Annotated in this window: 40 protein-coding genes and 1 pseudogene (2 of these 41 running past the window's edge); 26 read left to right on the forward strand and 15 right to left on the reverse strand. The window is 62.8% G+C overall.

What is annotated here, in order from left to right; translation table 11 throughout:
* Both ACS5PJ_RS04760 and ACS5PJ_RS04765 read left to right on the forward strand, forming a co-directional pair.
* A protein-coding gene (locus ACS5PJ_RS04760) for an amino acid permease (protein ID WP_439433763.1) crosses the window boundary here: on the forward strand, positions 1–560 show its final stretch. 955 nt of this gene lie to the left of the window's left edge; the window shows 560 of its 1,515 coding nt (coding positions 956–1,515); the start codon falls outside the window, past its left edge; the stop codon is at positions 558–560.
* Positions 561–616: 56 nt separating this feature from the next.
* A complete protein-coding gene (locus ACS5PJ_RS04765) occupies positions 617–2,296 on the forward strand; it encodes a thiamine pyrophosphate-dependent enzyme (RefSeq protein WP_439433764.1) in 1,680 nt (559 codons plus the stop codon).
* 26 nt (positions 2,297–2,322) lie between these two features.
* Here ACS5PJ_RS04765 and ACS5PJ_RS04770 read toward each other — a convergent pair whose 3' ends face one another.
* Positions 2,323–3,345 carry a LacI family DNA-binding transcriptional regulator gene (locus tag ACS5PJ_RS04770; protein WP_439433765.1) on the reverse strand — a complete coding sequence of 341 codons (1,023 nt, stop codon included), beginning with the start codon at positions 3,343–3,345 and terminating at the stop codon, positions 2,323–2,325.
* Positions 3,346–3,507: 162 nt separating this feature from the next.
* Between ACS5PJ_RS04770 and ACS5PJ_RS04775 the strand changes: the two genes are divergently transcribed.
* The 16 genes and pseudogenes from ACS5PJ_RS04775 to ACS5PJ_RS04850 all read left to right on the forward strand — a co-directional run bounded on the left by ACS5PJ_RS04775 (position 3,508) and on the right by ACS5PJ_RS04850 (position 24,142).
* The gene (locus tag ACS5PJ_RS04775; protein ID WP_439433766.1) at positions 3,508–4,443 is read left to right on the forward strand and encodes a dihydrodipicolinate synthase family protein; all 936 of its coding nucleotides are present in this window, start codon (positions 3,508–3,510) and stop codon (positions 4,441–4,443) included.
* 115 nt (positions 4,444–4,558) lie between these two features.
* Positions 4,559–5,956, forward strand: coding sequence for an MFS transporter (locus ACS5PJ_RS04780; protein WP_439433767.1), 1,398 nt, complete (start codon positions 4,559–4,561; stop codon positions 5,954–5,956).
* A 279-nt stretch (positions 5,957–6,235) separates the two neighbouring features.
* Positions 6,236–7,447 (forward strand): ice-binding family protein, encoded by a 1,212-nt coding sequence (locus ACS5PJ_RS04785; RefSeq protein WP_439433768.1) that lies wholly within the window; start codon positions 6,236–6,238, stop codon positions 7,445–7,447.
* A 268-nt stretch (positions 7,448–7,715) separates the two neighbouring features.
* On the forward strand, positions 7,716–8,120 hold the full coding sequence (locus tag ACS5PJ_RS04790) for a class F sortase (RefSeq protein ID WP_439433769.1): 405 nt from the start codon (positions 7,716–7,718) through the stop codon (positions 8,118–8,120).
* A 447-nt stretch (positions 8,121–8,567) separates the two neighbouring features.
* Entirely contained in the window at positions 8,568–10,100 is a 1,533-nt protein-coding gene (locus tag ACS5PJ_RS04795; RefSeq protein ID WP_439433770.1) for an extracellular solute-binding protein, read from the forward strand.
* Between the two features lie 243 nt (positions 10,101–10,343).
* On the forward strand, positions 10,344–11,768 hold the full coding sequence (locus ACS5PJ_RS04800) for a Gfo/Idh/MocA family protein (RefSeq protein WP_439433771.1): 1,425 nt from the start codon (positions 10,344–10,346) through the stop codon (positions 11,766–11,768).
* Between the two features lie 502 nt (positions 11,769–12,270).
* The gene (locus tag ACS5PJ_RS04805) at positions 12,271–13,326 is read left to right on the forward strand and encodes a LacI family DNA-binding transcriptional regulator (RefSeq protein ID WP_439433772.1); all 1,056 of its coding nucleotides are present in this window, start codon (positions 12,271–12,273) and stop codon (positions 13,324–13,326) included.
* A 214-nt stretch (positions 13,327–13,540) separates the two neighbouring features.
* Positions 13,541–14,836, forward strand: coding sequence for an ABC transporter substrate-binding protein (locus ACS5PJ_RS04810; RefSeq protein ID WP_439433773.1), 1,296 nt, complete (start codon positions 13,541–13,543; stop codon positions 14,834–14,836).
* A 40-nt stretch (positions 14,837–14,876) separates the two neighbouring features.
* Positions 14,877–15,830 carry a carbohydrate ABC transporter permease gene (locus ACS5PJ_RS04815; protein WP_439433774.1) on the forward strand — a complete coding sequence of 318 codons (954 nt, stop codon included), beginning with the start codon at positions 14,877–14,879 and terminating at the stop codon, positions 15,828–15,830.
* Positions 15,827–16,756, forward strand: coding sequence for a carbohydrate ABC transporter permease (locus ACS5PJ_RS04820; RefSeq protein WP_439433775.1), 930 nt, complete (start codon positions 15,827–15,829; stop codon positions 16,754–16,756). Before ACS5PJ_RS04815 ends, ACS5PJ_RS04820 begins: the two co-directional genes overlap by 4 nt.
* 101 nt (positions 16,757–16,857) lie before the next feature.
* A complete protein-coding gene (locus ACS5PJ_RS04825; protein WP_439433776.1) occupies positions 16,858–18,849 on the forward strand; it encodes a polysaccharide lyase family protein in 1,992 nt (663 codons plus the stop codon).
* Positions 18,850–18,925: 76 nt separating this feature from the next.
* On the forward strand, positions 18,926–20,953 hold the full coding sequence (locus tag ACS5PJ_RS04830; protein ID WP_439433777.1) for a beta-galactosidase: 2,028 nt from the start codon (positions 18,926–18,928) through the stop codon (positions 20,951–20,953).
* Positions 20,954–21,011: 58 nt separating this feature from the next.
* Positions 21,012–22,052: a family 43 glycosylhydrolase gene (locus tag ACS5PJ_RS04835; protein WP_439433778.1), complete on the forward strand. Its 1,041-nt coding sequence runs from the start codon at positions 21,012–21,014 to the stop codon at positions 22,050–22,052.
* Between the two features lie 10 nt (positions 22,053–22,062).
* Positions 22,063–23,121 (forward strand): hypothetical protein, encoded by a 1,059-nt coding sequence (locus tag ACS5PJ_RS04840; protein WP_439433779.1) that lies wholly within the window; start codon positions 22,063–22,065, stop codon positions 23,119–23,121.
* Positions 23,088–23,288 (forward strand): annotated as a pseudogene (tatA, locus tag ACS5PJ_RS04845) (Sec-independent protein translocase subunit TatA); the annotation flags it as partial. The gene ACS5PJ_RS04840 and the pseudogene tatA, both read left to right, overlap by 34 nt.
* A 71-nt stretch (positions 23,289–23,359) precedes the next feature.
* On the forward strand, positions 23,360–24,142 hold the full coding sequence (locus ACS5PJ_RS04850; protein ID WP_439434114.1) for a TIM barrel protein: 783 nt from the start codon (positions 23,360–23,362) through the stop codon (positions 24,140–24,142).
* Between the two features lie 11 nt (positions 24,143–24,153).
* Here the strand turns inward: ACS5PJ_RS04850 and katG are convergent, their stop codons facing one another.
* From katG to ACS5PJ_RS04865, 3 genes are all read right to left on the reverse strand, one after another.
* Positions 24,154–26,448, reverse strand: coding sequence for a catalase/peroxidase HPI (katG, locus tag ACS5PJ_RS04855; protein WP_439433780.1), 2,295 nt, complete (start codon positions 26,446–26,448; stop codon positions 24,154–24,156).
* Between the two features lie 209 nt (positions 26,449–26,657).
* Positions 26,658–28,088 carry an MFS transporter gene (locus ACS5PJ_RS04860; RefSeq protein ID WP_439433781.1) on the reverse strand — a complete coding sequence of 477 codons (1,431 nt, stop codon included), beginning with the start codon at positions 28,086–28,088 and terminating at the stop codon, positions 26,658–26,660.
* A gap of 408 nt (positions 28,089–28,496) precedes the next feature.
* Complete coding sequence (locus tag ACS5PJ_RS04865) at positions 28,497–29,471, reverse strand: sugar-binding transcriptional regulator (RefSeq protein WP_439433782.1); 975 nt, start codon at positions 29,469–29,471, stop codon at positions 28,497–28,499.
* Between the two features lie 123 nt (positions 29,472–29,594).
* On the opposite strand from ACS5PJ_RS04865, the gene ACS5PJ_RS04870 reads away from it, so the two are divergent.
* The 4 genes from ACS5PJ_RS04870 to ACS5PJ_RS04885 all read left to right on the forward strand — a co-directional run bounded on the left by ACS5PJ_RS04870 (position 29,595) and on the right by ACS5PJ_RS04885 (position 36,926).
* Positions 29,595–31,397: a glycerol-3-phosphate dehydrogenase/oxidase gene (locus tag ACS5PJ_RS04870; protein WP_439433783.1), complete on the forward strand. Its 1,803-nt coding sequence runs from the start codon at positions 29,595–29,597 to the stop codon at positions 31,395–31,397.
* A gap of 68 nt (positions 31,398–31,465) precedes the next feature.
* The gene (gene glpK, locus ACS5PJ_RS04875) at positions 31,466–32,980 is read left to right on the forward strand and encodes a glycerol kinase GlpK (RefSeq protein WP_439433784.1); all 1,515 of its coding nucleotides are present in this window, start codon (positions 31,466–31,468) and stop codon (positions 32,978–32,980) included.
* Positions 32,981–33,147: 167 nt separating this feature from the next.
* Positions 33,148–34,881, forward strand: a complete 1,734-nt coding sequence (locus ACS5PJ_RS04880) for an ABC transporter ATP-binding protein (RefSeq protein WP_439433785.1) — start codon at positions 33,148–33,150, stop codon at positions 34,879–34,881.
* The gene (locus tag ACS5PJ_RS04885) at positions 34,878–36,926 is read left to right on the forward strand and encodes an ABC transporter ATP-binding protein (RefSeq protein WP_439433786.1); all 2,049 of its coding nucleotides are present in this window, start codon (positions 34,878–34,880) and stop codon (positions 36,924–36,926) included. Before ACS5PJ_RS04880 ends, ACS5PJ_RS04885 begins: the two co-directional genes overlap by 4 nt.
* A gap of 118 nt (positions 36,927–37,044) precedes the next feature.
* On the opposite strand, the gene ACS5PJ_RS04890 is transcribed toward ACS5PJ_RS04885, so the two are convergent.
* Genes ACS5PJ_RS04890 through ACS5PJ_RS04905 form a run of 4 tightly spaced genes read right to left on the reverse strand, consistent with a single transcriptional unit; the run spans position 37,045 to position 39,538 of the window.
* Positions 37,045–37,668: a restriction endonuclease gene (locus tag ACS5PJ_RS04890; protein WP_439433787.1), complete on the reverse strand. Its 624-nt coding sequence runs from the start codon at positions 37,666–37,668 to the stop codon at positions 37,045–37,047.
* A 49-nt stretch (positions 37,669–37,717) separates the two neighbouring features.
* Complete coding sequence (locus ACS5PJ_RS04895; RefSeq protein ID WP_439433788.1) at positions 37,718–38,194, reverse strand: hypothetical protein; 477 nt, start codon at positions 38,192–38,194, stop codon at positions 37,718–37,720.
* On the reverse strand, positions 38,191–39,150 hold the full coding sequence (locus ACS5PJ_RS04900) for a caspase family protein (RefSeq protein WP_439433789.1): 960 nt from the start codon (positions 39,148–39,150) through the stop codon (positions 38,191–38,193). The genes ACS5PJ_RS04895 and ACS5PJ_RS04900 overlap by 4 nt, the downstream gene beginning before the upstream one ends.
* Positions 39,151–39,160: 10 nt before the next feature.
* The gene (locus ACS5PJ_RS04905; protein ID WP_439433790.1) at positions 39,161–39,538 is read right to left on the reverse strand and encodes a TIR domain-containing protein; all 378 of its coding nucleotides are present in this window, start codon (positions 39,536–39,538) and stop codon (positions 39,161–39,163) included.
* 216 nt (positions 39,539–39,754) lie between these two features.
* On the opposite strand from ACS5PJ_RS04905, the gene ACS5PJ_RS04910 reads away from it, so the two are divergent.
* Positions 39,755–40,174, forward strand: a complete 420-nt coding sequence (locus ACS5PJ_RS04910; RefSeq protein WP_439433791.1) for a TIR domain-containing protein — start codon at positions 39,755–39,757, stop codon at positions 40,172–40,174.
* A 142-nt stretch (positions 40,175–40,316) separates the two neighbouring features.
* Here ACS5PJ_RS04910 and ACS5PJ_RS04915 read toward each other — a convergent pair whose 3' ends face one another.
* The 4 genes from ACS5PJ_RS04915 to ACS5PJ_RS04930 are packed head-to-tail and all read right to left on the reverse strand — an operon-like array spanning position 40,317 to position 47,639.
* Positions 40,317–43,406 (reverse strand): type I restriction endonuclease subunit R, encoded by a 3,090-nt coding sequence (locus tag ACS5PJ_RS04915; protein ID WP_439433792.1) that lies wholly within the window; start codon positions 43,404–43,406, stop codon positions 40,317–40,319.
* A gap of 11 nt (positions 43,407–43,417) precedes the next feature.
* Positions 43,418–44,353, reverse strand: coding sequence for a restriction endonuclease (locus ACS5PJ_RS04920; RefSeq protein WP_439433793.1), 936 nt, complete (start codon positions 44,351–44,353; stop codon positions 43,418–43,420).
* A gap of 2 nt (positions 44,354–44,355) precedes the next feature.
* Positions 44,356–45,672, reverse strand: a complete 1,317-nt coding sequence (locus ACS5PJ_RS04925) for a restriction endonuclease subunit S domain-containing protein (protein ID WP_439433794.1) — start codon at positions 45,670–45,672, stop codon at positions 44,356–44,358.
* Positions 45,669–47,639 carry a type I restriction-modification system subunit M gene (locus ACS5PJ_RS04930; RefSeq protein ID WP_439433795.1) on the reverse strand — a complete coding sequence of 657 codons (1,971 nt, stop codon included), beginning with the start codon at positions 47,637–47,639 and terminating at the stop codon, positions 45,669–45,671. The genes ACS5PJ_RS04925 and ACS5PJ_RS04930 overlap by 4 nt, the downstream gene beginning before the upstream one ends.
* A gap of 221 nt (positions 47,640–47,860) precedes the next feature.
* On the opposite strand from ACS5PJ_RS04930, the gene ACS5PJ_RS04935 reads away from it, so the two are divergent.
* From ACS5PJ_RS04935 to ACS5PJ_RS04945, 3 genes are all read left to right on the forward strand, one after another.
* Complete coding sequence (locus tag ACS5PJ_RS04935; RefSeq protein WP_439433796.1) at positions 47,861–49,147, forward strand: hypothetical protein; 1,287 nt, start codon at positions 47,861–47,863, stop codon at positions 49,145–49,147.
* Between the two features lie 183 nt (positions 49,148–49,330).
* Positions 49,331–52,987, forward strand: coding sequence for a methionine synthase (gene metH / locus ACS5PJ_RS04940; protein ID WP_439433797.1), 3,657 nt, complete (start codon positions 49,331–49,333; stop codon positions 52,985–52,987).
* Between the two features lie 497 nt (positions 52,988–53,484).
* Positions 53,485–53,859 carry a cupin domain-containing protein gene (locus ACS5PJ_RS04945; protein WP_439433798.1) on the forward strand — a complete coding sequence of 125 codons (375 nt, stop codon included), beginning with the start codon at positions 53,485–53,487 and terminating at the stop codon, positions 53,857–53,859.
* Positions 53,860–54,543: 684 nt separating this feature from the next.
* On the opposite strand, the gene ACS5PJ_RS04950 is transcribed toward ACS5PJ_RS04945, so the two are convergent.
* From ACS5PJ_RS04950 to ACS5PJ_RS04960, 3 genes are all read right to left on the reverse strand, one after another.
* The gene (locus ACS5PJ_RS04950) at positions 54,544–55,287 is read right to left on the reverse strand and encodes a sulfite exporter TauE/SafE family protein (protein ID WP_439433799.1); all 744 of its coding nucleotides are present in this window, start codon (positions 55,285–55,287) and stop codon (positions 54,544–54,546) included.
* A gap of 5 nt (positions 55,288–55,292) precedes the next feature.
* Positions 55,293–56,726 carry an NAD-dependent succinate-semialdehyde dehydrogenase gene (locus tag ACS5PJ_RS04955; RefSeq protein WP_439433800.1) on the reverse strand — a complete coding sequence of 478 codons (1,434 nt, stop codon included), beginning with the start codon at positions 56,724–56,726 and terminating at the stop codon, positions 55,293–55,295.
* A 109-nt stretch (positions 56,727–56,835) separates the two neighbouring features.
* Positions 56,836–57,671 carry the 3' portion of an aldolase gene (locus tag ACS5PJ_RS04960; RefSeq protein WP_439433801.1) on the reverse strand. 37 nt of this gene lie beyond the right edge of the window, so the window shows 836 of its 873 coding nt (coding positions 38–873); its start codon lies off the right edge, out of view — the gene reads right to left on this strand; it ends in the stop codon at positions 56,836–56,838.

Consider the following 57,671-nt stretch of genomic DNA (forward strand, 5'->3'; position numbering starts at 1 on the left):
ACCTCGTCGTCCTCACCGCCGCACTCTCCTCCCTCAACGCCGGGCTCTACTCCACCGGCCGCATCCTCCGCTCCATGTCCGTCAACGGCTCAGCACCCCAGTTCGCCTCCCGCATGAACAAAGCAGGCGTCCCCTACGGCGGCATCGCCATCACCGCCGCCGTCTCCCTCCTCGGTGTCCCGCTGAACTACCTGGTCCCGGCCCAGGCATTCGAAATTGTCCTCAACGTAGCCTCAGTGGGCATCGTCATGACCTGGGCCACCATCGTCCTCTGCCAGATCCAGCTCAAACGCTGGGCAGACAAAGGCTGGCTCGAACGCCCCTCCTTCCGGATGTTCGGCGCCCCCTACACCGGCTACCTCTCCTTCCTCTTCCTCCTCGGCGTCCTCGTGATGGTCTTCATCGAATCCCCCCTCACCATGCTCGTCACCGCCATCGCCTCCGCCCTCATGGTCGCCGGCTGGTACGCCTGCCGCCACCGCATCCGCGAAATCGCCCAAGCCCGAGAAGGCTTCACCGGCAGCGCACCCGTCATCGCCAACCCCACGCCCATCAGGTAGCCCCGCACCGTTCACTGAACGAACTGCCCAACAGTCCGAAGAGCCGAAGAAAGCCCATGACAACTGAAATTGAAGAAATCCCGACCGCACCGACCGCTCTCCCTGCACGCAAATCGGCCGGGCACGTGATTGTTGATTCGCTGGTGGCCCACGGTGTGGAGCGAAGCTACGTGGTTCCCGGTGAGAGCTTCCTGGACGTCCTGGATGGCCTGCACAACTCGGAGATCACAACGGTCGTCTGCCGGCACGAAGGCGGCGCCGCCTATATGGCCGAGGCCGACGGCAAGTTGCACCAGCGCCCTGGCATTGCGATGGTGACCAGGGGGCCCGGCGCGGCAAACGCCCATGTGGGGCTGCACACCGCATGGCAGGATTCCACCCCCATGTTGCTGTTCGTCGGCCTGATCCCGTTCGCGCACCGGGACCGGGAAGCGTTCCAGGAGTTCGACATCAAGGCCTGGTTCGATACCGGCGCGAAGCGTGTCATGGTCCTGGACCATGCGGAGCGTGCGTCCGAGATCGTGGCCGAGGCGATGTTTGCGGCCATGAGCGGGCGGCCGGGCCCGGTGGTGGTGGGCCTGCCGGAAGACATTATCCGGCAGCTGATGGATCCTGCACTGCACCCCGTCATTCCGGTGGCAGCCGGCGGCATGAGCAGCACCGACGCCGCTGCGCTGGAGGCTGCACTGGCAGAGTCACGCAAACCGCTCTTTGTCACAGGGGGCAACGACTGGACGCAGGAAACAGCCGGCCAGCTAACCGAATGGCTGGAACGGCACCACATCCCGGCAGCAGCTGAATGGCGGACCCAGGGAACGGTCTCGTTCGATTCCCCGTCCTACGTAGGGCCCATTGGCTACGGCCGCCCACGCCCGACATACGACCTGCTGGAGGAAACTGATCTGCTGGTGTTTGTGGGGACAGTGCCGGGCGATGTGATTACGGACGGCTTCGTCTGCCGGCAGGACTGGAACAAAAAGAACTTCCTGGTCACGGCCGACCCCTCGCTCCGTGGCCGGTCGGGTCCCGTTTCGCGGCAGATTCTGGCCAAGCCCGAGGCCTTTGTCCGCGACCTCGTGGGAATCGACCTGCCGGTAAAGGAAGAGTGGAAGGCGTGGACGGACCGGATGCGGGGCGAGCAGGAGCGGTTCGCCGCGCTGCCCGGGGTGGCCCCGCCCGCGGGGCAGGCAAGGATGGACACTCTCATGGCGAACCTCGTGCCTCGGCTGCCGGAGGACTCACTGGTGACGTTCGGTGCGGGCGAGCACACCAACTGGGCCCACCGCTACTTTCCGACCCGACGCTACGCCTCCATGATCAGCGCCCGTAACGGCTCAATGGGCTACTCGGTCCCCTCGGCCATCGCGGCGTCGCTGGCCGAACCCGGGCGGCGTGTGGTCACCATCGCCGGCGACGGGGAGTTCCTCATGAACGGCCAGGAGCTGGCCACGGCGGCCCAGTACGGGGCCACGCCGCTGGTGATCGTCATGGACAACCAGGAATATGGCACCATCCGCACCCACCAGGAGCGGCACTATCCCTCACGCGTGTCCGGGACCCAGTTGAAGAATCCAGACTTCGGCATGATGGCCAGGGCCTTCGGCGGTTTCGGGATCACCGTCACCGAAGATCAGGACGTTAACGCCGCGCTCGACGGTGCCCTGGCGGCAATCGATGAGGACGGCGTCTTTGCCCTCATCCATCTCATTGTGGAACAGCGGGTCAGGGCTTACTGAGCTGGGCCGGCCGTAGACAAATCCTCTTACGTGTGTCGGGGGCCACCGCTGGATTCGCGCGGTATGAGGGTGGGCATGGCACGGCGGATGCGGGGTTCCATGCCGGGGTTGACGATCAGTTCGATGGCGGTCGCGGCAATTTGGTCCAGTGGGACCCGGACGGAGGACAGGGGAGTGGGGAGCCTGGCCGATAAGGGGGTGTCGTTGTAGCCGACCAGAGCAAGGTCCTTGCCTACGGTAATGCCAGAGCGGTGGGCGGACGCCATGATGCCCATGGCGATGTTGTCATTGGCGGCAAATATGGCGGTGGGACGCTTCCCGGTACTTTTCGCCAATAGGTATTCCCCGGCCGTGTATCCGTTTTCGATGCCGTACCCGGCAGCGATGAGCCAGTCTTCGGGAGTGCTCAAACCCGCTTCGTCCATCGCTTTACGGGCGCCGGCAAGCCGTGCCAGGCCCGAAGACGTGAAGGACGGGCCGGTAACGACGGCGATGTCCTGATGGCCCAGGTCAACGAGATGCCGGACAGCCAGGTAGCCGCCTACTTCATCGTCTCCGAGTGCTGAGGGACTTTCTCCGTCAGTTCGCAGTACCAGGGCGTGGGCCACTGCGCGTTTGCGCAAGAGCCGAGGCAACTCGTCGTCGAGCCGTGCTGTTGCGAGGATGAGGCCGTCCACGTTGCGGTCCAACAGTGTTTCAGCAGCCCGGCGTTCGTCGTCCGGATCGTCACCGCTGGTGGCGACCATCGCAAAATAGCCGCGGGCAGCGGCTGCGCGCTCAAGTTCCTCGAACATCAGTGCCATGACCGTGTCGCTGAGGCGGGGCACCAGAACTCCCAGGGTGCGCGTTTCGCCGCGGCGGAGGCTGGAAGCAAAGGAGTTCCGCCGGTACCCGAGCTCCTCTGCAATCTTCCTCACGTGCACAGCAGCGGCCGACCGTGAAGCGGTGCCCCGTTCGTCCAGTGCGCGGCTTGCGGTGGACACGCTTACGCCGCTGGCGGCCGCGACATCCCTGAGGGTGACGCTAGTGGCTGCGGCTGGCGGTTCCATGTGAATACTCCTGGTCGGGGTTGTGTTAAAAGACACTCTATTTCCTCCGTCTTGGAAATCTGCTCTTGACAGTGAGCTGGACCACGCCGCAGAATGAAAACGTTCCCGCAAACGTTCTCACATTCTACCGGGACTACGATCTAGATAACAGAGGAAGCTCTCATGACCATCGATCTCCGCGGGCTGGTTCCCGCTCCTGTAACGCCTTTCAACCGTGACGGCAGTGTCGACGTCGACGCCATCCACCGCCTTGGCGGCTGGCTGGCCGGCGTCGAAGGCGTCAAAGGCCTCGTCGTCCTGGGCCATGCCGGCGAGGGAACGTTCCTGACTCAGGACGAGCAGGCTCTCGTCATCCGTGAATTCAAAAACGCCGTGGGCGGCGAGATCCCGATCATCGCCGGCATTACCGGTGAAGGCAACACCGTCGCGGCCCTGGAGGCCAAGCGCGCAGTCGAGGCAGGCGCTGAGGCAGGCCTCGTTTACCCGTCCCACGGCTGGCTGCGCTTCGGCTACCAGAAGGGTGCTCCGCAGACCCGCTACAAGGAAATCTACGAAACGTCCGGCCTGCCGCTGATCCTCTTCCAGTACCCGGACGCCACCAAGGCCACCTACGATCTGGAAACCCAGCTGGAGATTGCCGGCCAGGAAGGTGTTTTTGCCACCAAGAACGGTGTCCGGAACATGAAGCGCTGGGATACCGAGATCCCTGTCCTGCGGGCAACCTACCCGGAACTGCAGATCCTCACCTGCCACGACGAATACCTCCTGCACACCATGTTCGACGTCGACGGCGCGCTGGTCGGTTACGGCGGACTTGCCCCCGAGCCCCTCGTGGAGCTCATCGCCGCCGGTAAGGCGAAGGACTACGCCGCCGCCCGGGCCATCCACGACCGCCTCCTGCCCGTGACCAGGACTGTCTACCACCGCGGATCGCACATGGAAGGCACTGTTGCACTGAAGGAAGGCCTCGTGGCCCGCGGTATCCTTGAGCACGCCACGGTCCGTCCGCCGCTGCTTCCCCTGGCCGAAGGAGCCGGCGAAGAAATCGCCCAGGCTCTGAAGTCCGCCAACCTCGGCAGCGTCACCGTCTCAGCCTGATCTTCGGATCCCAGTGGATGGCGGGCAGCCGCCCGCCCTCCACTCCAGACCCTTAACACTCCCACTCTTGGTCAATGAGGACCCCAGCACCGCAGCTGGAGAAGGAGGACTCGCTATGCGCGAGCCGAACAACACCGCAATAATGGCCAGCGGCCCCGAGGCCGCCCGAATCAACGCGCAGCTCGTGGCCAGGCTCGAACGGCTCCCGGTCACCCGACGCCTGACCCTGATCCGCGTCATCATCGGTTCAGCAACCTTTTTCGACGCCTACACCGTGCTGGCCATCGCGTTCGCAATGCCCCAATTGGTGACCGAATGGCACCTCAGCGCAGGCGAGATAGGCATGATCCTCTCCGCCGGTTACGTCGGACAGATTTTCGGGTCGCTCTTCTTCGGACACCTGGCCGAGAGGATCGGGCGGCTGCCAGTCCTGCTCATCACCATCCTGCTGTTCGTGTCCATGGACGTCGGCTGCCTGTTCGCCTGGGGCGCCTGGTCCATGATCGTCCTGCGTTTCCTCCAGGGCATCGGCACCGGCGGCGAAGTGCCGGTTGCCAGCGCCTACATCAACGAATTCATCGGTGCCAAAAAGCGTGGCCGGTTCTTCCTCCTCTACGAGGTGATCTTCCCCGTCGGCCTGATGTTCGCAGGAATCGCCGGCTACTTCCTGGTCCCGGTCTTCGGCTGGAAAGCAATGTTCATCGTCGGCCTCATCCCTGCAGTCCTGACCATCCCCATGCGGGCACTGATGCCCGAGTCCCCCCGCTGGCTCGCCTCGACCGGACGCATTGCGAAAGCCGACGCCGTGGTCAGCATGCTCGAAAACGAAGCACTCAAATCCGGGGCGACGCTTGCGGAACCAATCGTGCGGCCTGTGGACCCCAAGGCCACCGCCCGCTCCGACTGGCGCGAACTCTTCAAAGGCATCTACCGCAAACGGACCTTCACGATCTGGTTCCTGTGGATCTGTGTCTACATGGTAAATAACGGCCTCATCACCTGGCTGCCGACCCTCTACAAGCAGACCTTCAACCTGCCACTGCAGACCAGCCTCGCCTACGGCTGGGTGACATCCGCCGTCGGCGTGATTGCTTCCATTCTTTGCGCACTGCTGATCGACCGGGTGGGCCGCAAACGCTGGTACTCCGTGGCCTTCCTGGGTTCCACCGTCCCGCTCATCATTCTCACGGCGCTCGGGGCTGTATCCGCGACCCAGGTTGTCATATTCGCCAGCGTCGCCTACGCGATCCTGCAGACCATCTCGTTCTCCCTGTACCTGTACTCCGCCGAACTCTACCCCACCCGGCTCCGCGCCATCGGTACTGGCTTCGGCAGCGCGTGGCTGCGGGCAGGTTCCGCTATCGGGCCGCTCCTCGTGGGCTGGATCGTGGACAACTTCGGAGTCAGCTATGTCTTCACCGTGTTCGCTGCAGTCGCCCTCATCGGAGGACTCATCACGGTTGCTTTCGCCATCGAAACCAAGGGCCGGGTCCTGGAAGAACTCTCACCGTAAATCCAGTACGCAACTGACCGTGCGAAAGCGGCCCAGACCTCCCGGAGGCTGGGCCGCTTTCTCGTGGAACGGGTCCGCGAACCGTCCAAATCAGCCCTGACCTGCAGGGATATGGCTGCACGCCTGCAGCTAGCGCCGCGGTCCCGCAGAGACTCGTTTCCTGCCAGCCCAGATCCGTAGGTCAGGCGCGGTTTCGGGCGTACAGTCCGTTGGTAAGCTCCCTTACAAATTTGTTGGGCAGTGTCCGAGGGTGTTTGCCCTCCTGGGGAAGGAACTGCCATGCAACTCAGTGCCGCGCAACAGGAACAACATCATTCCGCCTCGGGTTTACCACGCCGTCGCAGAGCAGCAACGGCATCCGGGGCAACGGGAGTTTTTCTCCTTGCCGCCGCCTTGCTGTGGCAGCAGTCAGCGGCCTTCGCTGCAACCCCGGTGGGTCTGGGCACGGCGGCCTCATACTCCGTGCTCGCCGGCACAACGGTGACCAACACCGGTCCCACCACCCTCCAAGGTGATGTGGGGGTTAGCCCCGGCAGTGCGGTTACGGGTTTCCCGCCGGGCGTGACGACCGGGACCATTCACGCAGCAGACGCGGTGGCTCTCCAGGCGCAGTCCGACGTCGGCATTGCCTACGACAACGCTGCCGGCCAGGCATTGACCACCAGCGTATCAGGAGACCTGGTGGGGCGGACCCTGACGGAAGGTGTCTACAACTCCACTTCTTCACTGGCGCTCAGCGGGCAGCTCACCCTCGACGGCCAGGGAAATCCCAACTCCGTCTTTGTCTTCCAGGTGGCTTCGGGCCTGACCACCGCCTCAGCCAGCAGCATCATCCTGACCAACGGGGCCCAGGCCTGCAACGTGTTCTGGCAGGTGGGCAGCTCGGCCACTCTGGGCACGGCGTCGATCTTCAAGGGAACAATTCTTGCCCTCACCTCCATAACGGTCGCGACCGGTGCGACGGTGGAGGGGCGGGCCATGGCGCGGAACGGGCAGGTCTCCTTGGACACCAATGTGTTCACCACTCCGGCCTGCATCACGGCGCCAACCACCTCGGCGCCCCCCACCACGGGCACGCCGACGGCGACAGGGACGCCGACCGACACAGCGTCAGCAACCGCGACGCCGACGGCGCCAGCCACATTGGGTGCCACGCCGACAGTAACCGCGACGGCAACTTCGTCTCCGACCGCAACGGAAACACTCGCAGCGGGGGCAGGCGGCACCGGAACAGATGCGCCCACCTCGGCGGCGCCGCTGGCCGATACCGGTTCCGGCAACGGGGCCGGAGCAGGAGCGGGCGCCGGAACAGGGGCAGGGGCGGGCGCAGCGGGCGGCCGGAACCAGGGCACCAACGTTGACACGGCGGTTGGCGTGTCCAACGAGGAAACGGCGGCCTTCGGAGCAATTCTGGCCGGTCTGGGATTGACTTCAGCACTGGTTGTGGGCGCCAGGTTGGCGGCCCGCAGGCGCCGCAACGTCCAGGAGTAGCGGCTTGCGGCGGGCAGCGGTAAGAGGCAGGCACCTCCGCACGCGCGGCCCGGCACGGAACTGGAGCAGGGCGGCGGTCACCCGGTCCATTGTTGGTGCCTTAGCCCTGTCCGTTTTGCTTATCGGCTGGGGATCGTCGCAGGCTACAGTTCCGACGACGACGGCGCCGCCCCCAGCTCCGCCGGCAAGTCCGCCCCCACCGGCCCCAGCGGTTGTCACCGCTGCGCCCGGCTCACCGCCACTGCATATCACTTACCCGGCCGCGGCGATGGACCAGGCCGTCCTGCCGCTGACGCCAACAGAGGAGGAGAGGAGCCTCGCGGCCATCGTTCCTCCGCCCACGGCGGATGCGTATTGGCTCACCCCCTACGGTGTCCCCGGCGCTGGGTCCACGAACACCACCTACATCGCGGGGCATAGCCGGGAAGGCCGGGCTTCGCCATTCAACAACATCAGTTCGCTGGCAAAACCTGGGGACCGGCTGACCGTCACCACGGCCGAGGGGCCCCTCGACTACACCGTTGACCGGATCACCACCGAAAACAAGGACACCCTGAAGGACAGCGCGATCTGGGACAAGGTGCCGGGCCGGCTCATCCTCATCACGTGCTTTACCGAGGACCTGTGGGGCAAGAACATCATCGTTCAGGCCAGCCCGGTACCTGCCAACTAGCTGCTCCTTCCCTACCCTTCGATCCTCCGCTCGACACCATGTCAGTCCCGGCGCATGGGTCCCGTGCCTCACGCCATATCCCAGAGGCCTTCAGTCAGGCCGGCCTGACCTCACCAGTGACGGCAGTGGCGGTCATGCCGCTTCCGTGCCCGGCGGGAACATGCCGACGGACAAGTCAAGGAATGTAACGATTCAAAGGATTCTCTTGACGTATCAACCCGTTGCGCCTAGTTTCGAGAAAGCGGTTACTTAGGTGACGGCCGTCGTGATCGAAAGCGCCTTCAACACTTCAGTGGAAGGCTAATTTTTTTGTAGTCCGTGACCGGTCACGAATCTCATTTCCCGGACGCAGTATGCGACGCAGCGTCTTACGCCGAACCGGAGTTGCACCTGGAGTGCAGCGCCGAACTGACCGAATCTACCCCGAAGAAGTGGACAAAGAACCCCATGATCAACAGAAAACTCAGCCTGGCCGCCGCCGTCGTTTCCGCCGCGGCCCTGACCCTGACTGCATGTGGAGGAGGCGAAACCCAGTCCGCGGACCTGTCCACCATCAAAATGATGGCCCCATTTCTTGAGGCTCAGCCCCCGTCACCCGATGGCGCCGTTCAGAAAAGGCTTGAGGAGTTGACCGGCAAGGACGTGGGGATCACCTGGGCACCGAACGCCTCCTACGAAGACAAGACAAATATCACCCTGGCCTCGTCGGAGATTCCGCACGTCATGGTCATGCAGGGGAAGACGCCGGGTTTCGTGAAGAACGCCCAGGCCGGCGCGTTCTGGGACCTGACCGACAAGCTGGACGGTTACCCCAACCTGAAGACCACCTTCCCCGACGTACAGAAGAGCGCCAGCCTGAACGGCAAGGTCTTTGGCGTGTTCCGCGCCCGAGGACCCATGCGTGCGCTCGTGATGTTCCGTCAGGACTGGCTGGACAAGTTGGGCCTGGCAGCACCGAAAACCACCGAGGACCTTTACAAGGTTGCCAAGGCCTTCACCGAGCAGGACCCGGACGGCAACGGACAGGACGATACCTGGGGCATCACTATCCCCAAGTGGGGTGGCGGGCTGGGCACGCACAGCCCCTACGACATCATGGAAGAGTGGTTCGGTACCGGAAACCGCTGGACCGAGAGAGACGGCAAGCTGGTCCCCAGCTTCGAGACCGAGGAGTTCCTGGAGGCAAACCGCTTCGTCAAGAAGATGGTGGATGAGAAGCTCATCAACCCGGACTTCGCCACCTTTGACAGCACCAAGTGGAACGAGCCGTTCCTTAACGGCAGGGGCGGCATCATTGTCGACGTGGACACCCGCGTGCACAGCCTGGTCAACCTCTTCAAGCAGGCCAACCCCAATGACTTCGAGAACAAGGTAGGTTTCGTCGGCAATCTCACGGGCCCGGACGGCGAACTGCACGCCCACCCCACGGACGGCTACGGCGGGTTCCTGGCCATTCCCAAGGCCAGTGTCCATACCGAGGCAGAGCTGAAGACTGTGTTGGAGTTCCTGAACAAGATGAATTCCAACGAGACGCAGGTGCTGTTTAAGAATGGCATCGAAGGCGTGAACTTCACCCTGCAGGAGGGTAAGGCCGCCCCGATCAAGCCCGAAACTCCTGAAGGCAAAGCCGTGGCCACCGATATCAAGACCTACGCGCAGCTGGGCACCAGCGTGACGGGAAACAACTTCTACCTCCCAAAGGAAGCCACCGACTACGAGCAGAAAGTCGTCAACAAGCGCATCGAGGTCACGGCGGCGGATCTCAAGAGCGCGGTTTACAACCCGGCAGCACCCTATGTCTCGGCCACCTACGTGTCCAAGGGCGCCCAGCTGGACAACATTGTGGCTGATGCGCGGATCAAGTACCTCGCCGGCCAGATCGATGAGCAGGGTTTGAAGGACGCCATCAAGCTGTGGAACACCAGCGGCGGCGACAAAGTCAAGGAAGAGATCAACAAGCTCTGGCAGGACAACAAGTAAATGTCAGCGCCTGTTATTGACACCACGAACGCGGAGCGGGCGCAGTCCATTACGTCCGCTCCGCGGAAGTGGGGCAAGTCCTCGGTCCGTTTCGCGCTGCTCCAAGGAATGCAACGATTTCGACGCCGTCCGGGCGCGGATGGCGCTGACCGAGTAAACAAGCTTTGGCAAGCCGAAATGACACCATCATCATCCAACCCGAGGCCGTCCGGCCGGGTTTTGAGCTTTCGAAAGGGACCCTTCATGGTCAACACAGTCGAATCGAGTTCTGCTACCGCTGCCGGCACGTCCGGCCTGCTGCAGCCGGGCCAGCACACCAAGGCACGCATCGCCCTCATCGGTACCGGCGGACGCTCCGAGATGTACATCCGTGCGATCTTCGGAAAGCACTCGGACACCGCGGAACTCATCGCCTTCTCAGACGTGAACCCCGGCCGGGTGGAGTTCTACCAGAAGCTCATCCAGGAACTCGGTGCGCCTGGCCCGGTTGCCTCCTTTGACCCGGCAGAGCTCACCGCGTTCATCCAGGCCAACAGCATCGACCGCGTCGTGGTGACCACGCCTGACTACACCCATGCCGACTACATCGTGGAGGCACTGGAGGCGGGCGCCGACGTCGTCGTCGAAAAGCCCCTCACCATCGACGCCGAAGGCTGCCGCCGCATCACCAAAGCCGTGGAGGAGACGGGCCGCAACGTGGTGGTCACCTTCAACTACCGGTACTCGCCGCGGAACAGTGCGCTGAAGGAAGTCATCCAGAGCGGCGTGATCGGCAAGGTCACCTCGATTGATTTCAGCTGGGTCCTCGACACCGTCCACGGCGCGGACTACTTCCGCCGCTGGCACCGGGAGAAGAAGAACTCCGGCGGCCTGCTGATCCATAAGGCATCCCACCACTTCGACCTCGTGAACTGGTGGATCAACGATGTCCCGGAGCGCGTGTTCGCCTCCGGCGGGCTGAAGTTCTATGGCGATAAGAACGCCGCCGAACGCGGCCTGGGTCCGCGTCCGGAGCGTGGAACGCCCGACGCCGGGGCTCCGGCCGCCGCCGCAAAGGACCCGTTCACCCTGGACCTTCGGGAGGATGAGCGGCTCAAGGCGCTGTTCCTGGATAACGAGCACTACGACGGTTACCGCCGCGACCAGGACGTCTTCACCGGCGGCATCACCATCGAGGACAACCTGGCACTCGTGGTGGAGTACCAGGGCGGCCCGCGGCTGAGCTACTCCCTGAACGCCCACAGCCCGTGGGAGGGCTACCGGGTTGCCGTCAACGGCACCGAAGGCCGTGCCGAACTCGAAGTGGTGGAACGCGCCGCCGTCCTGAACAGCACGGACAAGAAGACCGTGGTGGACCCGAGCGCCACCCCCATTCAGGAGGAGGACGCCGTCCGCCGCAACGGTGAGCGCCTGGTGGTCCAGCGCCACTGGGAAGCAGCCTACGAGGTGCCCATCGTCAACGGCGAGGGCGGCCACGGCGGCGGCGACGAACTGCTCCTCTCGGACCTCTTCAACGGCCCGGGCGAGGACCCGCTGGGCCGCCCGTCCGGCTACCTCGACGGCCTCCGCTCAGTCTCCGTGGGCATCGCCGGCAACCGCTCCCTGGAGTCATCCCTCCCCGTCCGCATCGAAGACCTGGACCTCGGCGCCGACCTCCGCCGCCGCTAACACCGCTGAGTAGTCCTTTCTGCTGGGGCACGGAAGCAGAGGAGGACTTGGAGACGGTCGTCTCCAAGTCCTCCTCTTTGCTGCAGCAAGGCTGCCCAAGCCCGAGGTCGATTTCATTGGGCTCCGTGAGGGCGTGACGCGGCTCGTCCCATGTTTCACACTCGTGTGGTCTCCATCGACACGGAAAGGGACCGCCCCGGACGCCGGCAAGGAGGTGCGGCGTCCGGGACGGCCGGTATAAAGGGCCCCTGGCGTAGTCGATGCAGTGAGCCACTGGCAGGCAACGCAATCAGGCCGAGAGGGTTGCCGCTCGGGTCGATGATCTGACGCGCCCGTGAACGGGTTCACACTATTCCGTGACCGGTCACGTAATGCTAAGCAGTCCAACCCGCGTTGTCAATGAAGGGGAAGAACCAGGGCGACGTAGGAAGTGGGGTCGCCGGCAAGCAATAGCCCGCGACTATAGTTTGCTCATGTGCAATTCCTCCAGGCGCCGGCAGCGATGAGCGACTCTACAGTTGATTCCGCACGGGCACGCAGCGGGCGTCCGGTTAAGGCATCCGAGGGGCGCATTGCCCAGCCAGGCCGGGTCACGATTCGAGACGTTGCCCGGGCAGCCGGCGTATCGCGGCAGACGGTCACTCGCGCCATCAATGACATGTCGGAGATTAGCGAGGAGACGCGGCAGCGCGTGATGGCGACTGTTGAGGAGCTCGGGTACCGGCCGAATCGCTTCGCAATCGACCTCTCACGGCAACGGACGCACTCGGTCGGACTGATCGTGGGAACGTTCCGCAATCCCTACTACGCGCAACTGGCCGATGCCTTTGTCAGCGAGCTGCGGAGCCGCGACTGGCAGGTGGTAGTGGGCACTGCCGATCAGGGTGAAGCTGAAGCCGTTCGTTCCATGGCCTCGCAAGCCGATGCCATCATCGGCTACTTTTTGGAGCCCCCGGCGAAGTTCGCTCCGGCAGCCCGGGGCGTGCCGATCGTCCAACTGGAGGAGCGGGCCACCATGCCGGGCGTGCACTCGGTGGAGCTCGACTTTCAGGCGGGAATCACAAACCTGGTCACAGCCCTTCGGGCAAAAGGTGCCCGCCGGTTCGCCATGATCGACTCCTCGCGACCAGCTTCCCACGGAACCGCGGTTGGATCGCCGCGTCGCCACTTATTCGAACAGGCGGTCGGAGCCCCATGCCTCGTGGTCGAAGAGCCCGAGACGATCGCCGGCGGCGTCGATGGTCTCAGGAAGTTGCTTGCCCAGGATCCCCGTATTGACACCGTTCTGGCCTTCAATGACCTGATGGCGATGGGGGCCGTGCAGGGAGCGCACACACTGGGAGTAGATGTGCCCGGCAAGGTGAGGATCGTGGGCATCGACGGCATTTCGCTCGGTGAAGCCATCAGCCCGACACTCACAACGCTGTCATTGGAGACCCAGGCTGTCGCAGCCGCAGCAGCATCCATTCTCGGGGAGCTCTTCGCCACAGAACCGATGCCGTCCGCGTCAATCACGCGGACAGTCACTCCGGTTGTGCTGTGGCGGGAATCAGCGTAACCGCACCACAACCATTGACATAGCCGCTACGGTACACCTAGCATTACGTGACCGGTCACGGAGTTCCGTGACCGGTCACGAATCGCCTTTCGTCGGTGTCTAGTCGACTCGAGCCCCGGCTTGAATGCAGTAGTTCCGACTGCAACGGGCAACCTAATCCACTGAGTAATGCAGTCGAGCGTCTTGATGACACGACTTGAGCAAGGAGGCTCTTATGATCAACAGAAGAAATTTCCTCACCACCGCAGCCGTCGGCGCCGCGTCCGCCGCAGCCCTGGCGGCCTGCGGAACCGGGTCCAGCACCACCAGTGGCGGGGCCACGGGCTCGGCTGAGAACCCGGTCACCATCAACTACACCTGGTGGGGCAACGATGACCGCGCCACCCGCACCCGCAAAGCCATTGAACTCTTTGAGTCCAAGAACAAAGACATCAAGATTGCTGGAAACTTCACGGATTTCGGTGGGTATTGGCCGAAGCGTGCCACCGAGGCAGCCGGCGGCGGCCTGCCCGACGTCATGCAGTGGGACCTCTCCTACCTCCGCGATTACGGCCAGCGGAACCAGCTCCTGGACCTGGGCACCGTTAAGATCAACACGGACGCCTTCGACAAGACGCTTCTCCCCTCCGGCCAGATCAAGGGCAAGACCTACGGAATTCCCACCAGCACCAACGTTTTCGCGGTGTACTACGATCCCGCCAAGCTTGCCTCCCTCGGCGTTGCGGAGCCGGATGGCTCCTGGACCTATGCGGAGTACAACAAGTTCCTGACCGAGGTCGGAGCCAAAAGTAACGGGGCGCTCTTCGGCGGCACTGACTACACCGGTGTGTGGTGGATGTTCAACATCTGGCTGCGCCAGAACAAGATCCAGGCCTTCACCGGGGACGGCAAGCTCGGCTTCAGCAAGGACGACCTGAAGAAGTGGTGGAACACCACCTCAGGCCTGCGCGGAACGCCTGCCTTCGTGTCGGAGGAGCGCATTACCCAGTTGCTGCCCAAATCGCCGTTCGGCTCGAATGTGACTGCCACGGAAGTCACCTGGGACAACTTCATGGCCGGCTACCTGGCGGACAGCGGCGCCAAGGAACTCAAACTCGTTCCCGTCCCCTCGGATGATCAGGACAACCTCGGGCTCTTCCCCAAGCCGTCCATGCTGATGTCGGCCAGCGCCAAGACCAAGTACAAAGAGCAGGCTGCCCGGTTCATTGACTTCATGGTCAACGATCCCGAGGTGGGCCAGATCTTCAAGACCTCCCGGGGTGTTCCGGCGTCGAAGACCCAGCGTGACGGCACCACTTTTGAAGGCACCGACAAACTGGTTGTTGACTACGAGAAGTCCATCGAGAAGTATCTCAAGGACGCCCCCGAGCCGCCGATCGTCGGTTTCGGCACCCTCGAATCCTCATTCAAGCGGGTTGCCTCGGACCTGAACTACGGCAAGCTGACTATCGACGGCGCCACGGACGCGTGGTTCAAGGAAGCCGAAGACCTCATCAAGCAGAACGCCTAGCAGCGCTCTGCCAGGCCTTCACAACTGACGGAATGAACTCGTGACTCAAAGCCCAACCCTGAGCAGGCGTTCGGTATCGCCGTCCGCTCCCGCTCCGCGTAAATCCAAGCGGAGCGGGGCGGACGCCCGCGCCGGCTACACCTTCCTGCTGCCCTGGCTGCTGGGATTCATCGCCCTGACCGTAGGCCCGATGGTTTCCTCGCTCTACCTCTCCTTCACCAACTACAACCTGTTCGAACCGCCCAAGTGGATCGGGCTGGACAACTACACCACCCTGTTCCAGGACGAACGGTTCCTGCAGTCGGTGGGCGTGACCGTCTCCTACGTGGTCTTCGGCACCCCGCTCAAGCTCGCCGCCGCCCTCGCCGTGGCGATGCTGCTGAACAGCAAGCGCAAGGGCCAGGGGTTCTACCGGTCCGCGTTCTACGCCCCGTCCCTGATCGGCGCGTCGGTCTCCATCGCCATTGTCTGGAAGGCGATGTTCGGCGATTCCGGCCCGGTGGACCAGGGCCTGTCCTTCTTCGGGATCAACCTCGGCGGCTGGGTGGGCAACCCCAACCTGAGCATTCCCATGATGATCCTGCTGACGGTCTGGCAGTTCGGCGCCCCGATGGTCATCTTCCTCGCCGGTCTCAAACAAGTACCGGGTGAACTGTATGAGGCGGCGTCGATGGACGGTGCCGGCCCCATCCGGAAGTTCCTGAACATCACCTGGCCCATGCTCTCCCCGGTGATCTTCTTCAACCTGCTGATGGAAACCATCCACGCGTTCCAGATCTTCGCCTCGGCCTACATCATCTCCAACGGTGAAGGCGGCCCGGCCGGCTCCACCCTCTTCTACACCCTCTACCTGTACCTGCGCGGCTTCAGCGACTTCCGGATGGGCTACGCCTCGGCCATGGCCTGGCTGCTGCTGATCGTGGTCGGCATCATCACGCTGGTCATCTTCAAAACCTCCAAGTCCTGGGTCCACTACAGCGGAGACACGAAATGACCACGACGGCAATCCCCACTGATTCCAACCCGGACGCGCGCGCAAACCGCACTCCGGCCTCCGATTACAACCCCAAATCGGAGTCGGCGGTCAGCCGCGGGGTCAAAAGCGCGGCCTTCCACGTGGTATCACTGGCACTCATCGCCGTGGTCCTCTACCCGGCCCTCTGGATGATTGCTTCCTCCTTCAAACCAAACTCCGAAATCATCGGCAACCCAGCCATTTGGTCCGCGAACTTCAGTTTCGATAACTTCGCCAAATCCTTGGAAGGGATCGGCGGGGTCTCCACCCTGACCTTCTTCACCAACTCCCTGGTCCTGGCCATCGGAGCCGTCGTGGGCACGGTCCTTTCCGCGTCAGTTTCGGCCTACGCGTTCGCCCGGATCAAGTTCCCGGGACGCAGCGTGTTCTTCGGCATGATGATCGCCACCCTGCTCCTGCCCTTCCACGTGGTGATCATCCCGCAGTACATCATCTTCAACCAGCTCGGCCTCGTGGACACCTACGTCCCGCTCCTGATCGGCAAATTCCTCGCCGGGGACGCGTTCTTCGTCTTCCTCATGGTCCAGTTCATGCGCAACCTCCCCTCCGAACTTGACGAAGCAGCCAGGATCGACGGCGCCGGCCACGTCCGGATCTTCACCGCCATCATGCTCCCGCTGATGAAACCGGCCCTGATCTCCACCTCGATCTTCTCCTTCATCTGGAGCTGGAACGACTTCCTGGGCCCGCTGCTCTACCTGAACACCCCCGAGAAATACCCGCTGCCGCTGGCCCTGCGCCTCTTCGTGGACCAGACCCAGTCCTCGGACTACGGAGCCATGATCGCCATGTCCGTCCTGGCCCTCCTCCCGGTCCTGATCTTCTTCCTCGTCTTCCAGCGCTACATCGTCGAAGGCGTCTCCACCCAGGGCCTCAAAGGCTGACAGCCGGTCCGCCGGCACCCAATTGATTGACCCGGAATACGAAACAGCCTGATTGAAACGATTCGATCAGGACCCATGCAACGACGCAAAGGAGATCTTCCATGTCCAATTCCATCGCCCGCCGTACAGTCCTGGGCCTCATGGGGGCGGCCGCAGGTGCTGCAGTCCTGCCCACATATGCCTCCTCACGGGCATCGGCCTGGAACGGTGCAGACGTCACAATCGCTGACAACGGTTCAACGGTCACCCTCAGCAACGGCATCGTCAAGTTCGATGTGGTCAAAGCCAGTGCAGACATCAAGAACCTTTATCTCCTTGGCAGCAACCAAGGGAACGCGGGCCTGAACCTCCTCAGCGGCCCCCATGGTCACGGGTACACAACCTTTGACTACTCCGGCGCAGCAAGGTCCACGGGCATGAAGGGCGGAGCTTTCCGTGTGGTCAGCCAGAGCCCGGACCGTATCGAAGTTTCAATTCTCTCGAACGACCCCACCAAGAACACGTTCTACGTGGACATCCGGATCGCCCTCGAACGGGGATCGTCAGGCCTCTACCAGTACTGGATCACCAAGTACACGGAGAACATGCCGGACGGCCTCACCTTCGGACAACTGCGGTATGCCTTTTCCACCGGCGATGATCCCGCCTTTAAGTGGTTCGTCGTCGACGATGAACGTGGAATCCAGCAGCGTCCGACCATCGCAGACACCCAGAACTGGGTTGTCCTCCAGGATTCAACTGAAGTCTTGCCGGACGGCTCGATCTATTCCAAATACCAGAACTCCACAAACCTTGAGGGAGACAACCATGTCTTCATGATCTCTAACGGCAAGGTGGGGCTGTCTCTCGTTCAGGCGAGCAAGGAAGCCTTTGGCGGCCCCACCCGCCCCGAGCTCACATGCCACGACTACTACGAGGGCATGATCCTGCTCTGGCACCCGCTCACGGGCCACTATGGCGAGCCGGACACCCAGCCCGCTCGAGGCTGGGAAAAGGTATACGGACCTTTCTTCCTCCATGTGGGCGAAGCGGCTGTGGGCGACGAACGCGCGAATGTCGCAGCGCTTTGGGATGACGCAAAACGTGTAGCGGACCGCGAACAGGCCGCCTGGCCGTACGCCTGGGTCACCGAGCCGATCTATGCGGCCAAGGAACGTTCCACCGTCACTGGCAAGCTCAATGTAGCCACCTTGGGCGCTGTCGACAACGGCTGGGCCATCCTGTACCAGCCAGGACCTGACCGCGAGTTCCGGGGTGTCACCCTGGACGGGACCGACTGGCAGTACCTGAGCCTCGACTACACCTACGCGGCCAAGATCGGCCCGGGTGGCAGATTCAGCATCCCGGCCGTTCGCCCCGGCAACTACACACTGGCCGCTTTCACCAAAGGCGCGATGGGGGAGTACCGGAAGGAGAACATCACCGTCCCGGCCGGCACGAGCGTCGACACCGGCATACACGTGTGGCGACCCGAAAGTTATGGCCCCACGTTGTGGCAGATCGGCACGCCGGACCGATCATCGGAGGAATTCTTCATCCACGGCGGGCCAACCGGCTACAGGGAGAACCTGACGTGGCTGGAGTACCCGTACGACTTCCCCAACGGGGTGGACTTCAAGGTCGGGGTAGATGACCCTGCGAAGAAATGGAACTACTTCCACCCGGGGCTGAAGACACCCGGAACCGCAAAGCAGCTCGAATGGCGTGGCACCACACCGGATACCTCGCTCGAGACCTGGAAGATCCGTTTCGATTCCCACCGATACGAGCGCGGCACCGGCTATCTCGACATCGCGCTGGCCGCGCAGGTGTATGCCACGTTGGCTGTCACGCTCAATGGCACCCCGATTGCCACGTTCGACCCGCTGCCCGGGGTCCCCGGAGACAACTCCTCCTACCGGCTCACAGCCCGCTCAATGTACCGGAAGCTCCAGACCATCGAGTTCCCGGCCGCGCTGATCCAGGACGGGGAGAACGTGATCACGCTTGCGAACGTGCGGCCGCCAGAGGTCCCCATCGCCGATAACTGGATGGCACCCATGGGCGGCATTATGTACGACAGCCTCCGCTTGCAGGTCAACGAAGGCTCCTAAGGTCTCCCTCTGGCCTTTCCCCGCGTGTATCGACACGCGGGGAAAGGCCCCAAATCATCAAGCACCAGGAAACATCGTGACCAAACCCCCGTACCCACCCGTGGATTCCCCCCATCTTTACGTCGGCGCCAACTACCATCCCCATGACTCAGCCCCGGAACAGTGGGAGCGTGACATCAGCATGATGTCAGCGGCAGGTCTCACAGTTGTCAGGCTCGGGCACCTCGCATGGGACAGCTACGAACCCGAGGACGGGCGGTTCGAGTTTGAGTGGTTCGACCGCGTTATGGATCTGATGCACGGCGCGGGGATCGGAGTGATCCTAGATATCGCGGTGCGTCCCGCGCCGCTGTGGCTGCACCGGAAGCACCCCACCATTGACATCACGGACTCGAGCGGCAACCGGCTGTATGCCAACACGCGCTATATGGTCGACGTCGGCGATCCGGCCTACCGGGAACACGCTCTACGCTTCACTGACAAACTGACGCTTCGCTATGCTGATCACCCTGCGCTCCTGGCTTTCGGTATCGACAATGAGCCGGGGGATGGTCCGTATTCCTACAGTGAGTCGGTTCGGTCCCGCTTCATCGGCTGGCTCCGTAAGAAGTATGGGAATGTCGGGAACCTCAACCGTTCCTGGGCCGGGCAGCGGTGGTCGCGTCGCATCGGGGACTTCAACGAGATCGGACTGCCGAGATCGGGGGCAATCGATGGTGCACCGGAGCGGGTACTCGACTTCCGCCGCTTCGTATCGGACGAGATAAACGAGTTCCTGCTTTCCGTCATGGGACGGACCGAGCAGAATGCTCCCGGAGCACTCCTCACCACGAATGCCTGGTACTACAAAGAAGATGCGCGTTACTTCGACTACGCGGAGATCGCCTATACCGGCCGGATGAGCCGGGGCGGGATGGGGTTTTATCCTGGCTATTCGATCGTAAACAACGAGGGGCTTTACGAAGCTCTTCTGGGGCTTGCACGGATCCAGTTCGAAAACGAGACTCCGTTCTGGTGCACAGAGTTCACCACCATGACAGCAGTTCCAGGTTCCGTGCGAAAAACCGCGTACGCATCACTCCTCTCCGGAAACCAGATGGTCTGTGGGTGGACCTGGCAGTCTATGCGCGGCGGCGAAGAACAATACCTGCAGGGGATGGTGGATTGGGACGGCGAGCCCAACCGGAAGTACGACGAGTACCGTCAGATCGCGGAAGAATTCGGCAAGATCGAAAACTTCGGGTTTCCGTACCGCCCCCGGGCCGAGATTGCCTTGGCGTTCTCTTTCGACAGCCAGCTCGCGAGCGCGTCCTTCCCGGAAAAGCACGACCAGCAGCTCCAAACCTGTTTCAACGCGGTACTCGAGCGCAACCTGGACCAGCGGGTGATCGACCTCAGCCGCAGTACGCTGCAGGGCTACAGAATCCTCGTCATACCAGGGGCTGCCCTCATCGACGAAGTCTCCGCTGCCAACATCCGCAGGTTCGTTGCACGAGGTGGAACCGCCATCATGACGTCCTACTCCGCCTTTGCAGACTCCACCGGCCAGGTCTTGAGTACCGCACGGCCGGGCCTCCTCGATGATGTCTTCGGGGTGCGGCTCGGTGGGTACCAGGAAACGGCGCTGCTCAACCAGCTGACCTCGGGGCGGGTGGCTGGCAACTTCCTGGACATCATCTTCGGTGAAGCGCGGATCCGGACCGAAGCGCCACGCTTCGACGAGGTCCACCTTCGAGGGGCCAGTGCCACGGCGTCGATTGCCGGCCTCGATCGAGAGTACCCGGTGGTAACCGTCAACGAGTTCGGGGAGGGCCGCGCGATTTACCTCGGGCTTCCGGCCAGACGCGCCCTGTTCGACGCCGTCCTGGACGCCGAGATCGAGCGCATGCCCATCCGACGGGCCCCTGACGCACCCCCAGGCGTACTTGTGCGATTGATCGACGAAACACATGTTCTTTACGTCAACCTCGATGGAGTGGACAAACCGATCACGACGAGCCAGCACTCTCGAAGCATTCTGTACGACCGTGACTATCCGAACGGTTTCACGCTTGCGCCGTTCGACGCAGATTTCGTGGAAATTCTTGACCCCATCACCACCTGACCTACGTGGAAACCCAGTCCAGGTTCCACGCTCCAACCCACACTCTGAAAGACCTGACATGTCCAAAATTTTTCCCGGGCAGCCATGGCTCGATACCAACGGCAACCGGATCCAAGCGCACTCCGGCTACATCTATTTCGAGGACGGCGTCTTCTACTGGTATGGCGAGAACAAGGAACGGACAGCGCCCGGTTCCGGCATCTGGCACTGGGGGATCCGCTGCTATTCCTCGACTGACCTCGTCACCTGGGAGGACCGCGGCCTGATTATCCCGCCGACGCCCGAGGACGTTGACTCCCCGCTGCACCCCACCAAACTGCTTGACCGCCCACACATCATCAAGCACCCGGAGACCGGAAAATACGTGTGCTGGATCAAAATCATGGGAGAGGGCCTGAACCAGCGCACTACTGTTCTAACGGCAGATCACCTCCTCGGCCCCTACGAAATCGTCGCCACCGGCCTTAAGCCCCTGGGAATGAATGCGGGCGACTTCGATCTCGTCGTCGACCCGACTGATGGCAAGGCTTACTACTACTTCGAGCGGGTCCACAGCGAGATGATCTGTGCGGATCTCACGCCCGACTTCACCGACGTTACCGGCTACTACTCAACCCACTTTCCGCAGCCGGGCCCGCCGGATGTGCGGGAGGCGCCCGCTTACTTCCGCAGAGGGTCCAAGCACTACCTCATCACGTCGGGGACATCGGGATACTTTCCCAACGCCTCAGAGGTAGCAGTGGCCGATACCTACCACGGGCCGTGGACGGTCCTGGGTGACCCGCATCCCGGCGACACCAGTAAGACCTCATACCGGACCCAGATCAGTTCCGTCTTCCGTCACCCCCACAAGCGTGACCTCTACATCGCCCTGGCTGACCGCTGGCTGCCTGATCTTTCACCGGAAGAATCCAACCAAACCGATCGCTACCGGCGACTGTTCAGCGGCGGGGATGCGAACACGGAAAAAGCAGATGAGTCCGTCCAGCATCAGTCAGACCTTCGCGTTGCCGAGTACGTCTGGCTCCCCATCAGTTTCGACGGCGACGTGCCACGGATCGACTGGCGCGACGCATGGTCACCCGAAGAGTTCGATTGAGCCACTCAGGTTGAAGGAGTCAACAGCGCCAAAAGCCGTGGCAACGGCGCTCCTGGACAGCGGTGACCCCGGCTTGGCCCTCCTCGAAGTCGACACTGGCCCGTTGCGCGCTGTCTTCCTGCCTTCGGTCGGGGGCCGGCTCCTGTCATTGCGCGTCGACGGGCACGAACTTCTGTGGGTGAACCCTCGCATCTTCGACACTGCCTTCAGGGCGCTCGTCCCACGATCAGCCTGGCCGGCGGTAGACGGCAGCTTTTCGTCCTGGACGAACGTGGGCGGATCCAAGACCTGGCCGGCCCCGCAGGGCTGGGACGGGAACCAGCAGTGGGCCGGACCGCCCGACGCGGTCCTCGACTCGGGGCAATGGTCACTCACCACGACGGAGCTACCTGGGGAGTTGACTGTCACGATGGTCAGCCCCCATGACCCCCGCACCGGGCTGTGCATCACGCGCGAATTTACCTTCACCGCAGAATCAACAAGCTTTCACGAAACCATCCGCTTCCTCAACATCTCCAATCGGAAAGTCCAGTGGTCCGCCTGGGAGGTCGTGCAAACCGACACCTCGGCTGGTGGGGTCGTTGAGGTTAGAGTCTCCAGCGACGCGCCCCCTATCGACTTGGGACGCTACGCCGGTACGACGGAAGTTTCGGTGGCAGACGGCATTGCCCGGTTGCGGGTAGCGCCCGGCGTGGCGAAGGTTGGCTTCCCCAGCGCAACAGGACACGTGGCATGGTCAGGAGCAGATGGGGGGATTCTGCAACTGACCGTAAGGGTGGACGAAGACGCCTTCTATCCTGATGGCGGGTCCCGTGTTGAGCTATGGACACAGTCGCCGCTCCAGCAACCCCTTGGCCAGCTGGACGGGTTCCATCCCGACGCCTGGCTCGTGGAGATGGAAGTCCTCTCCCCTCTGCACAGACTCGGCCCGGGTGAAAGCGCGGACTTCGCTATTAAGTGGAATTCCGGGAGTCGGGCCGCCAGCTGTGAACGTCCAACAAACACCAGTGAAGTACCGAAGAAAGGAACCAGCCCGTGGGAAGACTCTTTGACGGCCCCTGGCCAATGATCATCATCATTGTTGTTGCACTGCTTCTCTTTGCCTCACCCAAACTTCCGGCGATGGCTCGAAGTCTTGGACAGTCGATGAGAATCATCAAGTCCGAGGTGAAGGAAATGAAGAACGACGACCAAGCCGCAGGCCCCGATGCGGCAGGGCAGATAAAGGAAACGATGCCCTGATGAGTTCCATCGCGGCCAACCTGGAATGACTGTTCACCGAAGCCGGAGACTCCACGGCCGACCGCATCCGTGCCGCGGGCGCGCACGGCATTGACGCCGTCGAGATCTGGGGCTGGCGCGACAAAGACCTGGCGGGCATTCGGGCTGCCCTCCACGAGACTGGAGTGACGCTTCTGTCGCTGGTAGTGGATCCGCAGTTGCAGCTCACTGATCCGGTGACACACGACGCGTACCTCGTCGGTGTACGCCAGTCACTCGACGTCGCTCAGCGGCTCGGAGCTCCGAACCTCGTCGTGGTGGCAGGGCATGAGGTGCCAGGCGCCGATCGTGCCGACCAGCACGCGGCGGTCGTCTCAGTGCTCTCCCGTGCCGCCGAACTGCTGGAGGGCAGTGACGTCACGCTGTTGCTGGAGAATCTGAATTCCCGGGTTGACCACATCGGCACCTACCTCGACTCGACACGTGAGGGACTCGACATAGTCCGCGAGGTGGGATCACCGCACTTGCTCCTACTGCTGGACGCGTACCACGCGCTCGTCATGGGCGAGGACCTGGCGCGTGAGATCGGTGAGGACATCGGTTTGATCGGTCATGTGCAGGTCGCGGATGCTCCCGGCCGCCACGAACCAGGCACCGGGTCGCTCGATTGGGAAGCGCAGTTCGGAATTCTTCGCGGCCTCGGCTACACCGGCCGCTGGGGTATGGAATACCTGCCGCAGGCGGAAACGACCGCATCTCTCGCCGAGGTGGAGCGCATCGCCGCCAAGGTCGAGGGCGGGCGCGCTGAAGGCACGCCGCATCACGCCCGCGCACAACCATCTGGTCATGAACGGACCGGCGGCCGCTGACTAAGCCGGGGTCAGTTCAGGTCGAACCGGTCGAGCTCCATGACCTTGACCCAGGCCGCAACGAAGTCGTTGACGAACTTCTCCTTGGCGTCGTCGCTGGCATAGACCTCGGCCAGCGCCCGGAGCTGGGAGTTCGATCCGAAGACCAGGTCCACCGAGGTGGCGGTCCATTTCCGCTCGCCGGTGGCGACGTCTGTGATCTCGTAGACGTCCTCCTCCGTTTCCGATGCCTTCCACTTCGTGCCGGGGGATAGAAGGTTGACGAAGAAGTCATTCGTCAGCGCCTGGGGCCTGTCGGTCAAGACGCCGTGGGCGGAGCCGCCGAGGTTGGTGCCGAGGGCACGCATGCCGCCAACGAGGACCGTCATCTCCGGTGCGGAGAGGTCCAGCAGGTAGGCCTTGTCGAGCAGGAGAGTCTCCGGCTGGAGCTTTCCTCCGGGACGCACGTAGTTGCGGAACCCGTCCGCCCGCGGCTGCAGGTACTGGAAGGACTCGACGTCGGTCTGCTCCTGGGCAGCGTCGGTGCGGCCCGGCCGGAACGGCACGGTGACGGCGAAGCCGGCGTCCTTCGCGGCCTTTTCCACCGCCGCGCAGCCGCCGAGGACGATCAGGTCAGCAAGTGAGACCTTTTTGCCTCCGGTCTGGGCGGAGTTGAACTGCTGCTGCACCGCCTCGATCGCCTGCAGCGCAGACCCCAGCTGCTCGGGCTCACTGGCTTCCCAGCCGCGCTGGGGTTCCAGCCGGATCCGTGCTCCGTTGGCTCCGCCGCGTTTGTCCGTCTTGCGGAAGGTGGACGCCGAGGTCCATGCCGTGCTGGCCAGCTGCGAGACGGACAGGCCCGAGTCCAGGAGCTGGGCCTTTAGCCCGGCGATGTCCTGCTCGTTGACCAGCTCGTGATCCACCTCCGGGACAGGGTCCTGCCAGAGCTGCGGGGCAGGAACCCAGGGCCCGAGCATGTGCGGACCGACGGGACCCATATCGCGGTGGAGCAATTTGTACCAGGCCTTCGCGAACGCGAGCGCAAACTCGTCCGGATGCGCCAGGAAGCGCCGCCCTATCTCGCCGTAGATCGGGTCGACGCGCAGCGACAGGTCTGTGGTCAGCATGGTGGGGCGGTGTTTCTTCGACGGATCGTGCGCGTCCGGGATGATCTCCGGGGCGTCCTTGGCGACCCACTGGTGCGCGCCGCCGGGGCTCGTCACGAGCTCCCACTCGTACTCGAACAGGATCTCCAGGAATCGGTTGCTCCACTGGGTGGGCTTGTCAGTCCAGGTGACTTCGAGGCCTGACGTGATGGTGTCGCCGCCCTTGCCGCTGCCGTAAGTACTGAGCCAGCCCAGCCCCTGGTTCTCCAGATCGGCGCCCTCCGGCTCGGGGCCGACGTAATCGTCGGCCACAGCGGCGCCGTGGGTCTTGCCGAAGGTGTGCCCGCCGGCGATCAGCGCGAACGTTTCTTCGTCGTTCATCGCCATGCGCTTGAAGGTCTCGCGGATGAACGCTGCTGCGAGTTTGGGATCCGGGTTGCCCATGGGCCCCTCGGGGTTGACGTAAATCAGGCCCATCTCTGTGGAGCCGACCTCCTCCGCCATTTGGCCTTCGCCGATATAGCGTTCGTCGCCGAGCCAGGTGTCCTCAGGGCCCCAGAAGATTTCCTCGGGCTCCCACACGTCCTCGCGGCCGAACGCGAAACCAAAGGTCTTGAAGCCCATGGATTCGAGGGCCACGTTGCCCGCCAGGACCAACAGGTCGGCCCACGAGAGTTTCTGGCCGTACTTCTGCTTGACGGGCCACAGCAGCCGCCGGGCCTTGTCCAGGTTGGCGTTGTCCGGCCAGCTGTTGAGCGGCGCGAACCGCTGGCTGCCGTCCCCTGCGCCGCCGCGGCCATCGTGGACGCGGTAGGTGCCGGCGGCGTGCCAGCTCAGCCGGATCATCAGGCCGCCGTAGTGGCCGAAGTCGGCGGGCCACCAGTCCTGGGAGGTGGTCAGGACCTGGATGATGTCCTGCTTGAGCGCCTCGACGTCGAGCTTTTGGAATTCTTCGCGGTAACTGTACGTGGAGCCAAGCGGGTTGCCCGCTGGCTGGTGTGCGTGGAGAACGCTGAGATCGAGCTGGTTTGGCCACCAGTCTGCGACGGTCCGCGGCCGGTGCGCCTTGGGCTCCGGCGAGTCGATGGCAGGGTTTTCACTCTCGCTGCCGCGGGACGTCGCGCTGTCGTGGGCAACCGGGCAGCCACCCTCAACCTTGCTGTCCAGGCCCTGGGCGCTTCCCGGGGTGGGGACCGGAGGGTGTTCCTGGCTATCGCTCATGTGCTTCCTTCCATATGGCCGAGGCCGTGGACGGACTCGGGCGGCCGGTTCAACCCTCCTATTTGACCATGAGCGCGCTCCGCAGGGGAGGGGCTTTTCCTCTGGTTCCAGTGCTAAACGAAAGCGGCCGACGGCGGGAAGTCCCGCCGTCGACCGCTTTCGCCGTGGGTGCCACTCCAGTGAGCGCGCCCCAGGGCGGCATCGAGCCGCTAGACCCGCACCTTCGCCGGGGCGGCTTCGCGAAGCTGCCCGAAATCCTGTGCTTCGGGGCTGGTCAATGATTGCGAATCGGCCTTGTGGGCCTCGAGGTCATCAAGCGACTTGCCCTTGGTGTCGGGGGACAGGAGGGTGGCCAGGGCGGCGACGGCGCAGATGCCGAACGTTGTCAGCCCGATAACCAGGGGGACGTTGGTGGATCCCGGAGGAGCGATCGCCGTGAAGATGCTCGGGAAGAACGATGCGATCATGAGGCCCAGGTTCTGCGACACCGCGAACCCTGTCACGCGGATCCGCATGGGGAACTGCTCCTGGAAGAACGTGGCAAAGGTCGCGTTCCACATCTGGAAGAAGATGCCTTGGACGATCACGATGCAAACGAAGACAAGTGCCAGGCTCCCCTGCTCGATGGCCCACAGGTAACCGCCGGCCAGGACGCCACCGCCGATGCCGCCGGCCACCATCAGCATCCGCCGGCCGATCCTGTCGGACAGTGCGCCGAAGAGCGGGATGGTCACTACTGCGGCCACGTTGGCCACGAGGGTCACCCAGAGGAATTCGCTGCTGGTGAAGCCGTTGCCGTAGCCCGTCTGGGTGGCGTAGGAGACGCCGAAGATGAGCGTTGCCATGCCGATCACGTTGGTAAACGTCATGATGACACAGCGGACCAGTACCCAGGGGTGGCTGCGGACGAGGTCAGCCAGGGGGAACCGGGGCTTCGTTTTGCCCGCCTTGGCCTGGGCCAGGTATGAAGGCGGCTCCTGCACGCGACGGCGGATAAAGTAGCCGGCCAGGATCACGAAGGCGCTGAGCAGGAACGGGATGCGCCAGCCCCAGGACTGGAACTGGTCGGCGGGGAGGATGGCTGCGAGGGGAAGCAGCACGGCGGTGGCAAGGATGGAGCCCACCTGGGTGCCCTGCAGACTGAAGCTTGCGAAGAAGCCGCGCCGGGCGTCGGGGGAGTGCTCGACGATCATCGCGCTGGCTCCGCCCAGTTCGCCGGCGACGGCGAAGCCCTGGATCAGGCGGAGGATCACCAGCAGGACCGGTGCCAAGGCACCAACCTGTCCGTAGGTGGGCAGAAGGCCGACGGCGAAGGTAGCGAAGCCCATCAGCAGCATGGCAAAGACGAGCACCTGCTTGCGGCCGTGCCGGTCACCGTAGGCGCCCAGGACAACCGCGCCGATCGGACGGGAAACATAACCCACTGCGTAGGTTGCGAGCGAGGCGATGATGGCCACGGTCTTGTTCTCGGACGGGAAGAAGATGGCGGGGAAGATCAGCGTCGCCGCCAAGGAATACAGCGCGAAATCGTAGTACTCAAGCGCGCTTCCGATCCAGCCGCTCATCGCGGCTTTCTTCGGATCCCGCAGGCCCGCGCTGGCTTCGGGGATGGGGCGGCTTTCGCCGGGGATGGTGCTCATGTTGATAATTTCCTTCGTCGTCTTTGGCAAAGAACCGGAACTGTTCATTCCGTATGGTGGTCGACGTGACCTTGAGGGGTCCAGGGACTCGGAAAGCCCTTTCCCTTGAATCGTTTCATCAAGGATATGCCTGTGACCGGGGTTACGTCAACGCGGCATTCACGCCCACCCCGGACGTTGCCATCTCACACGGCAACATCACCCGCGCCGCGACCGAACTCATCGCCCAACACCGCGTTCCGGCTCGCCCGGTCCCGGTCCAAGCAGCTGACCATCGTGCACAAAACCAGCGTCCTGAAGATGACGACGGGCCTAACGCCAAATGGGGGAATCCGATCAGCAAAAGTTGGAATTCCGACATTCTTTGACAGTTTTCCACTGGAGGGGCGTCTTCGGCGCAGCTGCTCGTCAGGCGCCGTCGTCGAAAGTGATCAGATGCCGGGCGGTTGCCTCATCCAGGATCAGGTCCGTGGCAAGCCCGGCCGCCAGGGCGCCCCGCAAACCGTTGATCTTGGAAGCCCCGGACACCACGCAGATTCTGCGCCGGACCTGCCTGAGCTGGGAAAGCGAAGGACCGGTGGAACGCTCATTGAGGACGATGCCGTCGGAGGAGCCGTCGCCGCGGAAAAAGACCGTTGCAACGTCGCCCACCACATCCGAGGTGGCAAGGATGTTCAGGTCCGATTCGTCCAGGTACCCGCCGGAATAGACGTGGCTGGGATAGTCAGCATCCACTGAACCCACGCCGAAGACCGCCATGGTCATCTTCGCCTGAAGCTCGAGAATCCGCTGGATGCTGCGTTCGTTCCACATGGCTGTCTTGGTGGCCGCGTGGTCAAAGAACGCCGGCACCGGAAACTGCTCCACCCTGGCGTCATAGGCAGTGCCGAAGCGGCGCATGATGTCACTCGCGTAGGTGATGCCCGTCGTGTGCATGTTCCCCGCACCGTTCAACTGCACGATGACGCTGTCGTGCGTGCTCTTCTTCGCCAGGTGGCGGCTGACGGCACTGAGAGTGGAACCCCAGGCCACGCCGATGGTCGCATTCGAATCGACCAGCGGTCCGATGGTACGCGCCGCCTGCTTGGCCACACGGTCAAGGGTCTCCGCCTCATTGAGTGTTTCGAGTACCGGAACCACGTGCACGTCCACGTCGTACCTCCGGCGAATCCGCCCCGCAAGTTCGGGGCCCGTATCCAGGGGGTTGCGGATCTGGATCTGGACCAAGCCGGAGCTGCGCGCGGCGGACAGCAGCCGGGAAACCGTGGAACGCGAGGTCCTGAGCTCCCTGGCGATTGCATCCATGGTGAGGTCCTGCAGGTAGTACATTTGTGCAGCCCGGAGGGCCTCCATATGCCGGCTGGGGTCAAGAAGAGGGTCCATCACATGTCCATTCTGCACATTCGTGCATAGCCATTGACTCCAATTTTCAATACTTCAAACAATAGAGGTGAAGGGCGGCCCACAGCAGGGTGGCCCGCATCCCACATTTTTGAAGGAGTCGTTTTGGTGCCCAAAGATCCAACCGCGCGTCCGTCTGCCAGCGCAGCCTGGCGGGAATCGGTAAAAAACCTGCGGCGTCGGCCGCACGCACGGGTGCTGGTGGTGGGCGGCGGCATCAACGGGGTGGGCACTTTCCGGGACCTTGCCTTGCAGGGCGTTGACGTGGCCCTCGTTGAGCGCGGGGACTATTGCCAAGGCGCCAGCGGAGCTTCCTCCCATATGATCCACGGCGGCATCCGCTACCTGGAAAACGGCGAGTTCCGCCTGGTCCAGGAATCCGTGGCGGAACGCAACCGGCTGCTGCGGATCGCACCGCATTACGTGAAGCCGCTGCAGACCACCATCCCCATTTTCAGCACCTTTTCGGGTGTTCTTTCAGCACCGGCGCGGTTTCTCACCCATAAGCAGCAGGGTAAGCCGAAGGAGCGTGGCGCGTTCCTCATCAAGCTCGGCCTGAGCCTCTATGACTCCTTCTCCAGGGACGGCGGCACGGTGCCGCGGCACCAGTTCGCCGGCCGCAAACGCGCCCTGGCCGAACTACCCAGCCTGCGCCCCGACGTAAAGTACGCCGCCACATATTTCGATGCTTCCGTGCATAACCCCGAACGGCTCACCCTTGACGTGCTGCAGGACGGCGAAAAGGCGGGCCGGGCCGGTTCGTCCATCGGCCAGAGCAGCAGCGCCAGGGCCAGCAACTACGTTTCCCTGCAATCCATGACCGCAGAGCCCAATGCCGGTACCGGCAGGGGCGGCACCGTTCGCCTGCGTGACGAACTGACCGGGGAGGACTTTGACTTCACCGCGGACGTCATTGTGAACACCACCGGCGCCTGGGTGGACCTCACCAACGACGCCATGGGAACAGCCTCGTCATTCATGGGTGGCACGAAAGGCTCACACATCGTCCTGGACAACCCGGAACTCCTGGACGCGTGCCGGGGCCGGGAAATCTTCTTCGAACACACCGATGGCCGCATCGTCCTCATCTACCCGATGGGAGACCGGGTCCTGGTAGGCACCACCGACGTTTATGCAGACATGGCGGAGGACGCCGTCTGCACCGACGAGGAAATCAAGTACTTTTTCGACCTGATCGGCCACGTGTTCCCCACCATTCCAGTGAACCGGGAGCAGATCGTGTACACGTTCTCCGGGGTGCGGCCTCTGCCCCGGCACGATGCAGCCCAGCCGGGATTCGTCTCACGCGATTACCGCATCGAAAGGCGCGGACCGAAGGACAACGGAACGGGCGCCGTCGTACTGAGCCTGGTAGGCGGCAAATGGACCACCTTCCGCGCGCTGGCCGAACACATGACCAACGATGTCCTGACAGAACTCGGCATGACACGAAAAGTATCCACAGCCCGGCTGGCCATCGGCGGCGGGGCCGGCTTCCCCGCTGATGAAGCGGGCGTGCAGGAGTGGATCAAGGCACACATGACCGCAGGGCGGGACGCGGACCGCACCGCCGGACTGCTGACCCGCTACGGAACACGGGCGGAAGAAGTCATGGAATACCTCGACGCCGGGCCGGACCGGCTTCTGCATTCGACCCACGAGCTCAGCGTGCGCGAGCTGGAGTTCATGGCCGCCCATGAGCAGGTGGGGCACCTGGCGGATGTCCTCATCCGCCGGACCTCCCTTGCCTTCCGGGGACTTGTGACCGGCGAACTCCTGAACGAAGCAGCTGAGGTACTGGGCGCTTCCCTGAAGTGGGACGCGGCGGCCCGCGCCAGTGAGATCCGGCATGCCCAGGACGTACTGAAGCGGTTCCACCGGGTAGAAATTCACAGCCTGGTTGCTTAAGCCTGGCCGCCCGCCCGGAAGGCCGCGGCCCATAGTATGAAAAGCGATCACCAGACAAGGACGTCACCATGAACCAGTACGTAATCGCGATCGACCAGGGGACCACCAGCACCCGCGCGATCATCTTTGACCACTCCGGAAGCATCGTTTCCTCCGGGCAGATGGAACACGAGCAGATCTTCCCGCGGGCGGGGTGGGTGGAGCACAACCCTGCCGAGATCTGGACCAACACCCGTGAGGTCATCGGCTCCGCCCTGTCGAAGGCGAACGTGACGCGGCACGATATCGCCGCCGTCGGAATCACCAACCAGCGTGAGACCGCAGTGGTGTGGGACAGGACCACGGGTGAGGCCGTTTACAACGCGATTGTCTGGCAGGACACCAGGACACAGGACATCGTGGACGGGTTGGCCAGGGACGGTGGGCTGGAGCGGTTCAAGAAGAAGGTGGGGCTGCCGTTGGCCACCTACTTCTCCGGTACCAAGATTAAGTGGATCCTGGACAATGTGGACGGCGCCCGGGACAGGGCCGAGGCCGGCGATCTGCTGTTCGGCACCACCGATTCCTGGGTGCTGTGGAACCTCACCGGGGGAGTGGACGGCGGGGTGCACATCACGGATGTCACCAATGCCTCGCGGACCTTGTTCATGGACCTCGAGACACTCGAATGGGACAACGAAATCCTTGACATCTTCGGTGTCCCACGGAGCATGTTGCCGGAGATCAGGTCTTCCTCCGAGGTGTACGGCAGCGTCCACACGTCCCAGCTGCTGCGGGAAGTTCCGGTGGCCGGTATCCTCGGCGATCAGCAGGCGGCCACCTTCGGCCAGGCGGCGTTCAAGGCGGGGGAGGCCAAGAACACGTATGGCACCGGGTGCTTCCTGATCTTCAACACCGGTGAGGAGATTGTCCATTCCGGGAACGGGCTGCTGACCACCGTCGGCTACAAACTGGGGGACGCTGCGCCGCACTACGCGCTGGAGGGCTCCATTGCCGTCACCGGATCGCTGATCCAGTGGCTGCGGGACAACCTGGGAATGATCAGGAACGCGGCCGAGGTGGAAACGCTCGCCGCGGCCGTGAAGGACAACGGCGGGGTGTACTTCGTGCCGGCGTTCTCCGGCCTGTTCGCCCCCTATTGGCGGTCCGATGCCCGCGGCGCCATCGTGGGCCTGACGCGGTTCGCCACCAAGAATCACATCGCCCGGGCAGCGCTGGAAGCCACAGCGTTCCAGACGCGCGAGGTGCTGGACGCCGTGAACGCAGACACCGGCGTGCCGCTTACCGACTTGAAGGTCGACGGCGGCATGGTGGCCAACGAGGCGCTGATGCAGTTCCAGGCCGACATCCTTGGCGTGCCGGTCATCCGGCCCAGGGTGGTTGAAACGACCGCCCTCGGCGCCGCTTACGCTGCCGGTCTCGCCGTCGGGTTCTGGAAGGACTTGGGCGAATTGTCAGCCAACTGGTCCGAGGACAAACGCTGGGAACCACAGCTCGACCAGGCCGAACGGGAGCGCCAACTGCGGCTCTGGAAAAAGGCAGTCACGAAGTCCATGGACTGGGTTGACGAGGACATCAACTAAGAGCGGCATGTTGACGCGGCGACGGGCTCCCGGCGGGAACATGATCAACCCGCTACGCTCTGGGAGAACCGGCCTAATTTCCCGTAGCCCACCCGGATGAATCCCCAGCTTCCGGACGTAAACTGACCTTCGCATCACGTTATGTGAGCCTTGGATCAGGAGCCCGGATGCTCTGGAAACTGCTTGTTGAATACCTGCGGCCGCACCGGCAGCTGCTGATCGCCGTCGTGGTTTTCCAGCTGGCGCAGTCCATCGCGTCGCTGTACCTGCCCACGCTGAACGCGGACATCATCGACGAGGGCGTGGCCAAGGGGGACACCGGGGTCATCCTCAACCTGGGCGGCCTGATGCTGGCGATCACGCTCCTGCAGATCATCTGCGCCGTGATCGCCGTGTACTTCGCCGCGAAGGCCGCGATGGGCACCGGAAGGGACCTCAGAGGCGCCATCTTCTCCCGCGTGGGCGGGTTCTCGGAGCAGGAAGTCACCAGGTTCGGCGCGCCCAGCCTGATCACCCGCTCCACCAACGATGTCCAGCAGGTCCAGCAGCTGGTCCTGATGGGCGCCACCATGATGGTGTCCGCGCCCATGCTGGCCATTGGCGGCGTGATCATGGCCGTCCGGCAGGACGTGCAGCTGTCCTGGCTGATCGCCGTCGCCGTGCCGGTGCTGCTGATCGCCGTCGGGCTCATCATCGTCCGGATGGTGCCGCTGTTCCGGAAGATGCAGAAGCGGATCGACACCGTGAACCGGGTGCTCCGTGAGCAGCTGACCGGCATCCGCGTGGTGCGCGCGTTCGTCCGCGAGGACATCGAGACCGCCCGCTTCGCCCAGGCGAACGACGACGTCACGGACACTGCGCTGCGTGCCGGCCGCCTGATGGCGCTCGCCTTCCCCGTGGTGATGCTGGTGCTGAACATCTCGTCCGTGGCCGTGATCTGGTTCGGTTCGTTCCGGATCGAGGACGGCTCCATGCAGGTGGGCACCCTCATCGCGTTCCTGAGCTACCTGATGCAGATCCTGATGTCCGTCATGATGGCCACCTTCATGGCAGTGATGATCCCGCGCGCCGCGGTCTCGGCAGACCGGATCGGCGAGGTGCTGGGCACTGAGTCCAGCGTCCGGCCGCCTGAGCATCCCCGCAGCAGTGCCGTGCGCCGCGGTGAGCTGGAAATGGTCGACGCCGGATTCGCCTACCCGGGTGCCGATCAGCCTGTCCTCACCGGACTTAACTTCACCGCCAGGGCCGGGCAGACGACGGCGATCATCGGCAGCACCGGCTCCGGCAAGACCACCCTGGTGAACCTGATGCCGCGGCTGTTCGACGCCACCTCCGGCTCGGTGCGGATCGACGGGGTGGACGTGCGCGAGCTGCACCCCGACCTGCTCTGGGGGCACATCGGCCTGGTCCCGCAGCGGCCCTACCTGTTCACCGGCACCGTCCGCAGCAACCTGCAGTACGGCAAGCCGGACGCCACCGAGGACGAGCTCTGGGAGGCGCTGGAAATCGCCCAGGCCCGCGACTTCGTGGAGGAAATGGAAGGCGGGCTCGATGCGCCCATTTCCCAGGGCGGCACCAACGTCTCCGGCGGCCAGCGTCAGCGGCTGGCCATCGCCCGGGCACTGGTGAAACGGCCCGAGCTCTACATTTTTGACGATTCGTTCTCCTCGCTGGACACCGGCACGGATGCCCGCCTCCGCCGGGCCCTCAAGCGCAGCACCGCCGGCGCCACGCTGGTGATCATCGCCCAGCGCGTCTCCAGCATCGTGGACGCGGACCAGATATTGGTGCTCGACGGCGGCAGAATCGTGGGGCACGGAACTCACCACGAGCTGCTGGAGACCTCGGAGACGTACCGCGAGATCGTCTCCTCCCAACTGTCAGCGGAGGAGACGGTATGAGCACCCCGCACCGGCCGCCGTCGGGAACTGGTTCCCACACCCCTGCCGCCCCGGGAGGAACCGCGCCGGCCGCGAAAACCGGGACTGCCGACGTCGTACGCATCCCCCGTCCGGCAGGCGGGCCCGGACGCGGCGGACCGTTCGCCGGGATGAATGTGCCGGCGGAGAAGGCGATGAACTTCTGGCCGTCGGCCAAACGGCTGGCGGGCACGCTGCGGCCGGAGCGGGCGTGGCTGCTGCTGGTGCTGGTGATGGGCGTGGCGAGCGTGACGCTCTCGGTGATCGGGCCGCGGCTGCTGGGCGAGGGCACCAACCTGATTTTCGCCGGGGTGGTGTCCAAGCAGCTGCCCGCCGGCGTGACCAAGGAGCAGCTGATCGCCATGCTGCGGGCCGCGGGGGAGAACCAGAAGGCGGACATGCTCACGCCCATGGCCCTGACGCCCGGCACGGGGATCGACTTTACGGCGCTGTCCAGCGTGCTGGCGTGGGCGCTGGTGCTGTATGTGCTGGCGTCGGCGTTTATGTGGGTGCAGGCGTATGTGCTGAACGGGGTGGTGCAGCGGACGGTGTTCGGGCTGCGCGAGGAGATCGAGGCGAAGATCCACCGGCTGCCGCTGCGGTATTTCGATTCGATCCAGCGCGGCGAGCTGCTGAGCCGGGTCACGAACGATGTGGACAACATCTCCCAGTCCCTGCAGCAGTCCATCAGCCAGGCCGTCACGTCGGTGCTGACGGTGGTGGGTGTGCTGGTGATGATGGTGATCCTCTCGCCCACGCTGGCCCTGATCGCGCTGGTGACCGTGCCGCTGACGCTGGGGGTCACCGCGCTGATTGCCAAGCGCTCGCAGAAGCTGTTTGTGGCGCAGTGGAAGCACACAGGTGAGTTAAATGGTCAGATCGAGGAGACGTACACCGGGCATGCGCTGGTGAAGGTGTTCGGCCGGCAGCGTGAGGTGGAGGAGCGGTTCCGGCAGAAGAACGTGGAGCTGTATGAGGCGAGTTTCGGTGCGCAGTTCATTTCCGGGCTGATCATGCCGGCCATGACGTTCATCGGGAACCTGGTGTACGTGGGGATCGCGGTGGTGGGCGGGCTGCAGGTGGCGTCCGGGGCCATGCAGCTGGGCGATGTGCAGGCGTTCATCCAGTACTCGCGGCAGTTCACCATGCCGCTGGCGCAGCTGGGGTCCATGGCCAACCTGCTGCAGTCCGGGGTGGCGTCCGCGGAGCGGGTGTTCTCGCTGCTGGATGAGGAGGAGCAGTCGCCGGATCCTGTTTCTGGGGTTTCGGCTGATGGTGCGGGGCGGGGGCGGCTGGTGTTTGAGTCTGTTTCTTTCTCGTATTCGCCGGACAAGCCGCTGATTTCTTCGTTGTCGCTGGTGGCGGAGCCGGGGCAGACGGTGGCGATTGTGGGGCCGACCGGTGCGGGGAAGACCACTCTGGTGAACCTGATGATGCGGTTCTATGAGATTGATGCCGGGCGGATAACGCTCGACGGCGTGGACATCACCTCGGTGCCGCGGCGTGAGCTGCGCTCGCGGCTGGGCATGGTGCTGCAGGATACGTGGCTGTTCGGCGGGACCATCCGGGACAACATCGCGTATGGGCGGCCCACGGCTACCGAGGCGGAGATCATGGAGGCGGCGACGGCGACGTACGTGGACCGGTTTGTGCGTTCGCTGCCTGAGGGGTACGACACGGTGTTGGAGGACGAGGGTGGCAACGTATCAGCGGGGGAGAAGCAGCTGCTGACGATTGCGCGGGCGTTCCTGGCCCGGCCGTCGGTGCTGATCCTTGACGAGGCGACGTCTTCCGTGGACACCCGGACCGAGGTGCTGGTGCAGAAGGCGATGCGTGCTTTGCGGTCTGACCGGACTTCGTTTGTGATCGCGCACCGCCTGTCCACGATCCGCGACGCCGACCTCATCCTGGTCATGGAGGCCGGGCAGATCGTGGAACAGGGGACGCACGCCTCGCTACTGGCTGCGGGCGGTGCTTACGCGCGGCTGTACGAGGCGCAGTTCGCGGCGCCGGTGGCGGAGGTTTAAGGAACATACCGGAGCTTGATCGCTCATTTCTGCTACCCCGAGTGCCGGTCAGTTAGGGCTTCTTTTTCGGACGTACGCCATTTCCGCGAGGGCGCCATTCGTTGAGGACTTTCTTAAGTCAGATCGATGATGCATTCGGCGGTTGGGACATAAGGATCTTGGCCAGGTAGCTAGGGTGCTCCTGGCTGGCGATGGTCACGCTAGTTTCTCCCGTTTCGGGGTTCGCAGTGTATGCGTGGCCGGTGAAGTCTGGGAGGCCTATGGTGCGTGCATGCTCTCGAGTGAGGGGCGGCGCTTTGGTCGCCGACCGTGTCACGTAGGTGTATCTTCCTTCGGTTACCACCACGAGGGCAATGCCGTGGATTTTCGCGTAGTCTAGAGCTCCTCGCTGAAACGCTGAGGTTGAAAAGATCACGCCTTTGTGGGACCCCGTGCTTTGAATTTTCTGATGAAGGATCTGAACGATATCGCGTTTGATGGGATGGGAGTGGCGCTTGGCTTCGATGAGCACCCGAAATTTCATACCGCCGCTCTCAAAGGTCATGGTGCCGTCCATATCGTATGAGCCATCAACTCCTTCAAGGACGTCGTGCAGGGTGACTACGACGTTGTCCAGCTCTTTGTGAACACTTCGCAGTGTCTCCACGACGTATTCCTCGAACTCAGCTGCTGTGATATCTGCCGCCGGGTACCGTAGCATCTCGAACGCCGGCGCGTCCTCGACTTCTCGCCCTTGACTCATTGTTCCTACTCCATCATTTCGTGCGGCTAAGCCAATTTGGATTTTTTGCTCAGTCCCGAGTGACACCCGCAGGCCAGATGATGTGTACGGGTTTACCGTTGCTGCGGGCGTGTTCGACAGCGTCTCCGGTGCCACCTTGTCCCCTCGCAGCCTTACCATCCCAAATTGCAATCATGATGTCGCATCGTTCCGTGATGGTGCGGCCAGCCGCATCAAATGCTTCTTCTGAGGGCGCCTCGTAATCCAGTATTTTGATTTCAGTGGCCCGGTTCCTCAGTTTGAAGTAGCAGGAGCGGTCTACCTCCGAGAACGTTTCTTCGTAGTGCTTTGAGGGAATGACAGCATGGAGGTCACCACCGGCTGCAAGTACTTCGTAGGCGAAAAGTTGATCAGCTCCTGCGGCGAGGCTGCTGAGGCCAACCAAAGGCGTCGGCTGCATGGAGAGTATCTCCCGGACGCCGTCGAGGATGTATTGGCGTGCGACATCCGGGATGGATTGGTGGCCCGTAATTCCGACGATGGTCATATGAGTCCTGCCTTAACCTGACGCCAGTAGTGTCTTCCGAGCGGAGTGAGCCTGCACCCTTTGGAGCGCATGGCTGCGAAGTAAAGATGGTCCTCATCGATGGGTTCGATGAGCCGGCAAGCCCGGAACTTTTGAAGTCCGGAAAATATCGCTTCGTTTGCAGGGTTGCTATTTTCCTCCGTCGGCTCGAAGGAGGGGTCCAACGGGAAGTCATAGTCAAACCTGGGAAACCAGTCTGTGAGCTTACGCAGCGTTTCAAGTGGCACCCGCGGGTCGCACTTACGGATGTCTTGTAGCCGATCGATGTTGGCCTTGAATGTTGGGCGTTGTTCCCAAGCCCCAAAGGACTCCGACAGGTAGGCATATAGGCCCGCGACGGTGACGTGCCCAAGAACGTCGGCGGCGCCAGCGTCCAGGGCGCCTTCAAGATAGGTGGAGAACTGGCCCCGGCCGTGAGCAGTTTCCATGGAAACCTGATCGCTTCGGCTGGCGGTGAGTACGGATAGACCATTTCTAAGATTGGCCAATTGGTTGCCGAGCGCGCCAATTGTGGTGGCTCCGCCAGAGAAGCAGCAATCGAGGATGATCACGACCTCGTTGACCGTGCTCCCATTGATAAGAGTGAGGATCTCGGAGAACAACACTCCCGGCGTGGTTTGCGTCCCATTTGACGTCACGAGGGCGACGTCTCCGTTCATAGGTGTTCCGTGGCCTGCGAAGTAAAAAAGGGCAAAACTTCCGCTCGGGCTGAGTAATTCATGAACGTGTTCCAGAAGAGCGTCACGGCTGATGGCAGCGCTGCTGTCACGGGCGGTCAGGGTTCGACAGGCGAAGTTCGGGGTATTGTCCTCGTTGCGCGCCAGCAGCGGTTCGAGAGCCTCGGCGTCGTTCGCACATCCTCCGAGATTGCTAAAGGCGCTGTAGTGATCAATGCCGAGCAGTAGAGCCCTCTTCATCTCCACAGTCCTACAGTCCGTCGATGAAGTCAGCAACACCAGCCCAGGTCCATACCTTGCAGGGTGACGATCCCATCTCCTTGGGCTTGGTCCGGTAATTGTCCTCGATCCAGATTCCATGGACCGGCACGCCTTCCTCGACAGCGCAGGAAATTTCCCAGAGCTGTCCGGTCGCGGCTGGAGTGTTGCTGCTGAGGAGAGCGATAACGCCCTGCGAGCGCCGGATTCTGGTTCGCACTTTCTCTTTCCACTCGGAGGAATAGGGCTGCTTCACGGACATATCCGTGAACTCGAACGGGGTAGAAGGGTTGACTCGCTGGCCGGTGAAGAGGTTGCGGGTGCCTTCGTCTTCTTTCGCGAAAGCGATGAAAACAACTTTGGTGGCCATGGGCCCACCCTTCTGTGATGTTGGGAAGAAGCTGCTGAGGCAAGCCTAGATGTGTGTACGTACACAAACCGCTGAAGCGCTCGTGTCGTAGGTCGATCACCCGGACGCACAGAAGAACAAAGCGGAAGACCGTGTACAGCAGTCCATCGGTCAACAGCGACCTACACTGTTAGGAGCGCGACGCAAAGTAGGCCTATCTATGAAGGGAAAGATGTCATGGCAGATCCCCGTGCCTTTTTGAGCTTTGATTTCGATAACGATCTTGTCCCGAAGATCCTCTTTGCCGGGCAGGCGAAGAAAGACTCACCTACCCCCTTCACCCTTCAGGACTGGTCGAGCAAAGCTTCCCTTCCACAAGCAGAATGGGAAGCACTGATCGCCCAGAAGATCAGCGCCACCAACATGCTGATCGTTCTGGTGGGCAGTTCTATGGGCACAGCCACTGGTGTCGTGAAGGAGATTGCGATGGCTGCCAGTGCTGATGTACCCGTCTTCGGAGTCTATGTCAATGGAGCGGGTTCTTCCTCAACACTTCCAACGGGCCTTCAGCGCAACCGCACCATCGACTGGTCTTGGCCGCTAATCGGCGCCGCAGTCGATCAAGCAATGACCCTGGGCAAGAACGCGCAGAGGTGACCCTTATATCTCTGCGGGTTTGAAAGGCTGGGGTGTGTTGGCCGGTTTTAAGAGACTGATGACGAGCCATTTAACCCATGTGGCATCTATTTGAACCGTTTTGCTATCTGGCACGAATCAGTGGCTCCTTCTGTAGGGGTGTTCAGGGTGCCTCGGATCCCTGCAATTCCTCGTAGACCAATTCACTGAGCATTTTCAGCAGCGCGTGCATCTTCGTCTCGTCGCCGAGCGCCTGAAGACTCAGGTTGTAGTGGCTGTCCATGGAATTGGACACCGCGTCGCTGACGGCCTTTTCCAGGTGCGGGCTGCTGCCGAAGTGGCTCCGGGAGTTGTTCTGGGCCTGCTTCTGCAGCGTCTCGTTTTTCACCAGCTCGCGGCGCACGCCTTCGACGAAGTGCGCCACCGCGTCCAGTTCCTCGCCCTCGAACGGCAGGTTGGCCTGCTGGATGATCTCTTCCCAAGTCGCCAAGACAGGATCCTTCGCCTGCCCGGTGCCAACCTCGGTCGGTGGCTTCAGCAGCGCATCCTCGCCCGAAAGCTGCAGCTGGGCCTGGCCCTTGTCCTTGAGCGCGTACTTCGCCAGCACGACTCCGGAGAGGTCCAACGCCACCTTGGCATCGTTGACGCGGAGAACCGGCAAGAGGTGCTTGTAGTAGATCGAGCGCTTCTCCAGGTTCGTGTCGGCGAAGTCGACGATCTGGGAGAGGAAGTCGTAGGCGCGGACGAACGAGCCGAGGTCCTTCCGGAACAGGTCGAGCTCGTCCTGGGCGGCCTTGTCGCCCTCAGCAACAGCCGCGTTGTACCGGGTGTTGAAGCGCGACTTTGCCGGGGCCACCCAGCTGGACAGCGCGTTGTTGCCCGCCTCCAGAACGTAGGACTTGACCAGCCCGTCCACCTCGGACTCGAGGTAGATCTGGACGACATCCAGCTTGGCCTGAAGGTCGTGCACCACGTTCGGATCGGATACGCCCTCCAGCGCGGCCTCGCGGAAATAGTGCTGGAAGGACGCCAGGATCTCCTCCGGATCGTTGACGAAGTCCAGCACAAACGTCTGGTCCTTGCCCACAGCGGTGCGGTTTAGCCGGGACAGGGTCTGCACGGCGGAGACACCGGAGAGCTTCTTGTCCACGTACATCGCGACGAGCAGCGGCTGGTCAAAGCCCGTCTGGAATTTGTTGGCCACCAGCATGATCTTGTACTCGTCGGTGGGGAATGCCTCGGGGAGGGTACGTCCCTTGAGCCCGGCGTTCATGTTCAGCTCGGTGAACGCCTCGGGGCCGGATTCCTCGTCGTTCACTTCGCCGGAGAAGGCGACCATGGTGCCCAGGCCGGAGTAACCGGCGTCGTGGATGTACTTGTCGATGGCGAGCTTGTACCGGACGGCTTCCTTGCGGGAGCCGGTAACCACCATGGCCTTGGCCTTGCCGTCCAGGCGCCAGGCGACGTTGGCGCGGAAGTGCTCCACGATCACCTGGACCTTCTGGCTGATGTTGTACGGGTGCAGCTTCACCCAGTTCATCAGCGACTTCAGCGCCTCGGACTTCTCCACTTGGGCGTCGTCCGAGTCGTAGTCCCGGCCCTCGTGGGTGAGCCGATAGGCCACCTTGTAGCTGGTGTAGTTCTGCAGCACATCCAGGATGAATCGTTCCTCGATGGCCTGCTGCATGGAGTACAGGTGGAACGGCTGCGGCAGCCCATCCGGGCCCTTGCGGCCGAACAGCTCCAGGGTCTTTGCCTTGGGCGTCGCGGTGAAGGCGAAGTAGCTGATGTTCTTGGCATCGGCGCGCTCGGCCATCTCGGCCGCCAGATAGCTTTCGACGTCGAACTCGCCGCCGTCGTTCACGTCCGCGAGCTCCTCTGCGGACAGCACCTTCTTGAGCTTGTTCGCGGTGGAGCCGGTCTGTGAGGAGTGCGCCTCGTCCGCGATGATCGCGAAGTTCCGGCCCTTGAGTGCCTGGGATTCGGCGATGGCCTTCAGCGCGAACGGGAAGGTCTGGATAGTGACGATGATGATCGGCGTCCGGGCCGCCAGCGCGGCGGTGAGTTCGGCGGACTTGGAGCCGGCGTTGCCGCGGATCGGGACCACGACGCCTGACTTGTGCTCGATCTGGTAGATCGCGTCCTGCAGCTGGGCGTCCAGCACGGTCCGGTCCGTCACGACGATGACGGAGTCGAAGATCTTTTCGTTGCCGGCGCCATGCAGGGAGCTGAGCTGGTGCGCGGTCCAGGCGATCGAGTTGGTTTTGCCGGAGCCGGCGGAGTGCTGGACCAGGTAGCGGTGGCCGGGACCCTCGGTGCGGGCGGTCTCGATGAGCTGGTTGACCACGTCCCACTGGTGGTAGCGGGGGAACAGCAGGGACTTGCGGACTTCCCGCTCGCCGGTGACGGGGTTGGTTTTGTCGCTGATTTGCAGGTGCAGGAACTTGCCGATGATGTTCAGCCAGGAGTCGCGCTGCAGGACCTGTTCCCAGAGGTAGCTGGTGGCCGAACCCTTGGGGTTGACGGGGTTGCCGGCGTGGCCGTCATTGCCGAGGTTGAAGGGCAGGAAGTAGGTGTCCTTGCCCTTTAGTTCGGTGGTCATCTGGATTTCGTCGTTGCTGATGGCGAAGTGCACAAGTGCGCGGCGGCCGAAGGACAGCAGTGGCTCGTCCTTGTTCTTGCTGTTGCGGGGCAGCCGATCTTTGCGGTACTGCTCGACGGCGTCCTTGATGTTCTGCGTGAAATCGGTCTTCAGCTCAATGGTCGCGACCGGCAGGCCGTTGACGAACAGGACCAGGTCGATGCTCTTCATGGTGTCCACGGTGGAGTAATGGATCTGGCGGATGACCCGGAGCCGGACCTTCCCGTACCGGTCCAGCGTCTCCGGGTTCAGGCCCATGGCCGGCTTGAACTGGCACATCTCAAACTTCGCCGCGACGTCCTTGAAGCCAGTGCGCAGGACGGAGAGCATTCCGGCTTCCTTGGCCGCAGGCTTGTCCAGGACTTTGCACAGCCGGTCGAGAAGCAGCCGCTTGGCGATCTCGTGTTCGGCGGGGGAGTCAGTGGGCTTCAGGACCTTGGCCAGCTCTTGCGGCTGCGTGTCCTGCAGCCACCCGAAGACGTCCTCCGGGATCAGGGCCCGCGTGGCGTCGTAAAGCTCACCGGCCTTGCGGTGCGGCTCGTAGAGCCAGCCCTCGGCGGTAAGGGCCTGGCAGATCTCATCCTCAAACGTCACTTCATTGTGCTGCGCCATACGGTTTCCCCCTAGAAACTGTCGAAAAAGTCCTGGTCAAGCTTCTTCACGACCACCGTGCGGTCGACCTGGACGCCAACGCCGTATTCGAACATGAGCGACGCCAGTCGCTGCCCATCGATGAGAATCAGCGTGTAGTGCGCCGTGTCCCGGGCAACAGCTCGCGCCCCGGTCGTGAACGTCGAGGTGGTGATGAAGATGCCCTTGGTGGCGCGGAACTGGCCCAGAGCGCCGCTGAAGGCCTGCACCTCGGGAGCGCCGACATTGTTGCCCTCGGAATAGCGCTTGGCCTGGAGGTAGACCCGGTCGAACCCGAGCGCATCCTGCCACACAATTCCGTCGATGCCCTTGTCACCGGAGCGCTGCGTTGGCTTGAGGTTGTCTTCCCGGTCTGTTCCGTAGCCAAGCGCCCTGACGACAAAGGGAATGAGGCGCTCGAAGGCGTCGGGGGAGAGCTCGAGCAGATTGCGGTAGATCTCGTCGATGACCACTCGGTTGAGCTGGTCCGCAGACGCTTCCAGTGATTCAGAGGGATCGGAATCCGCAACGGCCAACGCGGGAGGGACGGCTACATCTGACCCCGGTACGAGTCCAACTTTGGGCGCACTCGACTTCTTGTTGTATTGCCGGTAGGACTCGTACTCCATGAGCGTCTGATAGGTGATTTCCGCAGTGGAAGATACCCGTCGAAGGCCCTCGTCGCTGATCTTGTACTGCCCGCGCGCCTCGCGCACCAGCAAACCGGCCTTCATGGAGTCGAAGACCGCCCAGTAGATTCGGTTCGACCAGCGGGCCTCACCGGAAGACATCACCTCAGCCATGTCCTCGTCGGTCAGACGGGTACGTTCTGCTACGGCCGTCCTGATTTCAGCGTTCCGGCGGATCTGGCCATCTGACATGACCCGCAATACCGGATCTACGAATCCATGCCATTGAGGCAACGTCATACCTAAGCAACTCCTTCACGAACGTCGATCTTGCCGGTCACGGCAGCGGAAATGATGGCCGAGCGGCGTTCGCGCAGTAGTTCTACTGCTTTTGTCGCTTTGCCTTCCAGATGGGCTAAAGCGGTCGTCTCTCGACGGAGGAGAGCGCCGATTCTCAACTGCTCCGTGTATGCCGGGAGAGGCAACTGTATGTTGCTGAGGGCCGTTGATGAGATGTTGTTAGCCAGCCCCTCGGCCCCGCTGATGCTTCCGACGACCTGTTCCCGGTACAACTGAGAGTTGAGGAACCACTCCAAGAAATCCGCATCGATCTCGGGCGCGGGCACAAATCGGAATGTCTTGTCGGAGAGAATTAGCCGCGAGTCGAGGCTTCTCACGCGCGCGGCCGAGCCGACTAGCTTCGGGGATCCACTCGCACGCGAGACCACAAGGTCACCAACCTTTACTGCGATCGCCGGGTCGATCGTGAAATCGCTCGGGAGCTGCTTGTTTTCGGTCTCTCTGAAGACTCCGCCGTTCACACATCCTGATTTGAGGACCCCCCAGCAGCTACCGCTAGCGGGGACACCATCCGCCTGCGGGCTTACTCCCTGTTCGATGCGTTTCAAGACAAATTTGAGGCGACTATCTGTCCAGTGGACTGGGATCTGGTCGAGCCAGGGGATGCCGGAGGGTTTGGTGGGGGCGGCAGGGTCGAGGCCCTTGGTAACAGCGTGGGTGATGATGGCCTGGCGCTTCTCGGCGAGCAGTCCTCTGAGTTGCTCCTGCTTGCCGATCAGGTCGTCGATCTGGGCGACCTCGTGGTCGAGAAACGCCGCGATCCCGGTTTGTTCCGCTGCTGTCGGCAGCGCGAGGGTGATTCGCTTCATGGAGCTGTATCTTGTACTCCAAAGATCGGCAACGATCCCGGTCCCGAAACGGTAGTACTCCTCTTGAAATGGCTGACACCGCAGTAAGTGGTGGACGAATCGCTGGTCTATTCCGGCACGCGGAGCAAGGACCGTAGATATAACGGAGACGCTTCCCTCAAGTTCGGACACACCAGCTGACCCCTTGCGGTCGGACCGGCTATTGATGACGAAGTCGCCTGCGTTCACTCGCTTTCGATTGTCACCATTATCTGTTTTCGCGGCTGTCTCAAGTTGCGGAACGATACCGCTCATGGTCACTGAAAGAGGTGTAAATTCCTTATCACTGACTGTCTCGCGGCGCTCGTCGAAACAATTTCCTAGCGGACGAACTGCCCAGTGGGACGGAACGTATCCAAGCCAGTCAACGCCGCTGTCTTTGTACTCTGGATAAGGCTTCAGCTTGGTCACTTCTCGACCTCGGCCAGCAGCGTCGTGATCTCGGAGATTAGCTTGTTAAGGTCCGTGTCGATCTCATCCAGTGACCTGGGTGCGACGTACTTGTAGAAGTGCCGGGTGAACGGGATTTCGTAACCGACCTTGGTCTTGGTTTCATCGATCCAGGCGTCGGGGACGTGGGGGAGGACTTCACTTTCGAAGTAGGCCTGAATGTCATCACCGAGCGGTACGTTTTCGGTATCGCGGAGGTCCGTGTCTGCTTCGGGTGTTCCCTTGGGGCCCCTGCAGTTGTCGGCGGTTTCGTCGCGTTCGGAGAGCCCGGCGAGAACGGCTTTCAGGACCGGGGCGCCGAGCTTGAGGCCGGCACCGGCAAGGGCCGGCTTGAGGACCTTGAGGAAAGCCTCTCGGTTCTTCCAGAGCTTCGTCTCGCCTTCGCCCAGCCGGGTGAGCGTCTTCTCGAGAAGCTGCCGGTCGTCGTCGGACAGCTTCTCCACCGGCTTCTGAGTCAGCACGGCGTCAATCCGCCCCTGGGTGCAGGCGAAGTTAAGCTTGAGCGGGCGCTCAACGGTGATGGTGGAGTAGCCGAAGTCCCGGTTGTTGAAGATTTTGGAGGTCTCGCCGTTGTCCTCGAAAGTGCCATAGAGCCGGACGATCTTGGTGATGTCTTTGGGTCCGAGTTCCTTGCGCTTGGAGCCGAGGCTCTTGCGCATCTTCTGGAAGAATTCGACACCGTTGATGAGCTGGATCTTGCCGACGCGCTCCGGGTGCTTTTGTTTCTTGCTGTTCGAGAGGATCCAGATGTACGTGGCGATGCCTGTGTTGTAGAACATGTCCGTGGGCAGGGCGATGATGGCCTCCACGAAGTCGTTCTCGATCAAGTACTTGCGGATTTCGGACTCGCCCGAGCCGGCGCCGCCGGTGAACAGCGGCGAGCCGTTCAGGACGATGCCGATGCGGGAGCCGCCGTCGTGCGCTGGGCGCATTTTGCGGACCAGGTGCAGCAGGAACAGCAGGGAGCCGTCGCTGACGCGGGGCAGGCCCGGGCCGAAGCGGCCGTCGAAGCCGTGGAGGTCGTGTTCCTTCTGGATCTGAGGCTGGATCTTCTTCCATTCCACGCCGAAGGGCGGGTTGGAGAGCATGAAGTCGAACTGCTGGCCGATGTTCTTGTCGTTGGCGAGGGTGTCGCCGACGGAAATCTTGGAGATGTCCTGGCCCTTGATCAGCAGATCCGACTTGCAGATTGCGTAGGACTCGTCATTGATTTCCTGGCCGAACGCAACGAGGGAGGCGCTCGGGTTGAGCGCGTGGAGGTGTTCCTGGGCAACGGTGAGCATGCCGCCGGTTCCGGCGGTGGGGTCGTAGATGGACCGGACTATGCCTTCTTTGGTGAGGACGTCGTCGTCGCAGTTCAGCAGGAGCTGGACCATGAGCTGGATGACTTCGCGCGGGGTGAAGTGCTCGCCGGCGGTTTCGTTGGAGGCTTCGGCGAAGCGGCGGATGAGCTCTTCGAACATGAGGCCCATCTCGATGTTGCTGATGGTCTCGGGATGGAGGTCGATCGCGGCGAAGTCTTTGGTGACGTGGTAGAGCAGGTCCGAGCTATCCAGCTTCTCGAGCGTCTTGTAGAACTCGAAGCGCTCGAAGATGTCTCGGGTGTTCTCGGAGAAGCCCTGGACGTAGTAGAGGATGTTCGCCTTGATGTTCGTTGGGTCATCGAGGAGCTTGGCGAAGTTGAACTTGGAGGTGTTGAAGAAGCTGTGGCCCGAGGCCTTCTGCAGGAAGGTGTCCAGCGGGATGTTGAGGTCCTTCTTGGCCTCTGCTTCCTTGAGTACGGCATCCTTGGTGGCGTCCAGGACGCAGTCCAGGCGGCGGAGGATGGTGAACGGGAGGATCACCGAGCCGTACTGAGCCGGCTTGTAAGTGCCCCGCAGAATATTCGCGATGCTCCACACCAGGTTGGCGTTGTTGTTGCCGGCCACTGCTCCCACTCCCTTGCTGCGGGCAGTGGGGTGCGCTGTATTTGGCCGATCGCTTTATGGCCGACCGCGGCGCCCCCATTGCCGTGCAGCGTTCAATCGATCACGCACGTACTTGCCCTTGCATTGTATTGGGGGAGGGTGGCTTAGTCAGTCAACGATGGCTGAAGCAGACCGGAGCCGCGCCGCCGTGCTCTGTCGGACGTATGTGTGAAGATGTTCCAATGACTGACAACGACCACGCGCTTTCCCTGTATGTCGACGGCAACGATGCCTTGGTTGCGGGCGATCCGACGGCAATTGCGGAGCTTTTCCGAAAGCTGGACGTCAAGCCGGACGACCGTGCGAACCTGGGGTCAGGGGTGGCTGATGTCCTAGCCGGGATTATCGGGCTGGCCGCCGCGGGTATATCGGCGAACATTGAAGGCAATTCGTTTCACATGACTCCCGAGTCCTACGCTCGGTACCTGCAGCTCTTAGGGTCCGTCAAAGAAAAAGCGGGGATCGTTGCCGGAGTGCTAAGGCAGCCGGACGGCAGCATCGACACGATCATCGAACTGGTGAGATCCTCGCCGGTCAACAGTGCATCCGCCGCCAACGTGCAACTCCTGGCTGCCACGGTCGCAATTCGCGTTGCGATCAAAGACCTCTCCGACCTCGTCGAGGCCGTGGACGCGAAACTGGACACGATCATCCGGGACAACCGTGACGAGGCACTCGGAAACGTGCAGGGCACAACTCACGTCCTGGATAAAGCATCTGGATACTTCGAGGAGACCGGACGGCTCAACGACGCCTTATGGGACCAAGTGTCTGGACAGGCAGCGGCGCTGGCCCAGGCGCACGCAGTGGCCCTGAACCATCTCAACACCATTGCCGACGGCCTCGCCGTCAGTAATTTCGGCAAGCGGGTGAACAATGCTGAGACAGCGGCAAGGGGAGAACTCAAGCACTGGCTGGTCATCGCGGCGGTGGCTCTCACAAATATGGTTCGCATGGACTCCCTCGAAGGCGTCCGTAGCGCGAACGATGGATCGAATTCCCCTGCTCATGAGCGGCACATCGCTAAGGCCCGCGAGCAGCGTACGGCCAGGACCAGCACGGCCATCAAGAACCTGTCAGACGCTATTTCTAAGGCAGTGGACGTGGATACTTTCACACGCATTACCAATCCCTTGGAAATGCCCAAGCTTTACACTGCCGCTGAGGAAATGCAGCGATTGCTGCGAATCTTCAGCTCAAGCTTTGGCTTGCCGGAACCAGTGTCTATCGAGCGTACCCAGTGGCACGAATCCGTAATTCGTCTGGGCCAAAAAGCTGGAGGCGCGGTTGCCATCAGCGCCGCTGCTGTGGCCGAAGGAGTCGCCTCAGTCCCTAAAGCAATCGGGGGCACCGTCGAAGACACCATCCTTCACATTGCCCACGGGATCGAGGAGCGGCGGCGGAGTCCGGCGGAGATTGAAAAATCGGACCCTCAAGCTGATGCTGACGACTCGGCCATCATTCGGTAGCCGCTGTCGACAGCAGTACCTGGCCGCAGCCGTTCCACGCCGCCTGCACAAGGCATCTTGAAACCGGTAGTCGCGGCCATTTGAGGATCCTGACCCCTGGCCGCTCCATGGGAAGCCGTCGTTGCCGCCGTAGTACACGGACACACAGCGCAACGTTGCACCCACCGGACGTAATCTGTTTAGATGCCTCGTTTTGCGCTTGATATTGAGTCCGTGCCCCGTCCCGTCCGCGCCCAGGCCCTCCTGGATGCGGTGAACCACCGGGTGGTCATTGCCGATGGGGCGATGGGCACCATGCTGCAGGGCCGGGAACTGTCGCTCGAGGACGATTTCCTAGGGCTGGAAGGCTGCAACGAGATCCTCAACGCCACCCGGCCTGATGTCCTCGCGGACATCCACGACGCATACTTCGCGGTGGGCGTCGACGCCGTCGAAACCAACACCTTCGGCGCGAACTGGTCCAACCTCTCCGACTACGGCATCGACGACCGGATTGAAGAGCTCGCCCGGAAGGGTGCCGAGATCGCCCGCGACCGCGCCGAAGCGGCAGAAAGAACCGACGGCCGGATGCGCTGGGTCCTGGGCTCCATGGGGCCGGGCACCAAACTCCCCAGCCTCGGGCACACCAGCTACGACTACCTCAAGCAGACCTTCGCACTGCAGGCCGAGGGCCTCAGCGACGGGGGAGCGGACGCCTTCCTCATCGAAACCAGCCAGGACCTCCTGCAGACCAAAGCCGCCGTCAACGGCTGCAAGCAGGCCATCATGTCCCGCGGCATCCGGCTCCCCATCTTCGTCGAGGTGACCGTCGAGACCACCGGAACCATGCTCATGGGATCCGAGATCGGCGCGGCACTCACCGCACTCGAGCCGCTCGGCGTCGACGCCATCGGCCTGAACTGCGCCACCGGGCCGGACGAGATGAGCGAGCACCTGCGCCACCTGGCAAAGCAGTCCTCCGTCGCCATCGCCTGCATGCCCAACGCCGGCCTGCCCATCCTTGGCCCCAACGGCGCGCACTACCCGCTGACACCCACCGAACTCGCCACCGCGCACGAACAGTTCATCCGCGAATTCGGCCTGGGCCTGGTGGGCGGCTGCTGCGGTACGACGCCGGAGCACATGGCCGCCGTCGTCGAACGCCTTGCTCCCTTCCGCACCGCCGCCGCCGCCGCCGTCGCCAGCGGCGGGCGGGGCGCCGACGGCAGCCGCCTTCCCACCGAGCGGGAAGCCGGCATCGCGTCCCTTTACCACCACGTGAATTTCGACCAGGAGTCCGCGTACCTCGCCATCGGCGAGCGCACCAATGCGAACGGTTCGAAGGCGTTCCGCCAAGCGATGCTGGAGGAGCGCTGGGACGACTGCGTGGACATCGCCCGCGAACAGGTCCGCGTCGGCGCGCACCTGCTGGACGTCTGCATTGACTACGTGGGGCGCGACGGCGTGGCCGACATGAAGGAGATCGTCTCCCGTTTCGCGTCGGCCTCCACCCTCCCGCTCGTCATCGACTCCACCGAACCGCCGGTCCTGCAGGCCGGGCTGGAACTCATCGGCGGACGCCCGGTGGTCAACTCCGTCAACTACGAGGACGGCGACGGCCCGACGAGCCGCTTCGCACGCATCATGCCGCTTGTGAAGGAACACGGCACCGCAGTGATCGCCCTGACCATCGACGAACAGGGCCAGGCCCGCACCACCGATGGCAAGGTGGCCATCGCTTCCCGCCTCGTCGACGCCTTGGTGGGCGACTGGGGGATGCGCGTCGAGGACATCATCGTGGACGCCCTGACCTTCCCCGTGGCCACCGGCCAGGAGGAGACCCGCCGGGACGGCATCGAAACCATCGAGGCCATCCGCCAGATCACCGCCAAGTACCCCGGCATCAACACCACCCTCGGCGTCTCCAACGTGTCCTTCGGCCTCAACCCGGCAGCGCGCATGGCCCTGAACTCGGTATTCCTGCACGAGGCCGTGCAGGCGGGCCTGACCAGCGGCATCATCGACGCCGCCAAGATCGTGCCGCTCGCGTCTCTCCCTGAGGAACAGCGCAAGGTGGCCCTGGACCTCGTCTATGACCGCCGCGAATACGACGCCGACGGTAACGTCACCTACGACCCCCTGGCCATCATGCTGGACCTGTTCGCCGGCGTCGACACCGCAGCGCTCAAGGACCAGCGCGCCGCGGAACTCGCGGCCCTGCCCACCGGCGAACGCCTGCAACGGCGCATCATCGACGGCGAAGGCAAGGGCCTGGAAGCCGATCTGGACCTGGCCCGCAGTGAAGGCATGTCACCGCTCGGCATCATCAATGACCAGCTGCTCGAGGGCATGAAGGTGGTGGGTGAGCGCTTCGGCGCCGGCGAGATGCAGCTGCCCTTCGTGCTGCAGTCCGCCGAGGTGATGAAGAACGCCGTGGCCCTGCTCGAGCCGCACATGGAGAAGTCCGATTCGTCGGGCAAGGGCACCATGGTGATCGCCACCGTCCGCGGCGATGTGCACGACATCGGCAAGAACCTGGTGGACATCATCCTCACCAACAACGGCTACAAGGTGGTCAACATCGGCATCAAGCAGGGGATCGCCGAGATCATGGCCGCGGCCGAGGAACACAACGCGGACGTGATCGGGATGTCCGGCCTGCTGGTGAAATCCACCGTGGTGATGAAGGAGAACCTCGCCGAACTCCAGTCCCGCGGCCTCGCGAAGAAGTGGCCCATCATCCTCGGCGGGGCAGCCCTGACCCGCGCCTACGTGGAGCAGGACCTGGCCGAGCAGTTCGACGGCGTGGTCCGGTACGCCAAGGACGCCTTCGAGGGCCTGGCCCTCATGGAACCGCTGGTGCAGGTGGCCCGCGGCGCCGACCCCGCCGCCGTCGGCCTTCCGCCGCTGAAGAAGCGCATCCACAAGGGCGGCGCGAAGTTCACGGTGACCGAGCCGGAGGCCATGCCCGGGCGGTCCGACGTCGCCTCCGACAACGCCGTACCCGCGCCGCCGTTCTGGGGGACCCGCATCGTCCGCGGCGTCTCGCTCCACGACTACTCGGCGTTCCTCGACGAGCGCGCCGCGTTCATGGGGCAGTGGGGGCTCAAGCCCGGCCGCGGTGAGGACGGCGCCTCCTATGAGGAACTGGTGGAACGCGAAGGCCGGCCGCGCCTGCGGTACTGGATGGACCGCATCCTCGGTGAGGGAATGCTGGACGCGTCCGTGGCGTATGGCTACTTCCCGGTGGTTTCCGAAGGGGACCAGGTGGTGGTGCTGCACCACGGGGAGGACCGCGACGGCGTCCTGGGCACCCCGGGCCTGCTCGCCCCCGACGGCGGCTCGGGCGGCCCGATCGGTACCGAACGGCTGCGTTTCGACTTCCCGCGCCAGCGCCGCGACCGGCACCTGTGCCTGGCCGACTTCGTGAAGTCCCGCGAATCGGGCCAGATCGACGTGCTGCCGGTGCAGCTGGTCACCGCCGGCTCGAAGATCGAAGAATTCACCTCCCAGATGTTCGCTGCCAACCAGTACCGCGACTACTACGAGCTCAACGGACTGGTCATGCAGCTCACCGAGGCGCTGGCGGAGTTCTGGCATGCCCGGATCCGCACGGAGTTGGGTTTCGCGGCCGAGGAGCCGAAGGACACGGCAGGGTATTTCAAGCTCGACTACCGCGGTGCGAGATTCTCGCTCGGCTACCCCGCGTGCCCGGACATGGAGGACCGCCGCAAGGTGGTGGAGCTGCTGAAGCCCGAGCGGATGGGCGTGGTCCTGAGCGACGAGCTGATGCTGCACCCCGAACAGTCCACCGACGCGTTCGTGTTCCACCACCCGGAGGCCAAGTACTTCAAGGTGTGAGCTGGGGGTCTGATTCGGCCAGTGTCTTGACGCCTAAACGCCTGGGCGGACGTAATGCTGCCACGTGTCAGGTTGGAATCTAAGCCGTCATCAGAAAGCAATTAGGGAACACGTTTTCGACCCTATCCTGACGTCCCTGCAGGAGCTTACTGACGTCAGGCCGGGGGTGTGCCCCAATTGGACCGACATCTTGGTCTGGAATGATGGAGATTGCATACGGACACGGCACCGTACAGCCGGGCCGTAGGCCAAGCAAAGTGACTCCTGCGATGGCTTTCCGCCCAAACCTGCACGGCGCCCGAAAGGAGCGGCCGGGGTCACTGACGGCACCTATTGACAGTGCCTCCGGCTAAGAGCAACCTGAGAATCTCGAACGCAAGTTTGGGTCAGCCCCCTACTGCACCTCCGTCCGGGGCCTGCCCGACCTGCATTCCCGGAGCGCTCATCGCGCTTGCGAAGGAGCAGTTATTACCCACTCCCTGGGAGGAGAACTGAAAATGCCCGCGGTAACCGTCACAACCCTTGAATCAAAGTCCTTCAATGAACCGGATGAAAAGCGCCGTCCGCCAAAGACAGAAGTCGACGTTGTCACCATTGGTGGCACCACGCTAGGCAGGTTCACCTTCGAGCCCGGTTGGCGCTGGTCCGAAACGGTTAAGACCGTTGCCAAAACCGACAGCTGCCAAAGCAACCATCTGGGCTTCTGCACCGCCGGCACACTCACAGTCCAGCTGGAAGACGGGACGCGCAACACAATCCACGCCGGTGACGCCTACGCCATTCCTCCCGGCCACGATGCCTGGGTTGAAAACGACGAGACTTTCGTGGGGTACGAAATCATGAGTGCGGCCACATACGCCAAGCCCGAATAGATGGTCGGGGGTGTGTTCAACCCCCAACCGTGTGGGGCTACCCGGTTCAAGGAGCAGAGAGCCGCCGATTCCCGTTACCAAGAAACGGGACACCTGATCAACCTGTTGAACGGACCGTCCGGAAGTCTGGAATGTCGTGGCAGAAGTCGCGAAGGCGCTGATGGCGACGAGCTGAGCAGCAGGCTTGTCTGAACTCACAGGCCCCACCCTCAAGACCCGAGTCCTTCCCAATTGAGGAATAAGACTAACAATTAATGGAGTAACTGATTTACTCGTTGTTTTTCTTTTTTTGATTGGAAATTCCGCGGTCCCACTCCCGGGGAATTTCTGGTTGTGTGGTTGAAGGCCGGACTCTTGAGCTGCAGCGAATGTATCCCCATAACTCAGTCGCTAACAGCATGCCTAACTAGACCAAGACTAGTCTTGTATCGCGGAGGTAGCATTTTGACCTCGTCACGGCCCCTCCGTCGCGCTTTCCAATAGCTTTGTCCGTGTCCGGCGTGCATGCTCGTAGCCACGAGCTGCGATGGCAATGGCCCGGCAGCACCCAAAACGGCGAACAACCTTCCAGCCCGAGGCTTATCCCTGCGTGTCCCCGCTCCGACTTCGCCTCGCCACGAAAAGTACTGCCAAGGGGAAAGCGGTCCGTAGCGAACTGAAGTCGGGTCGATTTGCTCTCGCGCTTTAGAGCCCGATTAGCTCCCACATGCCGCGGCCTGTTGCGGCGACTGATCCCACGTAGGCAAGGACGATCATGAGCCGTCTCGCCGATGGTGCTGGCATTCGTTTGGCGAGTGCTTCGCCTGCGAAGAGTCCGAGGATGATGGCTGCCGCCATCGACAGCCATATCCATGTCGGCAGTTGGGGCATCGAGGATGGGTTGGCGAGGAGTTTTGCGGTTACGGAGGTTATTCCGATGGTGAGGAAGTAGGGCTGCATCGTGGCGGCGAAACGGATCTGCTCCCAGCGGGTCATGATTGCGTAGACGCTGAGCGCGGGTCCGCCGACCCCTGCCGTGGTGTTCATGAGTCCGCTCACGGATCCAGCGAGCACGAGCGGTGACAGGCCCTTGCGCTGGTGCGGTGAGCGGAGCGTGAGTCCGACTGTGAGGCTCATGATGACCAGAGCCCCAACGGACAGTTCAAGCCATGCAGTGGGCACGTACTGTACGAGTATCGCGCCGGGAATAATTCCGATAAGCGCGGAGGGCACGAGGACGACGTATTTACGCCACTGCACTTGTTTGAAGACCCGGGCCATGACGGAGGCCGATGTCAGCGCCCCGCAGATGTTGACGAGTATCACCCCGTCGACCGGACCGATGAGCAGGACCAGGAACGGGGCTGCAACCAGTGCAAAGCCAAGCCCTGTGAGCCTTTGCATGGCGGAGCCCATGAACACGGCGAGGATGAGGAGCGTGCCCGTCACCGCGATCAGGGGCGCCAGGCGAGGTAACGGGTGTCTTGGAATTCTTCGAGTCCGATAGAGGCTCCTTCGCGTCCCAGGCCTGACTGTTTAACCCCGCCCATTGGTGCGAACGCAACGGACGGCAACGGGTCGTTAATGCCGACGATTCCTGCTTCAAGCAGGTCGCTGTATTTCCACGCACGAGCTGCGTTCGAGGTCCAGACGTAGGCGGCGAGCCCCATGTCTGTTGAATTGGCCATCGCAAGGGCCTCGTCGTCGCTGCGGAAAGTGAATATTCCCGCTGCGGGTCCGAACACTTCCTCTTTTGCGAGTCGGGAGCCGGGGGCGACGTCGGCAAGGAGTGCGGGGGCGATATAGGCGCCTGAAGCGGGGACGGCCCGGTCGCTCGTGAGAAGCCGTGCTCCCTGCTCTAGGGAATCCGTCACGATTGCGCCGACCTCCGATACCCTGCTTGCATCGATCATCGGTCCAAGGTCGGGCATGTCTTCTCCGGCGCCGGGAACTCCGTGGCCGATAGTGAGGGAGTCGAATCTGGCGGCCAGCCGCGCGCCAAATTCTTCGGCGATGGATTCGTGGACGAGGAATCTGTTTGCGGCCACGCAGGACTGGCCGGTGTTCCTTAGCCTGCCCAGGACGGCGCCCTCGATTGCGGCGTCGAGGTCCGCGTCGTCGAATACGATGAACGGCGCGTTGCCGCCCAGTTCCAACAGGGGACGGATGATCCGTTTGGAGGCTTGAGCCATGACAGCAGCCCCGACATGGGTGGATCCGGTGAAGCTCACGACACGGGTCGCCTCGTGGTTCAAGAGGGTGGCAGTGATTTCCCGTGATGGCCCGTGTACGAGGTTTAGGACGCCGGCGGGAACGCCGGCATCTACGAGGGCACGGAAGAGTTCTGTCGCTGCCAGCGGCGCTTTCTCGGCGACCCGGCCGACTACCGTGCAGCCGGCGGCAAGCATCGGTGCCAGCTTGCGCGCCTGAATGGAGACCGGGAAGTTCCACGGCGTGAGGCTGAGCGCGACGCCCGAGGGCCTGCGGATCGAGAGATGACGGCGGCCGTCCGCCTCGGGAGCGTGCACTGTTCCGTTTGATCTGCGGGCTTCCTCGGCAAACCAGCGGAGATATTCGACGGAAAAGTCGACTTCTCCCTGGGCTTCGGGCAGCCGTTTTCCCGCCTCGCGGGCAAGGAGCAGGGAGATCGAGTTCCGGCGGTCGGAGAGGAGGGAGGCGGCGTCCCGGAGAATATCGGCTCGCGTTTTGGCCGTGGTGCGAGACCAGGAATCAAACGCTTTGGCCGCGGAATCCGCGGCTCGCTGGGCGTCCATTGAGCCGCCCCACGCGACTTCGCCTACCTGGGAACCGTTGCCAGGGTCCAGTACGGCCCGCGCGTCATCGGCTGGTTCCCAGCGGCCTTCGATTAGTTGGTTGGCGTAGACCATCGTGTTTCCTTCGTTTGGATAAGTTAGCGAGTCGGGTCAAGGGCAGTCAGGTTGCTGCTGCTGACCTGTCCCAGAGGTAGTGGCAAGAAGAATGTTCGTTGACGCGGATTCAGGCGACTACGGTTTCGTCGACGATCTCGCACAGTCTTTTCAGGCGGTCGACGGCGTCCGTTGACAGTGAATGAGCGATGTCCGGGCTTCCCAGGCAGGACGCCCAGACGGCGCGTCCGGCCAGGAAGCCGGAAGCGCCTTCGGCGCACGCCCACTGGACAGCTTTGGGGAATAGCGGTTCCGGAACGCCTGAGGAGAGGACTACCCAGGGGCTGGAGATCAGTTCGGTGAGCCGGGCACAGGCGTTCCTGACTTCGCCCTCGCTGGCCAGTCCGTGGTGGGGGACTTCCGACTTGTATAGGTCGGCGCCCAGGCTTCCGAGCTCGGCGGCGGTTTGGATGATGCCTGCGTCCAGGTCGACGCCGGCACCGTTGAGTGGCCTGCGCGAGAGGGGTTCTATGATGCTGATCAGGCCGGCATTTCGGCACTGGCGGATAAAAGTTTCGACCATTGAGACGCGGGGTTCCGGGTTCTCATCAGGCCTGAAGATAACGAGGAGCTTCAGAGCCCTTACACCCCGGGCGGCGTAGCCCGCCGGGTCCACGGCGGGATCGATGTGTGTTCGACCGACAAGTTCGCCGTGTGCGCTCTCGAAGCGGTCGGCGGCGGCGATCAGGGCGCACCCGGGTGAGACGGCGCCCTGGTCAATGGCTTCGTCGAGGGCAAACTGCTTATCGATAAGCACTGCCGAGGAGAATGGCGTCAATGTGCGCGCGGCCTGGAGCTTGAATGCCCGCACCTGCTCGTCGGTCACTGGCGTCCCGCGGTGAGCGGCGATCATGTTCCGCAGCGCTTCGCGCTGGTCGATTGCCAGCATCGCGAAGGCTCCGGAGG

The organism is Pseudarthrobacter cremeus (assembly GCF_051857465.1).
In the GTDB taxonomy this organism is placed as follows: domain Bacteria; phylum Actinomycetota; class Actinomycetes; order Actinomycetales; family Micrococcaceae; genus Arthrobacter.

Excerpts from the sequence above, each read along its gene's own strand:
- ACS5PJ_RS04910 (WP_439433791.1), top strand. The coding sequence starts at position 39,755 with ATGGCAGATCCCCGTGCCTTTTTGAGCTTTGATTTCGATAACGATCTT.
- ACS5PJ_RS04800 (WP_439433771.1), top strand. The coding sequence starts at position 10,344 with ATGGTCAACACAGTCGAATCGAGTTCTGCTACCGCTGCCGGCACGTCC.
- ACS5PJ_RS04820 (WP_439433775.1), top strand. The coding sequence starts at position 15,827 with ATGACCACGACGGCAATCCCCACTGATTCCAACCCGGACGCGCGCGCA.
- ACS5PJ_RS04835 (WP_439433778.1), top strand. The coding sequence starts at position 21,012 with ATGTCCAAAATTTTTCCCGGGCAGCCATGGCTCGATACCAACGGCAAC.
- ACS5PJ_RS04890 (WP_439433787.1), bottom strand. The coding sequence starts at position 37,668 with ATGAGTCAAGGGCGAGAAGTCGAGGACGCGCCGGCGTTCGAGATGCTA.
- ACS5PJ_RS04935 (WP_439433796.1), top strand. The coding sequence starts at position 47,861 with ATGACTGACAACGACCACGCGCTTTCCCTGTATGTCGACGGCAACGAT.
- ACS5PJ_RS04880 (WP_439433785.1), top strand. The coding sequence starts at position 33,148 with ATGCTCTGGAAACTGCTTGTTGAATACCTGCGGCCGCACCGGCAGCTG.
- ACS5PJ_RS04775 (WP_439433766.1), top strand. The coding sequence starts at position 3,508 with ATGACCATCGATCTCCGCGGGCTGGTTCCCGCTCCTGTAACGCCTTTC.
- ACS5PJ_RS04825 (WP_439433776.1), top strand. The coding sequence starts at position 16,858 with ATGTCCAATTCCATCGCCCGCCGTACAGTCCTGGGCCTCATGGGGGCG.
- glpK (WP_439433784.1), top strand. The coding sequence starts at position 31,466 with ATGAACCAGTACGTAATCGCGATCGACCAGGGGACCACCAGCACCCGC.
- ACS5PJ_RS04865 (WP_439433782.1), bottom strand. The coding sequence starts at position 29,471 with ATGGACCCTCTTCTTGACCCCAGCCGGCATATGGAGGCCCTCCGGGCT.
- ACS5PJ_RS04860 (WP_439433781.1), bottom strand. The coding sequence starts at position 28,088 with ATGAGCACCATCCCCGGCGAAAGCCGCCCCATCCCCGAAGCCAGCGCG.
- ACS5PJ_RS04770 (WP_439433765.1), bottom strand. The coding sequence starts at position 3,345 with ATGGAACCGCCAGCCGCAGCCACTAGCGTCACCCTCAGGGATGTCGCG.
- ACS5PJ_RS04895 (WP_439433788.1), bottom strand. The coding sequence starts at position 38,194 with ATGACCATCGTCGGAATTACGGGCCACCAATCCATCCCGGATGTCGCA.
- ACS5PJ_RS04810 (WP_439433773.1), top strand. The coding sequence starts at position 13,541 with ATGATCAACAGAAGAAATTTCCTCACCACCGCAGCCGTCGGCGCCGCG.
- ACS5PJ_RS04915 (WP_439433792.1), bottom strand. The coding sequence starts at position 43,406 with ATGGCGCAGCACAATGAAGTGACGTTTGAGGATGAGATCTGCCAGGCC.
- ACS5PJ_RS04900 (WP_439433789.1), bottom strand. The coding sequence starts at position 39,150 with ATGAAGAGGGCTCTACTGCTCGGCATTGATCACTACAGCGCCTTTAGC.
- ACS5PJ_RS04785 (WP_439433768.1), top strand. The coding sequence starts at position 6,236 with ATGCAACTCAGTGCCGCGCAACAGGAACAACATCATTCCGCCTCGGGT.
- ACS5PJ_RS04885 (WP_439433786.1), top strand. The coding sequence starts at position 34,878 with ATGAGCACCCCGCACCGGCCGCCGTCGGGAACTGGTTCCCACACCCCT.
- metH (WP_439433797.1), top strand. The coding sequence starts at position 49,331 with ATGCCTCGTTTTGCGCTTGATATTGAGTCCGTGCCCCGTCCCGTCCGC.
- ACS5PJ_RS04805 (WP_439433772.1), top strand. The coding sequence starts at position 12,271 with ATGAGCGACTCTACAGTTGATTCCGCACGGGCACGCAGCGGGCGTCCG.
- ACS5PJ_RS04795 (WP_439433770.1), top strand. The coding sequence starts at position 8,568 with ATGATCAACAGAAAACTCAGCCTGGCCGCCGCCGTCGTTTCCGCCGCG.
- ACS5PJ_RS04920 (WP_439433793.1), bottom strand. The coding sequence starts at position 44,353 with ATGACGTTGCCTCAATGGCATGGATTCGTAGATCCGGTATTGCGGGTC.
- ACS5PJ_RS04955 (WP_439433800.1), bottom strand. The coding sequence starts at position 56,726 with ATGGTCTACGCCAACCAACTAATCGAAGGCCGCTGGGAACCAGCCGAT.
- katG (WP_439433780.1), bottom strand. The coding sequence starts at position 26,448 with ATGAGCGATAGCCAGGAACACCCTCCGGTCCCCACCCCGGGAAGCGCC.
- ACS5PJ_RS04765 (WP_439433764.1), top strand. The coding sequence starts at position 617 with ATGACAACTGAAATTGAAGAAATCCCGACCGCACCGACCGCTCTCCCT.
- ACS5PJ_RS04780 (WP_439433767.1), top strand. The coding sequence starts at position 4,559 with ATGCGCGAGCCGAACAACACCGCAATAATGGCCAGCGGCCCCGAGGCC.
- ACS5PJ_RS04790 (WP_439433769.1), top strand. The coding sequence starts at position 7,716 with ATGGACCAGGCCGTCCTGCCGCTGACGCCAACAGAGGAGGAGAGGAGC.
- ACS5PJ_RS04945 (WP_439433798.1), top strand. The coding sequence starts at position 53,485 with ATGCCCGCGGTAACCGTCACAACCCTTGAATCAAAGTCCTTCAATGAA.
- ACS5PJ_RS04905 (WP_439433790.1), bottom strand. The coding sequence starts at position 39,538 with ATGGCCACCAAAGTTGTTTTCATCGCTTTCGCGAAAGAAGACGAAGGC.